Origin of the sequence: Pseudomonas sp. B5(2017), assembly GCF_002112825.1 — a bacterium.
In the GTDB taxonomy this organism is placed as follows: domain Bacteria; phylum Pseudomonadota; class Gammaproteobacteria; order Pseudomonadales; family Pseudomonadaceae; genus Aquipseudomonas; species Aquipseudomonas putida_Z.
On sequence record NZ_NEIR01000009.1, the window covers coordinates 1 to 57,272 of the forward strand.

A 57,272-nucleotide genomic window follows, 5' to 3' on the forward strand; every position below is an offset into this window, starting at 1 on the left:
CAGAATCGGCAGGCCGGAGCGTTCGCAGGCATTACAGGTGCCGTAGGTGTTGGGGATCTCTTCCTGCATGGCGATGTGGATGGCTTTGCTGATGCTCATGAGTAACTCCTTGCCTTCGGCAGGCCGGCGACGATGTGCGACCAGGTGCAGTCGTCGTAGCTGGCGAAGCGGTCCGCCAGGCGCTGCTCGCCGGCCGCTGCCTTTTCCACCTCGTGCTGGATGGTCGGGTGCTGAAGGAGCAGTGGGTGGATCATGAGCATGTGCAGGCACATGCACTGGATATCGGCACGGTCGCGCAGGCCTTGCCTGAAGGCCTTGAGGATCAGGTTCATGGCATGGGTGGGGGCGTTTTCCGGCAAGCCTGAGGAACCTGCGAAGTGCCAGGGTCCATGGGGATGCTGCACGGCACTCAGGCGATGCCAGGCGCCGAGCAGTTGAATGATCTGTGGTGCGACGTGCTGGGTCGCCCTTACGGCCTCGGGGACGGCCAGTTCGCCAGCCATGGGTTCTCGCTCGAATACCTCGCAACTGCCACAACCATCGGGATATAGCCAGCTGCGAACAGGCCCGAGGACTTCGCCTGCGTTTTTCAGGGTTGCGCGCAGCAGCGCCAGCCGCACGGGTTCGAACCAGGCGGTGATACCGTGCGGTTCTGGTTGACGCAGCACCTGACACTGCTGGCTGATGTGCTGGGCGATGAGGTCGGCGGGTTGATCGCTGATCAGCCAGCCACACACGTAGTGCCAGGTAGCTGCCGATTCACGAGCGGCGCAGGTCGCGCTTAATGGGGCAAGGGCTGTGGGCGCATCGCCGGGTTTGGCGAGCCGCACCAGAGCTGGACAGCACTCAGGATCCTGCACCAGCCCGCTGCAGTCGACGCGCGTTACGGCATCACTACCCAGCGCTTCGCTGAGGGCAGCGATGGCCAGCGGGTGCTCAGGCGGGCAGCCGGCGAATGGGTCCAGTAAAAGGTAGAGGGTCTCTTCTGGTTGGCGCTGCTGGTTGGCGAAGTGATCGACCGACTGCACGTAGCCCTGCGCGGACTGGCTCGACATGAGAAGTTCCTTTTCTTCTTGATGGCGAGCAGAAACCTAACGGGGAATCAATGCCGCAGGTAGTTATTGGCTTCCTAACCAGTTGTAGGATTTTTCGCTTTCGGACGAGGTGGTCGTATCGCTCAGGACCTCGGGGATTCTGTTTCAAAGCATTGGCGCATCACGTCAAGGTAACGCCGCGCGCCCAGGCCCAACGGGCGCGACTTGACCCAGATGATGTCCACCCACAAGCGCAACCGGCTGGCCATGTTGTCGAAGCGCACCTCCGCCAGCGCGCCCGAAGCAATCAATGGCTCGACCAACGGCTGCGGCAGGTAGGCCCAACCGAGCCCCGATTGCACCAGGTCGAGCGTGGCCAGGTAGCTGTCGGTCAGCCAGATGCGCCGCGACAGCACCATGCGCGGGTCCGACCCGGTGGCCTTGCCCGAAGCCACGATGATTTGCCGCTGTTCGGCGAAAGCCTCTTCCGGCAATGGCATGCCGTTGTTCTGCCCGGCTGGATGGCGGGGGGAGGCGACGGCCACCAGCAACTGGCTGCCGGCTTCCAGGAATGACTCGCGCTCGTCGATGCCAGGCCGTTCGAAGACCAGTGCCAGTTGCACGCTGCCGTCATGCAGCAGGCGGATGGCTTCTGCCTGGGTGGCCGAGCGCACTTCGATTTCCAGGCTGGGAAATTCCTGGGCGAGGGTTTCCAGCGGCTGGCTCCAGCGGCCGGTCTGCAGTTCGGGGGCCATGGCGATGGTCAGGCGCTTTTCCAGGCCCTTGTGCAGTTGCAGGGCCTGGGCGTCGAGCAGGTTGAGCTGGCAGATCACCTGCCTGGCCTGGGGCTCCAGGGCCAGGGCGGCACTGGTGGGCAAGGCTTTGCGCGTGGCCCGGTCGAACAGCACCAGGTCCAGCTCCGCCTCCAGTTGGGCGATGGCCATGCTCACGGCCGAAGGCACACGCCCCAGCTTGCGCGCGGCGGCAGAGAACGAGCCTGCCTCCAGCACCGCGAGGAAGATTGCCAGGGAGTCGCTGGTAAAGGCCATTGTCAGTAAACCTGATGACGAGGAAGCGTTGTGGCCGAAAAGTATGAACACTCCTCGGCCAGCTTCGCAATGCTTTACAGGTCTTCGGAGAGCACCCGATCAATGCTGTCGACAAAGTAGTCCACGCTCGCCCGGGTGGTGCACATCGGCGGCTTGATCTTGAGGATGTTCAGGTAATCACCGGTCGGCTGCATGAAGATGCCCAGGTCACGCAGGCGGTTGCACAGGGCCATGGTTTCCTCGGTTGCCGGTTCCAGCGTTGCGCGGTCGCGCACCAGTTCCAGCCCCAGGTAGAAGCCCGAACCATGTGCCGCGCCAGCCAGCGGATGCTTGTCCACCAGTGCCTGCAGGCGCGCCTTGAAATAGCGCCCGGTGTCGCGGGCGTTGTCCCACAGGCCTTCTTCCTGCATCACATCCAGCACCGCCATGCCGATGCGGCAACTGACCGGGCTGCCGCCGGCCGAGGAGAAGAAGTAGCCCTCGGCCTCCAGCGCTTCGGCGATCTCGCGGCGGGTGATGACCACGCCCAGTGGCTGGCCGTTGCCCATGCCCTTGGCCATGGTGATGATGTCGGGCACCACGCCCTGTTCCTCGAAGCCCCAGAAGTACTCGCCCAGGCGGCCATAGCCGACCTGCACTTCGTCGGCGATGCACACGCCGCCCCGGGCGCGGACCTTGGCATAGGCTTCGCGCAGGTAACCGGCCGGCAACGAAATACCACCGGCATTGCCGTACACCGGCTCGCAGATGATGCCCGCCAACTGGCGGCCACGGGCGTCGAGGTCGGCCAGCTTGGCGTCGACGTCGCGCAGGTAGTCGGTGGCGCTGTCGGCGCCACGGAAGCGGCCGCGGAAGGTGTTCGGTGCCTCGACCGGGTGCACCCAGTCCGGGCGGGTTTCCAGGGCCTGCGGGTTGTCGGCGATGGAAGTGGAAATGGCATCGGTGGCCACCGACCAGCCGTGGTAGGCCTCCAGCACGCTGAGCAGGTCGCGGCCGCCGCTGTAGGCCCAGGCCAGGCGAATCGCCAGGTCGTTGGCTTCGGTGCCGCTGTTGACCATGAACACCCGGTCGAAACCTTCGGGTGCCAAATCCAGCAGGCGTTCGGAGAACTCGGTGATGGCCGCGTAGTGGAAACGCGAGTTGGTGTTCAGCAGCGACCACTGCCGTGCCGACTCGGCGACCATGCGCGGGTGGCCGTGGCCCAGCACCGCGACGTTGTTGAGCATGTCCAGGTACGAGCGGCCCTGCATGTCGATCAGGTAGTTGCGCCAGCCGCGTTCGATGTGAGGCGGTTGCGCGTAGTAGTGCTTCTGCGAGCGGGCAAAGCTGGCATCGCGGCGGGCCAGCAGGACCTGTGGATCGGGCAGCGGCTCGGCATTGCAGTCGAAGCCCAGCAATGCAGCTGGTGACGGGCACAGGGCCAGCCAGGCGGCCGCCTGGGATGGGGTGGCGAAGAACGGCGGCTGGATGCCGCTATCCAGGCACAGCTGCACGCTGAGGAAGCCACAACTGCTGCCCAGCGACTGGCCTTTTTCCACGGCCTGGCCATCTGCAGGCGCATCTTCCAGGCCTTGCAGCCACAATGCCCAGTGCGCGCTGCGCAGGCAGCCACGGCCGTCGCCATGGCGCTGCCAGGTGCCGGCATCTGGCGCTTGCACCAGGCTGCCGTTGGGTACATGCAGCTCGACGCCCAGGGCACAGGTGGCGGGCTCTTCGGGGCGGTCGATATGGGTTTGCGACAGGCGATACTGCCCGTGCAGGCTGCAGGCCGGGGCCGGTTGCGTGGTCAGCAGGTGCTGGTCGAAGCCCGGTTGCTCCCAGTTGCCCGCCTCGCAATGCTCGCTGAGCACGCCCAGGTCGACGCGCGTCACAACCTGCCCATCCAGTTCCGGGAGCAGGGGGACGCAGCCGCTCAGGTCCGGCGTGGCAGGCTGCAAGCCCGCAGCCTGCAGGATGGCCGCTTCCATCAATGCGAAAGGTACGGCGGTGGCCGTGTCGAAGATTTCCCATTCATGGGCGATGTTGTCGCGGGTGTACTGGTTGCCGGGGTCGACGGCGAGCTGCTGCTCGCTGCTCAGCACCAGCACGGCGGCGCGGTTGAGCACCAGTGGCCACAGCGCCCGCAGTTCGGCTTCGCTCAGAGGGTTGAGCGCCTGGTAGGCACGCACGGCCGGCAGGATGCGCAGCGGGTCGCCCTCGGCGTGGTGCAACAGCGCCGCGCAGGTCACCGACAAGTCGGCGATGCGCCAGGTGCGTAACAGGTCGCCGAAATCGATCACCCCTTGCAGCTGCCACTGGCGCTCGCCATCGCGGGCCCAGACGGCGTTGTCGTCGGTGATGTCCAGGTGCACGGCCTGGCTTGGCAGCTGGTCGACCAGCGGCGCCAGGTGCTCGGCGGCCAGCTGGGTGGCCTGCTCGATGCGCGCGCGTTGCTCGGCGTTGCCCAGCACGGGCAGCAGGTGCTGGATCAGTGGCTGGGCATGTTGCGGGTCCCATTGCAGGGTGCGCGCCAGGCCCGGGTGGTCGAAAGTGGCCAAGGCCTTGTCCAGCCGCGCGCAGAGCCCGCCGAGCTCGGCCATCAGGCGTGGTTCCATGTGCTTGAGGCGGGTCAGTGGCTGGCCGTCGATGTAGTCGAGCAGGCGCATGCGCAGCGGTTGCCCGTCTATTTCCAGCGCCAGCAGCATCTGGCCATCGCTGGCCGGGCGCACGGCGGGCACTGGCAAGCCCTGTTCGCGCAGGTAGGCCAGGGCCGCGTGCTGGGCCTCGAGCTCCAGCTGGGCGTAGCTGCCGTGGCAGGCCTTGAGCACGAAACGGCCTTGTGGTGCGTCTACACGGAAGTTCAGGTCCTGTTGGCTGCCTAGTGCCGAGAGGTTGCCGGCAATGCCGTAGTGCGTTTGCAGCACGGCATGTGCCTGGGCTTCGCCGAGCGCAGGGCTGGGCAGGCCGGAGCGCAGGATCAGCGTGGTCAGGGCAGGGGAGGCGGGCTGGTGTTGTGGGCTGGACATGGGGCTCTACCGTTGCTGCTGGGGTTGACGGTGGAGAATTTATGCCCGATCTGGCTGATGATGGAAGACGATTGTTGTCAGAAAATTTGATGATGGCTTTCGAACCGCCCTGCCTGTACGCCTTTACATTAAATTATTCTCTGCCAATAATTATTGTTATTCAATAATTTCGGATAAAGCCATGATCGACATCTTCCCGCGCCGTGAACTGGCTGCCGACATGGCCAGGCAGCTGTTGAAACCGTCCGCCCTGGATATCGGCTTGAGATCAGGGCTGTTTTTCTCCGGGCTGCGCAGGACTGGTAAAACCACCTTTTTAAAGAACGACTTGATCCCTGCCCTGGAGGAAATGGGTGCATTGGTGATCTATGTCGACCTCTGGAGTGATACCCAGACCAGCCCGGTCGTGCTAGTCCTCGCCGCAGTGCGTAAAGCCCTTGCTGATCTTCAGAAACCTACCTCGGCTTTCTTGCAGAAACTCAAGGCCCTGCGTGGCGCGGAGGTCGAAGTGGCTGGGCTGAAGTTTGGCTTCAACCTGGAAACCTTGGGCACAGAGGGCGGTGTCACACTGGCGGAAGCGCTGACCGAGGTTGTGGACCAGGCCAGGACTGACGTCGTGCTGGTCGTCGACGAGGTGCAGCAGGCAATCACAACCGAGGACGGCCAACAGATGATGCTGGCGCTCAAGGCTGCGCGCGATGCCATCAATCCGCGCCCGAACACGCCAGGGCACTTCCTGTTCATCGGTACCGGCTCTCACCGGGCGATGGTCAACGAGTTGACCGCGCGGCGTAACCAGGCTTTTGCCGGTGCCACAAACGTGCCGTATCCGGTGCTGGACAGGGACTATGTCGAATTCTGGCTCAAGCGGCTCGCAAAAGATGGCCTGGGCAACTTGCCGTCGCTGGATGTCGCGGCACAGGCATTCAAAACGCTGGGCAGCAGGCCCGAGGAGTTCATTCGTGCACTTCGGCAGTTGGTTCACTCACCTGCGTCCGGGATAGGGCCGGATGAGGTGCTGCCGGTAATCGCATCAACGCTGCGGTCGGCGGCTGCTGACCTGGAGCTGATGAAAGTAGAGGAGCTGGGCGTCCTGGCTGAGGCGATTTTTGCCCGGATCGCATCCGTCGAAGGCGATGCGCGTGGGGTGTTCTCCAACGAAGCGGCGGCCGAGTATTCGAAGTCTGTGGGGCGTGAAGTGCGTGTCGAAGAGATACAGCCGGTTGCCAACGAACTGCTGGCCGCTAACCTGATCATGCGTCGGGGGCATGGGCTGTATGGGGTGACCGACCCCTTTGTACAGGAGATCTGGCGCGAGCGGCAGGAGTTGTTGGGCCGGCTCTGAGCTGCATCAGCCTAGGCCAGCTGGCGCCGGATCCATCAGCGCCTTGCCTATCGCACTCAGGTAGTGGGCAGCCCAGATCATCATCGGCTTCTCGACAGTGAATTGGGTGTATTCCGTGGTCATTTTGAATCCCCTGAAAATTCTCGACTGCCTGGGCCGGCCTCTTCGCGGGCACGCCCGCTCCCACAGGTACTGCGCAAGTCTTGAAACCTGTGGTGGCCCTGTGGGAGCGGGCGTGCCCGCGAAAGGGCCGGCCCTGGCGACATATTAATCAGCCTTGGTGCAAGTCTTGGGTTCGGCGAGGATTGGGAAATGGCCTACAAGGAAGGGGATAAGTCTGTTTTTCACCTCGCCGAAAGCGGGCCGCTTTGCGGCCCATCGCCGGCAAGCCAGCTCCCACAGGGATAGCGCATGGCTTGAAGCCGGCGCGGTCAAAAGCTAACTAGCCGCATCCACTTCCAAGAACGCCGCCTCCAGCAACTGCCGGGTATACGGATGCTGCGGCGCATGGAAGATCGCCTGTGCATCCCCTTGTTCCACCACATGCCCATGCTTGATCACCATCAACTGGTGGCTCAACGCCTTGACCACCGCCAGGTCATGGCTGATGAACAGGTAGGTCAGGTTGTATTTCTGCTGCAGATTGCGCAGCAACTCCACCACCTGCCGCTGCACCGTGCGGTCCAGCGCCGAGGTAGGTTCATCCAGCAGGATCAGCGCCGGCTTCAATACCAACGCCCGGGCAATGGCAATGCGCTGGCGCTGCCCACCGGAAAACTCATGCGGATAGCGATGCCGCGTGCGTGGGTCCAGCCCCACTTCCTCCAGGGCCGCAATAATCGCTGCTTCCTGTTCCTGCGCCGTGCCGATGCGGTGGATGCGCAACCCTTCGCCGACAATATCCTCCACGCACATGCGCGGGCTCAGGCTGCCGAACGGGTCCTGGAACACCACCTGCATTTCCCGGCGCAACGGGCGCACGGCCTTCTGGTTCAGCCCTTCCAGATCCTGCCCATGAAAGCGAATGCCGCCCTGGCTGGAGATCAGCCGCAAGATCGCCAAACCCAAAGTCGACTTGCCCGACCCGGACTCGCCGACAATCCCCAGCGTCTGCCCTTGCGGCAAGCTGAAGTTGACCCCGTCAACCGCCTTCACATGGTCGACCGTGCGCCGCAGCAGGCCCTTCTTGATCGGGAACCACACCTTGAGGTCATCCACCTCCAGCAACGGCGCGCCCACCGGGTTGTGCGCCGGTAGCCCGCTGGGTTCGGCATTGATCAGCATCTGCGTGTAGTGGTGCTGCGGTGCGCTGAACAGCCTGGCGCATTCGGCCTGCTCGACAATCTGCCCGTGCTGCATCACGCACACACGGTGGGCGATGCGCCGCACCAGGTTCAGGTCATGGCTGATCAGCAGCAGGGCCATGCCCAGACGCGCCTGCAGTTCCTTGAGCAGTTCGAGAATCTTCAACTGCACGGTCACGTCCAGCGCCGTGGTCGGCTCATCCGCAATCAGCAGTTCCGGCTCGTTGGCCAGGGCCATGGCGATCATCACCCGCTGGCGCTGCCCGCCCGACAGCTCATGGGGCAGTGCCTTCAGGCGCTTGCGTGGCTCGGGAATGCCGACCATCTCCAACAGCTCCAGGGTGCGCGCCGTGGCCTCCTTGCCGGTCAGGCCCTTGTGCAACAGGAGGATTTCGTTGATCTGCTTCTCGATGCAGTGCAACGGGTTCAGCGAGGTCATCGGCTCCTGGAAGATCATTGCAATGCGGTTGCCGCGAATGCGCTGCATGGTCTTCTCGTTCTGCTGCAGCAGGTCCTTGCCCTCGTAGCGGATGCTGCCGCTGGGGTGGCGGGCCAGGGGGTAGGGCAGCAGGCGCAGGAGCGAGTGTGCGGTAACCGATTTGCCCGAGCCACTCTCGCCCACCAGTGCCAGCGTCTCACCCTTGCGGATGTCGAAGCTGATGCCGTTCACAACGCGGTGGGCCTGGTCCCCGGTGACGAACTCCACCGCCAGGTCGCGCACTTCGATCAGGTTCTGTTCACTCATGTCACTTCCTCGGGTCGAAGGCATCGCGGGCGGATTCGCCGATGAACACCAGCAGGCTCAGCATCAGCGCCAGCACGGCGAAGGCGCTGATGCCCAGCCATGGGGCCTGCAGGTTGGACTTGCCCTGGGCCACCAGCTCGCCCAGCGATGGTGCGCCCGGCGGCAGGCCGAAGCCGAGGAAGTCCAGGGCGGTGAGGGTGCCGATGGCGCCGGTGAGAATGAACGGCATGAAGGTCATGGTCGAGATCATGGCGTTGGGCAGGATGTGCCGGTACATGATCGCGCCGTTGCGCATCCCCAACGCGCGGGCTGCGCGCACGTATTCCAGGTTGCGCCCGCGCAGGAACTCGGCGCGTACCACGTCCACCAGGCTCATCCACGAGAACAGCAGCATGATGCCCAGCAACCACCAGAAGTTGGGCTGCACGAAGCTGGCGAGGATGATCAGCAGGTACAGCACCGGCAGGCCCGACCAGACTTCCAGGAAACGTTGCCCGGCCAGGTCGACCCAGCCGCCATAGAAGCCCTGCAAGGCGCCGGCGATCACGCCGACGATTGAGCTGAGCACGGTCAGGGTCAGGGCGAACAGCACGGAAATGCGGAAGCCGTAGATCACCCGTGCCAGCACATCGCGGCCCTGGTCGTCGGTACCCAGCCAGTTGTCCGCCGAAGGTGGGGCCGGGGCGGGTACGCGCAGGTCGTAGTTGATGCTCTGGTAGCTGAACGGGATCGGTGCCCACAGCACGAAGCTGTCTTTCTTCTCCAGCAGTTCGCGGATGTACGGGCTCTTGTAGTTGGCTTCCAGCGGGAATTCGCCGCCAAAGGTGGTTTCCGGGTAGCGCTTGAACGCCGGGAAGTACCATTCGCCGTCGTAGCGCACGGCAATCGGCTTGTCGTTGGCGATCAGCTCGGCGCCCAGGCTCAGGCCGAACAGGATCAGGAACAGCCACAGCGACCACCAGCCACGGCGGTTGGCCTTGAAGCGCTCGAAGCGCCGGCGGTTGAGGGGGGACAAGGCCATGTCAGTGCTCCCGGCTGGCGAAGTCGATGCGTGGATCGACCAGGGTGTAGGTCAGGTCGCCGATCAGTTTCACCACCAGCCCCAGCAGGGTGAAGATGAACAGGGTGCCGAAGACCACCGGGTAGTCACGGTTGATGGCTGCCTCGAAACTCATCAGGCCGAGGCCGTCGAGGCTGAAGATCACCTCGATCAGCAAGGAACCGGTGAAGAAGATGCCGATGAACGCCGAAGGGAAACCGGCAATCACCAGCAGCATGGCGTTGCGGAACACATGGCCGTACAGCACCCGTGGCCGGCTCAGGCCCTTGGCCTTGGCGGTGACCACGTATTGCTTGTTGATCTCGTCGAGGAAGCTGTTCTTGGTCAGCAAGGTCATGGTGGCGAAGTTGCCGATGACCAGCGCGGTGATCGGCAGCACCAGGTGCCAGAAGTAGTCCAGCACCTTGCCGGTGGTGCTCAGCTCGTCGAAGTTGTTGGAGGTGAGGCCGCGCAGCGGGAACCAGTCGAAGTAGCTGCCGCCGGCGAACAGCACGATCAGCAGGATGGCGAACAGGAACGCCGGGATGGCGTAGCCGACGATGATCGCCGAACTGGTCCACACGTCGAAATGGCTGCCGTGGCGCACGGCCTTGGCAATGCCCAGCGGGATCGACACCAGGTACATGATCAGCGTGCTCCACAGCCCCAGCGAAATCGACACCGGCATCTTCTCGATGATCAGGTCGATGACCTTGGCATCGCGGAAGAAGCTGTCGCCGAAGTCCAGCCGGGCGTAGTTCTTGATCATGATCCACAGGCGCTCGGGCGGCGACTTGTCGAAGCCGTACATGCGTTCGATCTCGGCGATCAGTGCCGGGTCCAGGCCCTGGGCGCCACGGTAGTTGGAGCCGGCCACGGACACTTCGGCACCGCCACCGGCAATGCGGCTGGTGGCGCCTTCGAAACCTTCGAGCTTGGCGATCATCTGCTCGACCGGGCCGCCGGGGGCGGCCTGGACGATGATGAAGTTGATGATCAGGATGCCGAACAGGGTCGGGATGATCAGCAGCAGGCGGCGCAGGATGTAGGCCAGCATGTTATTCGGCCTCGTCCGCAGTGGTTTCGCTGACGGCCGGGGTTACGCCGGGCTTGATCCACCAGGTGTCGATGCCGATGTCGTACTTGGGCGAGACGTCCGGGTGGCCGATGTGGTTCCAGTAGGCCACGCGCCAGGTCTTGATGTGCCAGTTTGGGATCACGTAGTAGCCCCACAGCAGTACGCGGTCGAGGGCCCGGCAGTGGTCGATCAGGCTCTGCCGCGAATCGGCATTGATCAGCTGTTCCACCAGCTGGTCGATGGCCGGGTCGCGCAGGCCGATGAAGTTGCGGCTGCCGGGGTTGTCGGCGGCGGCACTGGACCAGAACTCGCGCTGCTCGTTGCCCGGCGAGTTGGACTGCGGGTAGCCACCGACGATCATGTCGTAGTCGCGCGAGCGCAGGCGGGTGATGTACTGGGACACGTCGACCCGGCGGATATTCAGGTCGATGCCAAGGTCGGCGAGGTTGCGCTTGAACGGCAGCAGGATGCGTTCGAACTCGGTCTGTGCCAGCAGGAACTCGATGCTCACCGGCTTGCCCTGGGCGTCGACCATCTTGTCGTCGACGATTTTCCAGCCGGCTTCCTGCAGCAGCTTGTAGGCCTGGCGCTGCTGTTCGCGGATCATGCCGCTGCCGTCGCTGACCGGGTTGCGGAAGGCTTCGCTGAATACCTGCTCGGGTACCTTGCCACGCAATGGTTCGAGGATTTTCAGCTCGCTGGGGCCGGGCAGGCCGCGGGCGGCCATTTCCGAATTGTCGAAGTAGCTGCCGGTACGGGTGTAGGCACCGTTGAACAGCTGCTTGTTGGTCCACTCGTAGTCCAGCAGCAGGCTCAGCGCCTGGCGCACGCGTACGTCCTGGAACACCGGGCGGCGGATGTTGAAGATGAAGCCCTGCATGCCCGTGGGGTTGCCGTTGGGCAATTCTTCCTTGATCAGGCGGCCATCGCGCACGGCGGGTACGTTGTAGGCGGTGGCCCAGTTCTTCGCGCTGACTTCCAGCGCATAGTCGAACGCACCAGCCTTGAGTGCCTCCAGGGCGACGGTGGTGTCGCGGTAGGAGTCGAAGGTCATGACGTCGAAGTTGTAGAAGCCGCGGTTGATCGGCAGGTCCTTGGCCCAGTAGTCCTTGACCCGCTCGTAGCGCACCGAGCGCCCGGCCTTGACCTCGGCGACCTTGTACGGGCCGCTGCCCAGCGGGATTTCCAGGTTGCCGCGGTTGAAATCGCGGCTTTCGTACCAGTGCTTGGGCAGTACCGGCAGTTGGCCGAGAATCAGCGGCAGCTCGCGGTTGTTCTTGTGCTTGAAGGTGAACAGCACCGTCAGCGGGTCTTCGGCGACCACTTCGGCGACGTCGGCGTAGTACTGGCGGTACAGCGGCGCGCCGTCCTTGATCAGGGCATTGAAGGTGAATACGACGTCGTCGGCGCGCATCGGGTGGCCGTCGTGGAAGCGTGCCTCGGGGCGCAGGTAGAAGCGCACCCAGCTGTTGTCCGGGGCCTTTTCGATCTTGCCGGCCACCAGGCCGTACTCGGTGAACGGCTCGTCCTGGCTCTGGCGCATCAGGGTGTCGTAGATGCTGCTGATGTTCTCGGCCGGCACGCCCTTGTTGATGAACGGGTTGAGGCTGTCGAAACCGCCGAAGCTGGACTGGCGGAAGGTGCCACCCTTGGGTGCGTCAGGGTTGACGTAGGCGAAGTGCTTGAAGTCGGCGGGGTACTTGGGTGGCTCGTCGTACAGGGTGAGCGCATGTTGCGGTGCGGCCAGGGCGGGAAGGCTCAGGCAGGCAAGCAACAGGCTGCCGGCCAGCCGGCGCAGTCGGTGCGTTGGCGTCATTGGGCTTTCTCCGAAGTCTTGATCCACCAGCTGTTCAGCCCAAGGGTGTAGGGCGGCGTGGTGACGAAGGCGAACCGGTTACGGTAGGCCAGGCGATGATTGTCGAGGTACCAGTTGGGGATCATGTAGTACTGCCATGAGAGCACGCGGTCCAGGGCGCGGGCGGCGGCGACCTGGTCATCGCGGGTACGGGCGGCGAGCAGGGTGTCGAGCAGATGGTCGACCACCGGGTCCTTGACCCCAGCATAGTTCTTGCTGCCCTTGGTCGTGGCCTGGCTGGAGTGGAAGTACAGCCACTGTTCGAGGCCCGGGCTCAGGGTCTGGTTCAGGGTCATCAGAATCATGTCGAAATCGAACTGGTCCAGGCGTTGTTTGTACTGGGCGCGGTCCACGGTACGCAAGCGCGCATCGATGCCGATGCTGGCCAGGTTTTCGACATACGGTTGCAGGATGCGTTCAAGGTTGGGGTTTACCAGCAGCAGCTCCATGCGCAGCTGCTGGCCCTTGCTGTCGACCAGGCGCTGGCCGTTCAGCTTCCAGCCGGCTTCGGCGAGCAGGCCGAGGGCCTGGCGCAGGGTCTGGCGGCTGATGCCACGGCCATCGCTCTGGCTGACCTTGTAGGGTTCGCTGAACAAGCTGGCCGGCAACTGGTCACGGAACGGCGCCAGCAGCAGCCATTCCTTGCCGGTAGGCAGGCCGGTAGCGGCGAATTCGCTGTTGGGGTAGTAGCTGGTCGAGCGGCGGTAGGCGCCGCTGAACAGGGCGCGGTTGGTCCACTCGAAGTCGAGCATCAGCCCCAGCGCCTGGCGTACCCGTGGGTCGCTGAAGGTGGCCCGGCGGCTGTTCATGAACAGGCCCTGGGTTTGCGTGGGGATGCGGTGCGGGATCTGCGCCTTGATCACCTCGCCCCGGCGCACGGCCGGGAAGTTGTAGCCGTTGGCCCAGTTCTTCGCCTGGTGCTCGATATAGATGTCGAACTCGCCGGCCTTGAACGCTTCGAAGGCGACCGTGGCGTCGCGGTAGAACTCGTATTCCACGCGGTTGAAGTTGTATTTGCCACGGTTTACCGCCAGGTCCTTGCCCCAGTAGTTCTTCACCCGTTCGAACACCAGCCGGCGCCCAGGCTGGACCTGGGTGATGCGGTAGGGGCCGCTGCCCAGCGGGGGCTCGAAGGTGGTGGCCTTGAAGTCGCGCTTTTGCCAGTAGTGCTTGGGCAGCACCGGCATTTCGCCCAGGCGCAGGATCAGCAGCGGGTTGCCGGCGCGCTTGAACACGAAGCGGATGCGCAGCGGGCCGAGGATGTCCACCCGCTGCACTTCCTGCAGGTTGGTGCGGTAGATCGGGTGGCCATCCTTGAGCAGCGTGCGGTAGGAGAAAGCCACGTCTGCCGAGGTGATCGGCTTGCCGTCATGCCAGTGGGCTTCCGGGCGCAGGTTGAACACCACCCAGCTGCGGTCCTCGCTGTACTCCACCGAGCGGGCGATCAGGCCGTAGCTGGAGGTCGGCTCGTCGCCGGACGGGTCGTACTGGCCGGTGCCGACCATCAGCGGCTCGTTCAGCTCGCTGATGCCGTATTGCTGGAAATTGGGCGTGGTAATCGGGCTCGACCCCTTGAAGGTGTAGGGGTTGAGGGTGTCGAAGGTACCGAAAGCCATGGCCCGCAAGGTGCCGCCCTTGGGCGCTTGCGGGTTGACCCAGTCGAAATGGGTGAATGTGGCTGGGTACTTGAGCGTGCCGAACTGCGCGTATCCGTGGCTTTCGCTCACCATCGCGGCTGCGGGAAAGCTCAAGGCCAGGCTGAGTGACAGCAGGAGGGGACGTATCAAGTCGGCATCCGATCCAGAGGCGTTGGGCTTTGATCGGGGTACAGTAACAGCTTGGTGGGGTTGGAAAAAGAGAGGTTTTGAAGGTGGGGTTGGCGGGCGTGCCTGCTTCTGTCCAATGGGAATGACGCGGTAGCTGTAGGAGCGGCCTTGTGTCGCGATCGGGCTGCGCAGCAGCCCCAGCGATATCGGCATCACCTTCAATAATCTGGGGCTGCTGCGCAGCCCGATCGCGACACAAGGCCGCTCCTACAGCCACCGCGTCAATGCGGCAGGCGGGGATCAATGCGAGAGGTAGACGGTGAGGGTCTGGCCTGGCTTCAGGGCATGGCCGCTGCGCGGGTTCCAGCGTTTGAGGTGCTTCATTTCCACGTTGAAGCGCTTGGCCACCAGGTACAGCGAATCGCCTTTGCGTACCTTGTACTGCGTGGAGCGCTGCCCGGAGGCGGCTACCCGATTGCCAGCAGCGCTCGGCGCGCTGCCACCGCGCAGGGCCAGGACCTGGCCAGCGCGCACGCTGTTGCCGGTGAGACGGTTCCAGCGCTTGATGTCCTTGACCGAAACGCGGTTGGCCTTGGCGATGGCGCCCAGGTTGTCGCCGCGCTTGACCCGGTAGCTGCGCGCCGCCACAGGGGCCTTGGCTTCGGCCACGGCGCGGGCGAACACCGCCTTGTTCGGCTGCAGGCTGACCAGTTGCTCGGGCTTGAGGTTGGACAGGCTGTCGCTCAGCAGCTGCGCCTTGGCGGTGGGTACCAGCAGCTGCTGCGGGCCATCCACGGTCATGCGCTTCTTGAATGCCGGGTTGAGCTGGATCAGCTCGTCTTCGTCGATGTTGGCGAAGGCCGCTACCCGCGACAGGTCGAGGCGGTCGTTGATGGCCACCGCCTCGAAGTAGGGTTCGTTGGCGATCGGGTTCAGGTTCACGCCATAGGCTTCCGGCGTGAGTACCACCTGCGACAGGGCCAGCAGCTTGGGCACGTAGTCGCGGGTCTCCTGCGGCAGCGGCAGGTTCCAGTAGTCGGTGGGCAGGCCGAGCCGTTCGTTGCGCTCGATGGCGCGGCTGACTGTGCCTTCGCCGGCGTTGTAGGCAGCCAGGGCCAGCAGCCAGTCGCCGTTGAACATGTCGTGCAGGCGGCTGAGGTAGTCCAGGGCGGCGTTGGTCGAGGCGGTCACGTCGCGACGGCCATCGTAGAAGTTGGTCTGGCGCAGATTGAAGTGGCGGCCGGTGGACGGAATGAACTGCCACATCCCCGCGGCATGGGCGCGCGAGTAGGCCATCGGGTTGTAGGCGCTCTCGATGGCTGGCAGCAGGGCCAGTTCCAGCGGCATGTCGCGTTCCTCGAGGCGCTCGACGATGTAGTGCAGGTAGAGGCTGCCACGCTCGCCGGCGCTTTCGATGTAGCTTGGGTTGCTGGCGAACCACAGGCGCTGCTGCTCGATGCGCGGGTTGACGTCGATGTTGTCCTGCAGGGCAAAGCCCTGGCGCATGCGTTCCCATACGTCCTGTGGCGCCTGCTCGGCCGGCTTGACCAGCAACGGTGAAGGCTTGTGTTTGATCCGCGCCTGGTAGTTGTGAGCGCGAACGCTATCGGATTCGTCGAGCTGACGGGTGCTCTGGCAGCCCACCAAAGTGGCGGCCAGGGCCAGCGCACTGATTTGGGCCAGGCGCGTCAGGGCGACGGAATGAGAGGTTCTGCGGCTTCGGGAAGACATCGGCTGACACAGGTTTCCGGGCGAAAAATTTCGGCGATTCTAGAAACCGCTCCGGGCCTGGTCAACCTTTGACCATCGCTTGCGATATATCTTGAGGTTATCAGAAGGTGTCCTTCCAAGACCTCAAGGCAGCAAAAACAGCGACATGCGAGGGGTTTGAATGTCCCTTCCATTCGTCTGCTTTTTGTTTAACTAATGTTTCAGAGGTGCGCAGGAAGGGGTTGGTCAGGCGCTCCAGACCGATCGTTGATGGCAATGTGATGCGATTGTCGGCACGCAAACGGGTAACGTCCTCGAACCGCTGCTGAACGTGCGGGTTCTCGGGTTCCACCGCCTTGGCGAAACGCAGGTTGCTCAGGGTGTATTCGTGGGCGCAGTACACCTCGGTCTGCTCTGGCAGGGCTGCCAGGCGGGCGAGGGCTGGCTGCATCTGTTCGGGGGTGCCTTCGAACATGCGCCCGCAACCGGCGGCGAACAGCGTGTCGCCACTGAACAGCACCGGCGTTGCCGGCTGGTCGCTGAACAGGGCGATATGCCCCAGGGTATGGCCGGGCACGGCCAGCACCTGGAAGGTCACGCCAAGCACGGTCACCTGGTCACCTTCGTCCAGCGCCAGGTCACGGCAGGGAATGCGCTCGTGGGCCGGGCCGCAAACCCGCGCGCCGGTCAGTTGCTTGAGCCGTTCCACGCCGCCGACGTGGTCGTTGTGGTGGTGGGTGACCAGGATGTCGCTCAGTACCCAGCCGGGGTTGGCCGATAGCCAGCGTTCCACTGGGCCGGCGTCACCCGGATCGACCACCGCGCAGCGGCGTTTGGCAGTATCCTGTAACAACCAGATGTAGTTGTCGGAGAAAGCGGGGAGAGCATCGATCTGTATCATGGTGCGGATCCGATTCGCCTAGCGTGGCACATGAAGGCATCTTATCCGCGATGGCGCGGTGCGAGAACCTTCGAGGGAGAGCGCAATGACCGACCAAGCCTTTGCCCAGGCCGACCCGGACTGGGTCAAGCTGATCAGCCTGGCCCGTGAGTGGTTCAACGGCCCACTCGGCCAACTGATGCTCAAGGAGGAGGAAAAACTGCTGGAAGAAGAGCTCGGGCGCTTCTTCGGGGGTTACCTTGTGCACTACGGGCCCTGCGCCGAGCCACCGCCCAGCGCGCCCCAGGTGCAGCGCAACGTGCGCCTCGGTGCACCGCTGCCGGGGGTGGAGATTGTCTGCGAGGAGCAGGCCTGGCCGCTGAGCGAGCACGCCGCCGACGTGGTGGTGCTGCAGCATGGCCTGGATTTCTGCCTTTCGCCCCACGGCCTGCTGCGCGAGGCGGCCAGCGCGGTGCGCCCTGGCGGGCACCTGCTGATCGTCGGGATCAACCCCTGGAGCAGCTGGGGCATGCGCCATTTCTTCAGCCACGGCGCCTTGCGCAAGGCCCGTTGCATCTCGCCGTCACGGGTGGGCGACTGGCTCAACCTGCTGGGCTTCGCGCTGGAGAAACGCCGCTTCGGGTGCTATCGTCCGCCGCTTGCCTCACCGGCCTGGCAGCAGCGCCTGGCGGGCTGGGAACGGGTGGCCGGCGGTTGGCAGGGCTCCGGTGGCGGGGTGTACCTGCTGGTAGCGCGCAAGATGGTGGTGGGCCTGCGGCCGTTGCGCCAGGAGCGTCGCGAACCGATGGGCAAGCTGCTGCCGCTGCCACTGGCCAAGGTCAACCGCGCGGCGGCCAACCCGGATACTGAAAAGCACTGAACATGAGTGGTACATGAGCGAAAGCGTCGAGATGTTTACCGATGGTGCCTGCAAGGGCAACCCTGGCCCTGGCGGCTGGGGCGTCCTTATGATCTACAAGGGCGTCGAGAAGGAACTGTGGGGCGGCGAACGCGAAACCACCAACAACCGCATGGAACTGATGGCCGCGATCCAGGGCTTGATGGCGCTGAAGCGCGAATGCGAAGTGGTGCTGACCACCGACTCGCAGTACGTGATGAAGGGCATCAACGAATGGATGACCAACTGGAAGAAGCGCGGCTGGAAAACCGCGGCCAAGGAGCCGGTGAAGAACGCCGACCTGTGGCAGCAGCTGGATGAGCAGGTCAACCGCCACAAGGTGACCTGGAAGTGGGTGCGCGGGCATATCGGCCACCCCGGCAACGAACGCGCCGACCAGCTGGCCAACCGTGGGGTCGATGAGGTGCGCGCCAAGCGTTGAGCTGGGGTACAATTCCGGCCTTTGTAACTGATGCAAGTTGGAGCGCCCCGCGTGGAGCAGCAGCAAGATAAACGGTTCGTCATTCTCGATACCGAAACCACGGGTATGCCGGTCAGCGAAGGCCACCGGATCATCGAGATCGGCTGTGTCGAGGTCATCGGCCGGCGCCTGACCGGGCGGCACTTCCACGTCTACCTGCAGCCGGACCGCGAGAGTGACGAGGGCGCCATCAACGTCCACGGCATCACCGATGCCTTCCTGGTCGGCAAGCCACGCTTTGGCGATGTTGCCGAGGAGTTCTTCGAGTTCATCCAGGGCGCCACGCTGGTCATCCACAACGCGGCGTTCGACGTTGGCTTCATCAACAACGAATTTGCCTTGCTGGGCCAGCAGGACCGCGCGGATATTTCGCAGCATTGCACCATCCTCGACACCCTGCTGCTGGCGCGCTCGCGCCACCCGGGGCAGCGCAACAGCCTGGATGCGCTGTGCAAACGCTACGACATCGACAACTCGGGCCGTGAGCTGCACGGCGCATTGCTCGACTCGGAACTGCTGGCTGACGTCTACCTGGCAATGACCGGTGGCCAGACCAGCCTGTCGCTGGCCGGGCATGGGGCAGAGGCCGGGGATGAAGGGGCGGGTGCTGGTGGCAGCGAGATTCGCCGTATTACCGGGCGGGCGCCCGGGCGGGTGATCATGGCCAGTGCCGAGGAGCTGGAGGCGCATGCCGAGCGCCTGGCGGCCATTGCCAAGTCGGCGGGTGGGCCATCCATGTGGCAGGCCCTGACCGAGACACCTGCTGGCTGATCTTTCGCCTGCTCCGGCCCTTTCGCGGGTGAACCCGCTCCCACAGGAAATCGACTGGTCTTGAATGCAATGCGGTCCCTGTGGGAGCGGGTTCACCCGCGAAGAGGCCTGCACAGGCAATACAAGGCTCAACTACCCTGAAATGGACGCCATGTCCTTCGGAGGTAGCCACCTGATGTACAAGGACCTCAAGTTCCCCATCCTCATCGTGCATCGCGCCATCAAGGCCGACAGCGTCGCTGGCGAGCGTGTGCGGGGCATCGCCGAGGAGCTGCGCCAGGACGGCTTTGCCATCCTCGCCGCCGCCGACCATGCCGAGGCCTGCCTGGTCGCCGCCACCCACCATGGCCTGGCCTGCATGCTGGTTGCCGCCGAGGGCGTCGGCGAGAATACCCACCTGCTGCAGAACATGGCCGAGCTGATCCGCCTGGCCCGCCTGCGTGCCCCCAACCTGCCGATTTTCGCCCTGGGCGAACAGGTGACCCTGGAAAACGCCCCCGCCGAAGCCATGAGCGAGCTCAACCAGCTGCGCGGCATCCTCTACCTGTTCGAAGACACCGTGCCGTTTCTTGCGCGCCAGGTGGCGCGTGCCGCACATATCTACCTCGACGGCCTGCTGCCGCCGTTCTTCAAGGCCCTGGTGCAGCACACCGCGCAGTCCAACTATTCCTGGCACACCCCGGGCCACGGCGGCGGCGTGGCCTATCGCAAAAGCCCGGTGGGCCAGGCCTTTCACCAGTTCTTCGGGGAAAACACACTGCGCTCGGACCTGTCCGTTTCCGTGCCGGAGCTGGGCTCGCTGCTCGATCACACCGGCCCCTTGGCCGAAGCCGAAGCCAGGGCTGCGCGCAACTTTGGCGCCGACCATACCTTCTTCGTCATCAACGGCACCTCCACGGCCAACAAGATCGTCTGGCACGCCATGGTCGGCCGCGACGACCTGGTGCTGGTGGACCGCAACTGCCACAAGTCGGTGGTGCACGCGATCATCATGACCGGTGCCATCCCCCTCTATCTGTGCCCCGAGCGCAACGAACTCGGGATCATCGGCCCGATCCCGCTCAGCGAGTTCAGCCCCGAGGCGATCCAGGCGAAGATCCAGGCCAACCCTCTCGCCCGTGATCGCGGGCAGCGCATCAAGCTGGCGGTGGTGACCAACTCCACCTACGACGGCCTGTGCTACCACGCCGGCTTGATCAAGCAGACCCTGGGCGCCAGTGTCGAGGTGCTGCACTTCGACGAGGCCTGGTTCGCCTATGCGGCGTTCCACGAGTTCTTCACCGGGCGCTATGCCATGGGCACGGCCTGCGCGGCAGACAGCCCGCTGGTGTTCAGCACCCATTCCACCCACAAGCTGTTGGCCGCGTTCAGCCAGGCCTCGATGATTCATGTGCAGGACGGGGCCAGGCGCCAGCTGGACCGTGACCGCTTCAACGAAGCGTTCATGATGCACATCTCGACCTCGCCGCAGTACAGCATTCTCGCTTCGCTGGACGTGGCCTCGACCATGATGGAAGGGCCGGCCGGGCGTTCGCTGCTGCAAGAAATGTTCGACGAGGCGCTGAGCTTTCGCCGTGCCCTGGCCAACCTGCGCGAGCACATCGCCGCCGACGACTGGTGGTTCAGCATCTGGCAGCCGCCGAGCGCCGAAGGCATCCACCGCCTGGCCGCTCAGGACTGGCTGCTGCAGCCGGGGGCGGAGTGGCATGGCTTTGGCGAAGTGGCGGACGACTATGTGCTGCTCGACCCGCTGAAGGTGACCCTGGTAATGCCAGGCCTGAGCGCGGGCGGTGCGCTGGGCGAGCATGGCATCCCGGCGGCAGTGGTCAGCAAGTTTCTCTGGGAGCGGGGGCTGGTGGTGGAGAAAACCGGCCTGTACAGCTTCCTGGTGCTGTTCTCCATGGGCATCACCAAGGGCAAGTGGAGCACCTTGCTCACCGAGTTGCTGGAGTTCAAGCGCCACTATGACGGCAATACCGCCCTGAGCAACTGCCTGCCGAGTGTGGTGTCTGCCGATGCCTCACGCTACCAGGGCATGGGCCTGCGCGACCTGTGCGACCAGTTGCATGGCTGCTACCGCGCCAATGCCACGGCCAAGCAGCTGAAGCGGCTGTTCACGCGTTTGCCGGAGGTAGCCGTGAGCACGGCCCGGGCCTATGACCAGATGGTGCGCGGTGAGGTGGAGGCGGTGCCGATCGAGGCGCTGCTGGGGCGAGTGGCGGCGGTGATGCTGGTGCCGTACCCGCCTGGTATTCCTTTGATCATGCCGGGGGAGCGGTTCACCGAGGCGACCCGCTCGATAGTCGATTACCTGGCGTTCGCCCGGGCGTTCAACCAGGGCTTCCCAGGTTTCGTCGCCGACGTGCACGGCCTGCAGAACGAAAGCGGCCGCTACACGGTGGATTGCATCAAGGAATGCGAATGATCTCGACGCCGCTGCGCGCCAGTTCGAAGCGGTTTTCACCCAGGTGGTTGACCTTGTCGCCGATGGCCAGGCGATAGGTGGTGATGGGGGCGCCCAGCGTGCTGCCGTCGGTTTGCAGGGTCGATTCCTGGAACTCGTGCACGGGGTAGATGCGGCCTTCGGCGTCACGGGCGTGGAATTGGCCGACCATTACTGCTGCCATTTGGGTGGAAACCTCTGAATTACGTGGGAAATGTCTGCAGGCATAGACCGTGGAACAGCGTCGGAAGTTTTCGCCCCGCGGAAAAAAAACCAAAGCGCCGAGGAACGGTCATCTATAACTACAACGTCCCTTTACCCAGCAGAGGTTGGAAATTGCCATGAGCCAGGTGTATTCGGTAGCAGTGGTCGTCGGTAGCTTGCGCAAGGACTCCTACAACCGCAAGATCGCCCGCGCACTCTCGGAGCTGGCGCCGTCCAGCCTTGCCCTGAAAATCGTCGAGATTGGCGATTTGCCGTTGTACAACGAGGATGTCGAGGCCGAAGCGCTGCCGGAAGCGTGGAAGCGTTTTCGCGACGAGATCCGCCGCAGTGATGCAGTGCTGTTCGTCACCCCGGAGTACAACCGCTCGGTACCTGGCGGCCTGAAGAATGCCATCGATGTGGGCTCGCGGCCTTACGGGCAAAGCGCCTGGAGTGGCAAGCCGGCGGCAGTGGTCAGTGTGTCGCCTGGTGCCATTGGTGGGTTTGGCGCCAACCATGCCGTGCGCCAGTCGCTGGTGTTTTTGGACATGCCGTGCATGCAGATGCCCGAGGCCTACATTGGCGGCGCGGCTAGCCTGTTCGACGATGCGGGCAAGCTCAGTGACAAGACCCGACCGTTCTTGCAGGCGTTTATCGACAAGTTCGCTTCCTGGGTGAAGTTGAACAGGGCAGTTTGACCTGCCTTGAGCAATCATCGCTGAGCGCACGAACCCTGTAGGAGCGGCCTTGTGTCGCGAAAGGGCTGCGCAGCAGCCCCAGGATTTCAGCTTCGCAACATAAATTGCCGGGGCTGCTGCGCAGCCCTTTCGCGACACAAGGCCGCTCCTACAAAAAGCTGTGCGCAGCGGATTAGCGGAAGCTGTAGGAAACCCCGGCATACACGCCAAAGCCTTCGCCCGGCGTCGAACGGGCCTCATCCTTTCCAGCATCGTTGTAGCCAGGTGTCACCGTCGCCGCATAACGCTTGTTGGTGAGGTTGCGCAGGTCCAGCCAGGTCTGCCAGTCCTGCTTCGGTGAATCCCAGCCCAGGCGTGCGCCGAGCAAGGCATATTCATCGGCGTGGTAACTGTTGGCGTAGTCCACCTGCACCTTCGACGCCATCTGCGTGTTCACCCCGGCGTAGAAACCGCTCGGCCAGTCATAGCGCAGCTCGGCCTGGTAGTAGTGCATGGGGATGCCCGGCAGGCGGTTGTCGCCGAACTTGTCGTCATCGCGGTAGTGGAAGTCACTGAAGGTGTAGGCCTGGCGCAGGCTCAGCCTGCCAGTACCGGCACGTTCCCACAGGGTGCTGTCGAGGCCGGCTTCCACGCCTTGGTGCACGGTGGCGCTGGCGTTGAATTCCTTGGCCGGAGCGCCTTGCACGATCTCCACCGCCAGCAATTCATGGCGAACCTGCGAGTAGTACCACGCCAGGTCCCAATGCCCCAATGCCGATTCGCCGCGTGTGCCCAGTTCCAGTGTGGTGGCCGTCTGGTTTTGCATTTCGATCGGTTGGTTGGCTGTGGGCGCACTCCAGATCAGGGCCCAGGGATGGGGTGGTTCGACCGAGCGGCTCAGGTTGCCGTACACCTGCAGGTCCGGGCTGATGTCATAGCGCAGCCCCAGGCGTGGTGCATAGTCCCAGTCATGCTGGCTCACTTTGCCGCCCCCGGCAGGGTGGTAAGTGACATCACTTTCACGGCGGGTATAGATCATCGCCAGGCCAGTGGTCAGCCACAGGTTCGGTACCAGCTCCAGGTCATTGCCCACATGCAGCACGGTGTCCGAGCCCTGGTAGGTGAAGTCGCGGGTGCGCTCACCGAACACGTCGCCATTGCGGGTGAACTGCGAAGCACCGCTGTTGGGCAGGTGCTTGGTGGTACGCCAGCCGACGGTGGTCTTGCTCTCGTGGCCGAACAGGGTGTCGCGGCGGAAGTAGTTCAAGGTGCCGCTCACATCGGTATAGGCCACCTTCAGGCGCATCGGGCCTTCACGCAGGTCCATCGGGTAGTCGTGGTAGACCAGGCCAGCTTCCAGGCGCGCATCGTCGTCGAGGTAAAAGGTGGTCTTGTTGCCCACCCAGGTACTGCCCGGTTGCGGGCGGCTGTCGTCGCGAGCCAGGTAGGCCGGGTTCGCGGCGCGGGGGTGGTGCTTGATCTGCTCCTTGGTCAGGCGCCCGGCCAACTCGTTCTCGGTTTCCCGGTAGCGCAGGTAGAAGCGGGTTTCCAGGTTCGGGTTGAAGCGGTAGCCGACGTTGGCGGCAACCCCCTTGGCGCTGCCGCTGCTGTGCGCCTGGTAGCCGTCATATTCCGAATCGGTCAGGGCCACGTAGTAGTCGAGGTTGCCCAGCACCTGCCCCGAGCTGATGTGCCGATGCTGGTAGCCGCGGCTGCCGACTTCGTAGCGCACCTGCAGCGGCGCGGCGTCGTAGCCGGTATGGGTGACGTAGTTGATTGCACCGCCAAGGGCGAGGGCCCCCTGGTCGAAGCCGTTGGCGCCGCGCAGAACTTCGGCGCGGCTCAGCCACAGCGGCTCGAACAGCTCGTAGGGCGTACCGCCCGGGCCGGTCAGGGGCAGGCCGTCGAACATCGTGTACACCCCGGAACCGTGGGCCCCCGGTGCGCGGTTGATGCCCGAACCGCGGATCGACAGCTTGATGCCATCGTTGCCCGCCGATTGGGCGAACACCCCGGGCTGGTAGGCAAGTACATCCTGGTTGCTGGCAACCCGGCCTTGCCCTACACGCTGCATGTCCACCAGGTTGCTGGCGCCCGGCACTTCGTGCAGGCGTTCGCTGGCGGCGGTCAGGTCGTTCTGCTCCTCATCGGTGATCAGCACCTGGCCCAACTCGACCGAGGGTGCCGCCAGGGCGGGCTGGGAGGCAGCGAAAGCAGCCAGCAGGCCGAGGCAGGATGGTGGGGGCAAAACGCAACGCATTGTACGACTCCAGGCGAAAGGCGAATGGACAACGGCGTTGAGACGAGCGAAATGCCGCTTGGAGCACGAGGAAAGTCGACAAATATCGCGCAACCTTCGTCAGAGGGTTTTGTACGAAAGTTCTTTACAAGCCGTAGCGATGGAGCAGGGCGACCCGCGCTTCGTAAGGTGATTGCAGACCGGCAGCGATGCCTCGCTCAATCACCCGTGGAGTTCAAACATGACTGACAACGCACGAAACTCGCAGCAACCCCTGGCGGACGCCCCGGTTCGCCTGACGCCACGTGAACGGCAAGTGCTGTTGTGGTGTGCCTACGGCAAGAGCTCGTGGGAGATTGGCCGGATCCTGGAATGCAAGGAATCGACGGTGAACTTCCATGTGTCGAACATCCTGCGCAAGTTCGATGTGCCCACGCGGGTGGCTGCGGTGATCAAGGCCATTCGCTACGGCATGCTGGCCGAGCAGTGAGGGGGTGAAGCATGGGCAACGATCCTCGGTTACCGCGTTTTGCCGACTGCCATGACCCGTTCTGGCCACGGGTGGACCTGGGCAGGTTGCGTGAGCGCCTGAAGCTGCAGCGGCCTGTCAGTGAGGCTGCGCTGGAAGTGGCCGCACGCTGCGCGGCCATCGACGCGGCACGCGAGTTCGCGCGCTGGCGCGCGGTGTTGCGAGAACGGGGCTACAAGCGCCTCGAGGATGTGGCCGGGCATGACCAGGGGCGTGCATTGCGGGTGTGCTACATCCGCTTTGTCGAAGCCGCGGTCATGCATAGCCTGGGCTCGACCGCCTACCTGCCCGCCGCACACCGAGGGGCTGCCCATGACTGAAGAATCTGTTTTCGACAGCCTGGCCCCGGCACTGGTGGAGTTGCTGGGCGTGGATGGCAATGTCCTGTTTGCTGCGCTGCTGGGGGCTTTGCTGGTGAGCGCGGCGCGCGACCGGTTGATCACCAACAAGGCCAGGCGCCTGACGCTGGGCAAGAAACTGTTGCTGGTATTCGTGACCGTGGGGGTGGGTCACCTGTTCGAGCCGCTGGTCTCGTCACTGGTGCCCCTGCTGAGCCGTGGCATGGCGGCGTTCGTGGCTGCCGTGGTGGTGATCCCCATCAGCCTCAAGGTGATGGTCTGGCTGGATACGCTGGACCCGCGCGAACTCATCCAGCGCTGGCGCCGCCGGGGCTAGCCGCTGGCGGCATTGGGCAAGCGACTGGTCAGCGCGCTCAATTGCCGTTCCAGCTGCTGGATGCGTTGCTTGTCCTGGACCAGCAGGAGAACGGCCTGGCGATCGGCAAGCGACAAGGTGCGCAGGCGCGCGAGCATGTCGTGTTCCCAGCCGTCTTCGTCCAGGCCTGCGCGATGTCGTTCGGGTTCACCCAGCAGAAGCCAGTCCAGTGAGCATGCGTATTGCTTGGCAATGTCTATGCAGAGTGAATAAGGAATGCTGTCGCGCACCTTCCAGCTGCTCAATGTCTGCGGGCTGATCGAAAGCGCTCTGGACAGCTCGGCGTCAGATTCCGTAGCGGTCAGAAGCTTCAGCCGGGTCAGCACCGAAGCAAGTACGTGGGTACTCATAACAAATATCCATGACTGGTTTAATGATATTCCATGGGCTTAAACTACTCGCTATGAATACAGCCCTGCGTTTTAAGGAGCGTTCCTGCAATGAGAAGCATCAAACTGAAGAATACACCTATATATGCAGCCAATACTGATAAAACCGGACGACTATTCTCACAGAAGGTAAGCCTGAACAATGCTTGCAGGTACTTGCCGTGAGTACATACAAGCTGGTTTGCCCGCATTGCCACAGCCGGATGCGCATACGCACCAGTGAAGGGCGTCATATTTTCCTGCGGATCGCCTATTTGCAATGCAGCAACGAGGCATGTGGCTGGTCGGTGCGCGCCGAGTTCGAAATGACCCATGAACTCTCGCCCAGCGGCATGCCCAACCCGGAAGTGTACCTGCCCTCGGCCAATGGTGATTTACGCAAGGCAGCGCTGCCGGGGGCCGCCCAGGACAACTCTGGTGAATGAGCCTTCATGCTCACGGATAAAAAGCGCGCAGATAAAAAAACACCCCGCATGAGCGGGGTGTCTTGTTTTGCCGGTGCGATCAGCCGATCAGTTGCAGGCCGGCTTGCTGGACCATTTCCAGCAGCGGTTGCGGGTACACACCCAGCACGAAGGCGAGAATGGCGATGGCCAGCAGCATGACGCCGCCGGTGCGCTGTTCCCACTTCAGCGGGGCGTCGTGGCGACGCAGGTTTGGCTCGACCAGGTACAGGGTGACCATGACGCGCAGGTAGTAGTAGACACCGATGGCGCTACCGATCACCAGGGCACCGACCAGCCACCACAGGTGCGACTCGACGCCAGTGGCAATGATGTAGAACTTGCCGATGAAGCCGGCAGTGAGCGGGATGCCCGCCAGCGACAGCATCATCACGGTCAGTACCGCAGTCAGGTACGGACGGCGCCAGAACAGGCCGCGGTACTCGTACAGTGCATCGGCGTCACGGCCGCCGTAAGGCGAGGACATCAGGGTGATGACGCCGAAGGCGCCCAGGCTGGTGATCACGTAGGTGACCAGGTACACGCCCATGGCTTCCAGGGCCAGGCCCTTGCTGGCGACCAGGGCGATGACCAGGTAACCGAAGTGGGCGATGGACGAGTAACCGAGCAGGCGCTTGAGGTTGCTCTGGGTCAGTGCCAGCAGGTTACCGATCAGGATCGAGGCCACGGCAATCACCGCCAGTACCGTGCTCAGCACGCCGCTGCTGGCAGCAGGGGAGAGCATGAACAGGCGCACGACCACGGCGAACACCGCGACCTTGCTGGCGGTGGCCAGGAAGGCGGCGACTGGTGCCGGGGCGCCTTCGTACACGTCCGGGGTCCACAGGTGGAACGGTACCAGCGACAGCTTGAAGGCCAGGCCGACCAGCATCATGCCCAGGCCCAGCTGGGCCACCAGGCTTGGCATGCTGGTGGCGGCCAGGGCCTTGCCGATCTGGTCGAAGCTCAGGCTGCCGGCGTCGGCGTACAGCAGGGCCATGCCGAACAGCAGGAAGGCCGAGCCAGCGGCCGACAGCACCATGTACTTGATGCCGGCTTCCAGCGAGCGCTTGTTGAAGAAGGCATACGCCACCAGGCCGTAGACCGGTACCGACAGCAGCTCCAGGCCGATGAACAGGCCGGCAAGGTGGTTGGCGCTGACCAGCACCAGGCCACCGAGGGCCGACATCAGCAGCAGCAGGTACAGTTCTTCACGGTTGCCCGGGAAGCCCTTGGAGCCTTCGCCGAGGTAGGCGTGGGCGAGGGTGACGCAGGCCAGCGTCGCCACCAGGATGATCGCCATGTACAGGCAGGCGAACTTGTCGATGGTGATCAGCGGGGTGACCGCCAGCGGCGCAACCTTCAGCGCCGGCAGGATCGACAGCAGGGCCAGGTTGAGGCCCACGGTGGACAGCAGGAAGGTCTGCGAGTGGTTGCGCTTCCAGGCGATCGCCAGCATCACCACCACCGTGGTGATGGTGGTGATCAGCATCGGCGCCAATGCGATGAAGTGTTGAGTGGTGAATTCCATAGCGCTCTTACCGGGCCGAAGCGAGTTGAGTGAAAGCGGAACCGAGCCACTGCTGCACACCACTCATGGTGGCGGCAGAGGTGTCGAGGAACGGCTGCGGATACACGCCCAGCAGGATCAGCAGTACCGCCAGACCCAGGACCATGATCAGCTCGCGACCGTCCATGCCGGCCAGCACGGTGTCGGTCTTGGCCGGGCCGAAGTAGGCGCGGTGGATCATGATCAGCGAGTACACCGAACCGAACACCAGGCCAGTGGTGGCGATCACGGTGATCCACGGCACGCTGGCGAAGCTGCCGATCAGGATCAGGAACTCGCCGACGAAGTTGCCGGTACCGGGCAGGCCCAGGGAGGCGGCGGCGAAGAACAGGCTGATGGCCGGCAGGTAGGCGATGCGGTGCCACAGGCCACCCATCTGGCGCATGTCACGGGTATGCAGGCGCTCGTACAGCTGGCCGGCCAGGATGAACAGCGCGGCAGCGGACAGGCCGTGGGCCAGCATCTGGATCACCGCGCCTTGCAGGGCCTGCTGGCTGCCGGAGTAGATACCGATCAGCACGAAGCCCATGTGCGAGACGCTGGAGAAGGCGACCAGGCGCTTGATGTCGGTTTGCGCGAAGGCCAGGAAGGCACCGTAGAAGATACCGATCAGGCCCAGGGTCATGGCGATTGGCGCGAACTCGGCCGAGGCGTTCGGGAACAGCGGCAGGGCGAAGCGCAGCAGGCCGTAGGCCGCAGTCTTCAGCAAGATACCGGCCAGGTCCACGGAGCCTGCGGTCGGTGCCTGGGCGTGAGCGTCAGGCAGCCAGGAGTGGAACGGCACCACCGGCAGCTTCACCGCGAAGGCGATGAAGAAGCCCAGCATCAGCAGGTACTCGGTACCGGCTGGCAGTTCGGCCTTGAGCAGGTCGCTGTAGTTGAAGGTGATCACGCCGGTGTTGGTGTAGTTGACCAGCACCAGGCCGAGGATCGCCACCAGCATGATCAGGCCGCTGGCCTGGGTGAAGATGAAGAACTTGGTCGCCGCGTAGATCCGGGTCTTCTTGCCGTCCGACGAGCTGTGACCCCAGAGCGCGATGAGGAAGTACATCGGCACCAGCATCATTTCCCAGAAGAAGAAGAACAGGAACAGGTCCAGGGCCAGGAACACACCGACCACGCCGCCGAGGATCCACATCAGGTTGAGGTGGAAGAAGCCGACGTGACGCTGGATCTCTTTCCAGGAGCACAGTACCGACAGCACACCGAGCAGGCCGGTGAGCAGGATCATCAGCAGCGACAGGCCGTCGAGGGCCAGGTGGATGCTGATGCCGAAGCGCTGGATCCACTGGACTTTGTATTCCAGGGCCCAGGCAGGCTCGGCGCCCGGAGCGGGGGCCAGGGTGTAGTCGCCGTTACCCCACAGCCACAGGCCGATGCCGAGCAGCAGGGACATGGTCAGCAGCGCGATCCAGCGCGGCAGGGTGGCGCCGAAGCGCTCACCCAGCCAGCACAGGAAGCCGCCGATGAAGGGGATCAGGATCAGCCAAGGCAAAATCATGACGGGTTCGTTTCCTTTTGCAGGGTCGCAAGGTTCACAAGGTTCATGGTCATACCGCGGCCACTACCACAGCGCCGAGTACCAGCACTGCGCCAACGGCGATCGAAGCGGTGTACCAGCGCAGCTGGCCGGTCTCGGTCTTGCTCATGGCGACGTGGCCGCCGCGAGCCAGGCGAGGGATCAGGCCGATGCTGCGGTCAACCGGGTCCTTGCGCAGGATGTGGCTGATCAGCAGGTAAGGTTTGACGAACAGCTTGTCGTAGATCCAGTCGAAGCCCCAGGCGGCGAACCACCAGGCCGACAGGACACGACCGATACCGCTGTTGGCGACGGCGCTGACGAAGCGGCGCTTGCCCAGGAACAGCAGGGCTGACAGCAGGATACCGGCGATGGCGATGGCGCCCGAAGTGAGCTCCAGCGCATGCTTGGCTTCGCCACCGGCGTGGCCGGCGCTTTCAGGCAGCACACCTGCCAGCGGCGGGGTTATCCAGGCGCCGACGAAGGTCGACAGCACGATCAGCACGCCCAGCGGCAGCCAGTGGCTGATGCCGTGGCCAGCGTGGGCTTCGGTCTTGGCTTCGCCGTGGAAGGCGATGAAGATCAGGCGGAAGGTGTACAGCGAGGTCATGAACGCACCGACCAGGCCGGCGTACAGCAGGCCGGTGTTGCCGCTGGCGAAGGCTTCCCAGAGGATCTCGTCCTTGGAGTAGAAGCCCACGGTCACGATCGGCAGGGCAGCCAGGGCAGCGCCACCGACCACGAAGCTGGCGTAGGCCAGCGGCAGTTTCTTCCACAGGCCGCCCATCTTGAAGATGTCCTGCTCGTGGTGGCAGGCAACGATCACCGCACCGGAGGCAAGGAACAGCAGGGCCTTGAAGAAGGCGTGGGTCATCAGGTGGAAGATCGCCGCGTCCCAGGCGCCAACGCCCAGGGCCAGGAACATGTAGCCGATCTGGCTCATGGTCGAGTAGGCGAGGATACGCTTGATGTCGGTCTGTACCAGCGCGGCGAAGCCGGCCAGTACCAGGGTCACGCCACCGACCACGCCTACCAGGTGCAGGATGTCCGGCGCCAGCAGGAACAGGCCGTTGGTACGGGCGATCAGGTACACGCCCGCGGTCACCATGGTTGCCGCGTGGATCAGTGCGGAGACCGGAGTAGGGCCGGCCATCGCGTCGGCCAGCCAGGTCTGCAGTGGCAGCTGGGCCGATTTACCGACCGCACCACCCAGCAGCATCAGGGTTGCCAGCACCATCCAGGTGTCGCCAGCCTGGAACTTCTGCGGGGCCAGCACCAGCAGTTCCTGCACGTTCAGGGTACCCAGCTGGACGAACAGGATGAACAGGCCGATGGCCATGAACACGTCGCCGATACGGGTGACGATGAATGCCTTGAGTGCCGCGTTACCGTTGTTGCGGTTGCTGTAGTAGAAACCGATCAACAGGTACGAGCACAGGCCCACGCCTTCCCAGCCGAAGTAGATGAACAGCAGGTTGTCGCCCAGCACCAGGAACAGCATGCTGGCGATGAACAGGTTGGTATACGCGAAGAAGCGCGAGTAGCCGGCTTCGCCACGCATGTACCAGGAGGCGAACAGGTGGATCAGGAAGCCGACACCGGTGACCACGCCGAGCATGGTGACCGACAGGCCGTCCAGGTACAGGGTGAAGTTCGGCGCGAAGCCGTCCACCGACATCCACTGCCACAGCAGCTGGCTGTACGCGCCGCCCTCAGGCGGGGCGACGTTGAATTGCCAGATGACGTAGGCGGCGGTGGCGGCCGAAAGGCCTACCGAGCCGACGCCGATCAGGGCGGACAGGTTCTCCGAGAACCGCCCGCGCGAGAACGACAGCAGCAGGAAGCCGACGAGGGGGAAGACGAAAGTCAGGAAGAGAAGGTTCATCCGCGCATCTCACTGGCAGCATCGATGTCGAGAGTGTGGAAGCGGCGATACAGCTGCAGCAGGATGGCCAGGCCAATACTGGCCTCGGCGGCTGCCAGGCTGATCACCAGAATGAACATCACCTGGCCGTCGGGCTGGACCCAACGGGCACCGGCGACGACGAACGCCAGGGCAGAGGCGTTCATCATGACTTCCAGGCTCATGAGCACGAAGAGGATGTTGCGGCGGACCATCAGGCCAACCAGACCTAAGCAGAACAGGATGCCGGCGACTGCCAGACCATGCTCGAGAGGGATAGCACCCATGATTTACTCCTTCGCCTCGTTGCGGCCCAGGTGGAAGGCGGTGACGGCCGCGGCCAGCAGCAGCATCGAAGCCAGTTCGACCACCAGCAGGTAGGGGCCGAACAGGCTGATGCCGACTTCTTTCGGGCCCACGGTGGTACCGCTGATGCCGGCGCCGCTCGGGGTGACGAACAGCACGTACAGCAGCTCCAGCAGCAGCAGGGCGGCGAGGATCACCGGCCCGGCCCAGATACCGGGCTTGAGCCAGCCCCGTTCCTGGGCGACCGAAGCCGGCCCGAGGTTGAGCATCATCACCACGAACACGAACAGCACCATGATGGCGCCGGCGTAGGCGATCACTTCCAGGGCGCCGGCGAACGGCGCACCCAGGGCGAAGAAGATCATGGCCACGGAAATCAGCGAAATGATCAGGTAAAGCAAGGCGTGCACGGGGTTGGTGCCGGTCACCACCCGAAGGGTGGAGACCACGGCGATCCCGGATGCGAAGTAGAAAGCGAATTCCATCTTTCTGTCCTTATGGGAGCAAGCTCTTCACGTTGATCGGCTCGGCTTCGTTCTGTGCAGAGCCCTTCGGCTTGCCAGCGATTGCCATGCCGGCAACACGGTAGAAGTTGTAGTCAGGGTTCTTGCCGGGGCCGGAGATCAGCAGATCTTCTTTCTCGTACACCAGGTCCTGACGCTTGAACTCGGCCATTTCGAAATCCGGAGTCAGCTGGATCGCGGTGGTCGGGCACGCTTCTTCACACAGGCCGCAGAAGATGCAGCGCGAGAAGTTGATGCGGAAGAACTCCGGGTACCAGCGGCCGTCCTCGGTCTCGGCCTTCTGCAGCGAGATGCAGCCGACCGGGCAGGCCACCGCGCAGAGGTTGCACGCTACGCAGCGCTCCTCGCCATCGGGGTCGCGGGTGAGGACGATGCGGCCGCGGTAGCGCGGCGGCAGGTACACGGGCTCTTCGGGGTATTGCAGGGTGTCGCGCTTGCGGAACCCGTGGGAGAACACCATTGCCAGGCTGCGCAGCTGGGTGCCGGTGCCCTTAACGATGTCGCCGATATACTTGAACATGGGTCAAATCCTCACTGGGCCGCGACGGCTGGCGTGTTGTAGAGCACGATCGCAGCGGTCACCAGCAAATTGATCAGGGTCAGCGGCAGGCAGAACTTCCAGCTGAAGTCCATCACCTGGTCATAGCGTGGGCGCGGGATCGAGGCGCGCAGCAGGATGAACAGCATGATGAAGAACGCGGTCTTCAGTGCGAACCACAGGAACGACAGTTGCGGCAGGATGCCGAACGGGCCGTGCCAGCCGCCGAAGAACAGGGTTACCAGCAGCGCCGAGATGAGGATGATGCCGATGTACTCACCGACGAAGAACATGCCCCATTTCATGCCGGCATACTCGATGTGGTAGCCGTCGGCCAGTTCCTGTTCCGCTTCTGGCTGGTCGAACGGGTGACGGTGAGTCACGGCGACGCCAGCGATGAAGAAGGTGCAGAAGCCGAAGAACTGCGGAATGATGAACCACAGGTTCTGGGCCTGGTATTCAACGATGTCGCGCATGTTGAACGAACCCACCTGCACCACCACGCCCATCAGCGCCAGGCCCAGGAACACTTCGTACGACACGGTCTGTGCCGAGGCACGCAAGCTGCCCAGAAGGGCGTACTTGTTGTTCGACGACCAGCCGGCGAACAGCACCGCGTAGACCGACAGGCCGGCCATGGCGAAGAAGAACAGCAGGCCGATGTTCAGGTCGGCGACGCCCCAGGTCGGGGTGATCGGGATGACCACGAAGGCGATCAGCAGGGCGCTCATGGCCACTACCGGTGCCAGGGTGAAGATCACGCGGTCGACGAAGGGCGGGTTCCAGTCTTCCTTGAAGAACATCTTCAGCATGTCGGCAGCGATCTGGAACATGCCGAACGGGCCGACGCGGTTCGGACCGTAACGGTCCTGCCACCAGCCCAGCAGGCGGCGCTCGACGAAGCTGAGCAGCGCGCCGCAGACCACCACCGCCAGCAGGACCACGATGGCCCGCAGCACGGTCAGGATCACATCGATCACTTCGGGGGTGAACCAGCTCATTGTGCTGCCTCCTGCAGACCTTCGACGGATGCACCGAAGATGGCAGGCGGAATGCCGGCCAGGCCTTTCGGCAACGCGACCAGGCCAGCGCCCAGCTCTTCATTGATACGCAGCGGCAGGCGCAGGGCCACACCGGCAACGTTCAGGCTCAGCAGGGCACCGTCGTTGACGCCCAGGCGGTCGGCTTCGGACTTGGCCAGGGCCACGTAGGCTGCCGGGGTGCGCTCTTGCACCGGGGCGGCGCGCGAGGAGCTTTCTTCGCTGCCGAACAGGTGGAAGAACGGTACGGCAGTCCAGGTGCCACGGGCCGGGTTGAAGGCGCCCGGAATGGCGTTGAACCAGTGCAGGCGGTCGCCTTGCGATTCGATCAGGCGTACGCCCGGGTCACCGGCACGCAGGTGGCCACCGACCTCGTCCTGGAACTTGTTCCAGGCTTGCGGCGAGTTCCAGCCCGGCGACCAGGCGAACGGCACCTGCTGGCGTGGTTCGGCCGAACCCGAGTAGCCTTCCATGGAGAAGGCGAACGCGGTGTCCTTGTCTTGCGGGGTACGCGGCTCGTGCACGCTGATGTTGGCGCGCATGGCGGTACGGCCGGAGTAGCGCAGCGGCTCACGGGCCAGTTTCATGCCCTTGATGCGGAACGCGGCGCTTGGCGCGGCGTTGACGATGCCGGCCAGTTGCGGGGCGGCTTCGGCGCAGGCGCTGGTGACGTGGTCCAGCTGGGTCCAGTCGACCGGCTTGTTCAGCAGGGTGGCACGCAGGGCGTGCATCCAGCGCCAGCCTTCGTGGATCTGGATGCTGCTGTCCAGGTATTGCGGGTCGAAGACCTGGAAGAAGCGCTGGGCGCGGCCTTCCTGGCTGACCAGGGTACCGTCGCCTTCGGCGAACGAGGCGGCCGGCAGCACCAGGTGGGCGCGGTCGACAGTCGGGGTTTTCGAGTGGTCGGCAACGATCACTACCTTGGCCGCGGCCAGGGCTGCATCGACCTTGGCGGCCGGTACGCGGGCGTACAGGTCGTTTTCCAGCACGACGATGGCGTCGGCCTTGCCGCTGATGACCGCGTCCAGCGCGGCATCGACCGACTCGCCACCGAGCATGGCCAGGCCGAGGCTGTTGGCTTCAGGCACCACCAGGCTCAGCGAGCCGTTCTTCTCGCGCAGCTTCAGCGCCTTGGCGATGTTGGCGGCGGCTTCGATCAGCGCCGGGTCGGCCAGCGAGGTACCGGCCACGACCAGTGGGCGCTTGGCCGCGACCAGGGCGTCGGCGATGCGCTGGGCCAGGGCTTTCGCTTCGGCGTCCAGGCCTTCTACGGCAGGAGCGCTCGGGTCGATGGCGTGGGCCACGGCGAAACCGATGCGGGCCAGGTCGGCCGGGGCGGCGTGCACGCATTCTTCGGCAACGTCGTCCAGCTTGGTTTCAGCCAGCGAAGCGATGAACAGCGGGTACAGCGCGTGCTGGCCGATGTTCTTCACGGCGGCGTCGAGCCACGGCTGCACCTTCATCGCTTCGGCCATGGCCTCGGCCTTGCCCTTGGTGGCCTGGCGCACGGCCAGGGCGACGCGGGCAGCGGTCTGTGTCAGGTCTTCACCGAGCACGAACACGGCGTCGTGGTCTTCGATGTCGCGCAGGGTCGGCACCGGCAGCGGGCTGTTGTTCAGCACGTTCAGGGCCAGGCGTACGCGGGCCAGTTCACCGGCTTCCATGCCCGAGTAGAAGTACTCGGCACCGACCAGTTCACGCAGGCCGTAGTTGCTTTCCAGGCTGGCGCGTGGCGAGCCGATACCGACGATGGTACGGCCGCGCAGCAGGTCGGCGGCCTTGTCCAGGGCGGCGTCCAGGCCCAGCTTGGTGCCGTCGGCCAGGTGTGGCTGGCGTGGGCGATCCTTGCGGTTGACGTAGCCATAGCCGAAGCGGCCGCGGTCGCACAGGAAGTACTGGTTGACCGAACCGTTGAAGCGGTTTTCCACCCGACGCAGTTCGCCGTAGCGCTCGCCCGGGCTGATGTTGCAGCCGCTGGAGCAGCCGTGGCAGATGCTCGGGGCAAACTGCATGTCCCACTTGCGGTTGTAGCGCTCGGAGTGGGTCTTGTCGGTGAACACGCCGGTCGGGCAGACCTCGGTCAGGTTGCCGGAGAATTCGCTTTCCAGCACGCCGTCTTCGACGCGGCCGAAGTACACGTTGTCGTGGGCGCCGTAAACGCCCAGGTCGGTACCACCGGCATAGTCCTTGTAGTAGCGCACGCAGCGGTAGCAGGCGATGCAGCGGTTCATCTCATGGGCGATGAACGGGCCGAGGTCCTGGTTCTGGTGGGTACGCTTGGTGAAACGGTAGCGGCGCTCGTTGTGGCCGGTCATTACCGTCATGTCCTGCAGGTGGCAGTGACCGCCTTCCTCGCACACCGGGCAGTCGTGCGGGTGGTTGGTCATCAGCCATTCGACGACGCTGGCGCGGAATGCCTTGGACTCTTCATCGTCGATGGAGATCCAGGTGCCGTCGGAGGCAGGGGTCATGCAGGACATGACGATACGACCGCGGGTGTCGTTCTCGTCGGTGTACTGCTTGACCGCGCACTGCCGGCAGGCGCCAACGCTGCCAAGCGCCGGGTGCCAGCAGAAATAAGGGATGTCGAGGCCGAGCGACAGACAGGCCTGTAACAGGTTGTCTGCACCGTTGACTTCGAGCGCTTTGCCGTCTACGTGGATAGTGGCCATTGTTCAAAGTTCTTCGTTGGCCCGCGTGAGCGGGCGTGGCTAATGGAAATCGGTGAGCTTGCGACACGCCACGATTTCTCGGGCCTGCCGGCAAGCTGGCGAGTGGCACGGACCACCCGCCTCAATCATCTTGTTATGCGCCGACCACGATCGGCTTCGCCAGGTTCGGACGCAGCGCATCGCCAGCACCAGCTGGAGCGACACCTGCCTCGAATTCCGAGCGGAAGTATTTGATGGCACTGCCCAGCGGCTCGACGGCACCTGGTGCGTGAGCACAGAAGGTACGGCCAGGGCCGAGGAAGTTGACCAGGCCCAGCAGCGTCTCGATGTCTTCGGCGCGGCCCTGGCCTTTTTCCAGTGCGCGCAGCATCTTCACGCTCCACGGCAGGCCGTCACGGCATGGAGTGCACCAGCCGCACGACTCGCGGGCGAAGAACTCTTCCATGTTGCGCAGCAGCGAAACCATGTTGATGCTGTCGTCCACCGCCATGGCCAGACCGGTACCCATACGGGTGCCGACCTTGGCGATGCCGCCGGCGTACATCTGCGCGTCGAGGTGCTCGGGCAGCAGGAAGCCGGTACCGGCGCCGCCTGGCTGCCAGCACTTGAGCTTGAAGCCGTCGCGCATGCCGCCGGCATAGTCTTCGAACAGTTCGCGGGCGGTGACGCCGAACGGCAGTTCCCACAGGCCCGGGTTCTTCACCTTGCCGGAGAAGCCCATCAGCTTGGTGCCGTGGTCTTCGCTGCCTTCGCGGGCCAGCGACTTGTACCAGTCGTTGCCGTTGGCGACGATGGCCGGGACGTTGCACAGGGTTTCGACGTTGTTCACGCAAGTCGGCTTGCCCCACACGCCAACGGCGGCAGGGAAGGGCGGCTTGGAGCGCGGGTTGGCGCGGCGGCCTTCCAGCGAGTTGATCAGTGCGGTTTCTTCACCACAGATGTAGCGGCCGGCACCGGTGTGCACGAACAGCTCGAAATCGAAACCGCTGCCGAGGATGTTCTTGCCCAGCAGGCCGGCGGCCTTGGCTTCCTCGATGGCGCGGTTGAGGTTTTTCGCTGCGGTGGTGTATTCGCCACGCAGGAAGATGTAGCCACGGTAGGCCTTCAGGGCGCGGGCGCTGATCAGCATGCCCTCGACCAGCAGATGGGGCTGTTGCTCCATCAGCATGCGGTCCTTCCAGGTGTTCGGCTCCATTTCGTCCGCGTTGCACAGCAGGTAGCGGATGTTCATGGATTCGTCTTTGGGCATCAGGCCCCACTTCACGCCAGTGGGGAAGCCCGCACCACCGCGGCCCTTGAGGCCGGAGTCCTTGACGCTTTGCACGATGTCGTCGGCCGACATCTGCGCCAGCGCCTTGCGGGCGGCAGCGTAGCCGTTCTTCGATTCGTACTCGGCAAGCCAGACCGGCTCGCCGTCGTCACGCAGGCGCCAGGTCAGCGGATGGGTTTCGGCCGTGCGCGCGATGCGGTTGGCCGGGCCGAAGGAAGTAATGGTCATACGTAACCCTCCAGCAGTTTGGAAACGCCAGCCGGCTGCACGTCACCGAAGGTGTCGTCGTCGATCATCAGCGCCGGGGCCTTGTCGCAGTTGCCCAGGCAGCATACCGGCAGCAGGGTGAAGCGCCCGTCGGCGGTGGTCTGGCCCAGGCCGATGCCCAGTTCGCTTTGAATCTGGCTGACCACGGATTCATGGCCGCCGATGTAGCAGACCATGCTGTCGCACACGCGGATGATGTGGCGGCCGACCGGCTGACGGAAGATCTGGCTGTAGAAGGTGGCGACACCTTCGACGTCGCTGGCCGGGATGCCCAGTACTTCGCCGATGGCGTGGATGGCGCCGTCCGGCACCCAGCCACGTTCCTTCTGGACGATCTTCAGGGCTTCGATGGACGCCGCGCGCGGGTCCTCGTAGTGATGCATTTCGTGCTCGATGGCCGAGCGCTCGGTTTCGCTCAGGGCGAAACGGTCTGTCTGGATAAGCGTGCTGTTCATGCTTAGCGGTCCACGTCAGCCATAACGAAGTCGATACTGCCCAGGTACGCAATGAGGTCGGCGACCATGCTGCCTTTGATCACCGAGGGGATCTGCTGCAGGTGCGGGTAGCTCGGGGTACGGATCCGGGTGCGGTAGCTCATGGTGCCGCCATCGCTCGTCAGGTAGTAACTGTTGATGCCCTTGGTCGCCTCGATCATCTGGAACGACTCGTTGGCCGGCATGACCGGGCCCCACGAGACTTGCAGGAAGTGCGTGATCAGGGTTTCGATGTGCTGCAGGGTGCGCTCTTTCGGCGGCGGCGTGGTCAGCGGGTGATCCGCCTTGTACGGGCCTTCCGGCATGTTGCGCAGGCACTGGTCGATGATGCGGATACTCTGGCGCATCTCCTCGACACGGACCATGCAGCGATCGTAGGCATCGCCGTTGTGGGCCAGCGGTACTTCGAACTCGAAGTTCTCGTAGCCGGAGTAGGGGCGGGCTTTACGCAGGTCGAAGTCGCAACCGGTGGCACGCAGGCCGGCACCGGTGGTACCCCAGGCCAGGGCTTCCTTGGTGTTGTACGCGGCAACGCCGATGGTACGGCCCTTGAGGATGCTGTTCTGCAGGGCAGCCTTTTCGTACTCGTCGAGGCGCTTGGGCAGCCATTCGACGAAGTCCTTGACCAGCTTGTCCCAGCCGCGCGGCAGGTCGTGGGCGACGCCACCGATGCGGTACCAGGCCGGGTGCAGGCGGAAACCGGTGATCGCTTCGATCACGGTGTACGCGCGCTGGCGGTCGGTGAAGGTGAAGAACACCGGGGTCATGGCGCCGACGTCCTGGATGTAGGTACCCAGGAACAGCAGGTGGCTGGTGATACGGAAGAACTCGGCCAGCATCACGCGGATGGTGTCGACCTTCTGTGGCACCTTGATGCCGGCCAGCTTTTCGACCGCGAGCACGTACGGCAGGTTGTTCATTACCCCGCCGAGGTAGTCGATACGGTCGGTGTAGGGGATGAAGCTGTGCCAGGACTGGCGCTCGGCCATTTTCTCGGCGCCACGGTGGTGGTAGCCGATGTCCGGTACGCAGTCGACGATCTCTTCACCGTCCAGCTGCAGGACGATACGGAACGCACCGTGCGCGGAAGGGTGGTTGGGGCCGAGGTTGAGGAACATGTAGTCCTCGTTGGCGCCCTGGCGCTTCATGCCCCAGGCTTCCGGGTTGAAGCGTGCCGATTCCTCTTCAAGCTGCTGCTTGGCCAGGGTCAGGCTGTAGGGATCGAACTCGGTGGCGCGGGCCGGGTAGTCCTTGCGCAGCGGGTGGCCTTCCCAGGTGGGCGGCATCATGATGCGGCTGAGGTGCGGGTGGCCGGCAAAGTCGATGCCGAACATGTCCCAGACTTCGCGCTCGTACCAGTTGGCGTTCGGCCAGATACCGGTCACGGTCGGCAGGTTCAGGTCGCCTTCGCTGAGCGACACCTTGATCATCACATCGCTGTTACGCTCGATCGACAGCAGGTGGTAGAACACGCTGAAGTCGGCAGCTGGCAGGCCGCGGCGCTGGGTGCGCAGGCGCTCGTCGACGCCGTGCAGGTCGTACAGCATGCTGTACGGTTTGGCCACGCCGCGCAGGAAGCTGAGCACTTCCTTGAGCTGCTCGCGCTTGACCCACAGCACGGGCATGCCGGTGCGGGTTTCCTGGGCGACGAATGCTTCGGCGCCAAAACGGTTGTGCAGTTCGACGACCACATCCTGGTCGTCAGCCTTGTAGGGCGGAATGAAAATAGCGTTGTCCGCTGTCATGGTCTCGGTCGCTTTGGGTCAACGTTAAGAATGAAGCCAGGCCGCCGGCTCCAGGGGAGCGGGCGGCAGGTCGCTGGATCAGACTTCGTCGGGGCTGCGCAGGTTGGTTACTGCAATGCGCTGCTCACGACGCAGGTCTTTCTGGGCTGGCATCTCGGCACGGTAAATACCTTGATCACCAACAACCCAGGAAAGCGGGCGTCGTTCTTGGCCGATCGACTCCTGCAGCAGCATCAAGCCTTGCAGGAAAGCCTCAGGGCGTGGCGGGCAGCCAGGCACATAGACGTCCACGGGGAGGAACTTGTCGACCCCCTGAACGACCGAGTAGATGTCGTACATGCCGCCGGAGTTGGCGCACGAACCCATGGAGATGACCCATTTCGGCTCGAGCATCTGCTCGTACAGGCGCTGGATGATCGGCGCCATCTTGACGAAGCAGGTACCGGCGATGACCATGAAGTCGGCCTGACGCGGCGATGCCCGGATGACTTCGGCGCCGAAGCGGGCGATGTCGTGGGGTGCCGTGAAGGCCGTGGTCATTTCCACGTAGCAGCAGGACAGGCCGAAGTTGTACGGCCAGAGGGAGTTCTTGCGACCCCAGTTGACCGCGCCACGCAGCACATCTTCAAGCTTGCCCATGAAGATGTTCTTGTGGACCTGGTCCTCCAGCAGTTGATCGGTGACGGTTTCCCGTTCACCGACCGGGTACTGCTCGTTGGGCGCATCCGGATCGATTCTGGTGAGATTGTATTGCATGCCAAAGCCTCATTGTTTCAGCTTCGCTTGCCGCTTGCGGCGACCTTCGGGAGCCCAATCAAGTGCCCCGACGCGCCATAGGTAGACAAGACCAGCCAACAGAATTGCTATGAAAACGAGTGCTTCGACGAATCCGGTCCAGCCGCTTTCGCGGACGGACACAGACCATGCAAAGAGAAAGAGGGCTTCGATATCGAAGATCACGAACAGCATCGCGACCAGATAGAATTTGGCGGACAGGCGCAGGCGGGCGCTGCCGACGGGCAGCATGCCGGATTCGAAGGGTTCGTTCTTGGCGCGGCCCCAGGCCTTGCTACCGAGCAGGCTGGACAGGCCGAGCATGAAGGCGCACAGGCCGACGACACCCAGGAGGAAGATGGCAAAGCCCCAGTTGTGGGCGATGAGTCCTGCCGAATCGGACATGCTAGAGATCCTTATACAGAGACCCAGCTCTGCAGTCTGAAATAAGTGTAGAGCGGCGACTTGGTGTCGCACATGCAGTGACCAAATGTCGCAGCTGAATCAATCGCGCTGATTTTATGGGTAAACCCCGTGCAAGTAAAATTTCTGTCGCAAATTTATTCGTAGGATTAAGTACAAAAGCCGCTTGTAACTGGCTGAAAGCCTTGAGATTCGGGCATTGCGTGCGGTTTTGTTAATTATGTTTCTTGCGACGGGTAACGAATTGCAAGTTTCGTAATGATAATTGATATCATTTGACCTGATGCCTGATAATTTCCCTGTTCTGCGTCTTGTAAAGTTCATCTGGCGATTCCCCCTACTTGCAAATGCGAAAAACGCCTGTTCTAGCAGCTTCCGACGCTGCTTGCCCCGCTCTGGGTCAATACTTTATCGATTGAGCGATGGCTGGCTGATGAAGCGATTGCCCACTGGCCGAGCCAGTAGGTGAGGATGATCAGGTACGGGGCGGCGGCGAACGGGCTGACGAAGCGGTCGATACCGATCAGGCTGTCGGAGAGCACGAACAGGCAGGCGCCGAGCGCGGCGAGCCCGCCACAGGCCAGGGCGCGCCAGAGCATGGCGCTGATGGCCAAGGCATAGAGCACGACCGGGATCAGTAGCGGGCCGAGGCCGTGGCTGGCCAGCACGCCGAGCAAAGTGATGCCGGTGATGGCGCTCAGCAGTAGTGCGGGCAGGGCTGGGCGCAGGGTCTGGCTGCAATAGGCGCGCAGGTAGGCCAGGTGGGCGCAGAGGAAGGCAGCCAGGCCGAACACGAACAGGTCGGCGGGGATGGCCAGCAGGATGTCGCCGAGTACCGAGAATGCCAGGCCGAGGGTTATCCAGCGGCGATAAGGTGTGGCGGGAGCACTGCGCAGCCAGGCGATCAGGGCCAGTACCGGGAGCGGTTTGGCCAGCAGGGCGAGCAAGGTGTTGTCGCTGGCCAGTGCATATATATAGAGGGCGGCGGCGACCAGGGCGAGAATCATCAGGTGGCTTGGACGAAGCATGGGTGGTCCTTGCGGCTGTGCTGCCTCAAGCATAGACCTGATCCCCGGTTTTGCTTCCTCCTGTACCGGCCCTTTCGCGGGTAAACCCGCTCCCACAGGATCACCACAGTCTTCAAGACTTGCACAGGCCCTGTGGGAGCGGGTTTACCCGCGAATAGGTCGGTGCGGGTGCTGCCGAAGTGCGGCATAAAACAGATTTGTCCCCTTCCATGTAGGCCATTTCCCAAACATACTCCTGCCGCGCATTTTCCGTTGCCGCTGCTCAGGCAGCGCTCTAGTCTCGGCATGTCGTTGCTCATCAACGATACAGCTTTGACAGGCTGTGACGGTAAATAGTGTGCGGCTCGCCCTTATGGTGGCTGTGCGTGCGGGCACGCTTGCGTGCGCCGGAACTTAGCTATTTCCGCCGGTCTGTCAACCCACGTACAGCTGCCACCCTTCTGTTTGACAGCAGGCGGGTGCCCGGCCATAGAAGGTAAATAGCTATGCTGAAAGTTGTCCCCGATCCACCCCACAACCCCCATTCCCTCGAAGACACCCTGATCCAGGCCACCGACTACGCACTGTGCGCGGCGACCGTGGTGCATCAGGCCTTGCTGGTGCAGCCCAAATCACCGGCGTCGATCCTGATGATGACCTCGATGCATGAGCTTGAGGCGCTGCGGGCTTTGCTTGAGTCGGCATTGATCCAGGTGCAGATGCCCGCTGAGCCTCGGACTTTGCACTGAGGCTTGAGTGATGTGTTGTCTGGGCGGGCCTCTTCGCGGGTGAACCCGCTCCCACAGGATCACCACAGTCTTCAAGACTTGCACAGTCCCAGTGGGAGCGGGTTTACCCGCGAAAGGGCCCGTCCAGGCAGTCGAGAATTTTCAGGGGATTCAAAAATGACCACAGAAGCCACCCAGTTCACTGTCGGCAAGACCACGTTCTACCAAGGCGAAAACGGCACCCACCCACTGTTCCGCATCGAACCAGGCATTCCCTGTCGCGACGCCCGCGAGCAGTCCTCGGAATTGATGGGTTACGTGCGCGAACTGACCATCACCGGCCTGATGGATGAGAAACCGATGATGATCTGGGCCGCCCACTATCTGAGCGCGATGGCCAAGGCGCTGATGGATGATGCGGAACTGGGCATGAAGCACTGAGGTGCTACCGACAGGCGCGATTTCTCCTGTGGGAGCGGCCTTGCGTCGCGATTGGGGTGCGAAGCACCCCCGGGATTTGTGCATCATCGCAAGATTGCCGGGGCCGCTTTGCGGCCCTTTCGCGACGCAAGGCCGCTCCCACATGTTCGGCGCTAACCTGTTGTCCTTGAAGGGTGTGATACAGACCAAAAAGAAAGGCCCGGGGCTTCAACAAGCCTCGGGCCTTTCTTCAACAGCAACCCACTATCAGTGGAATTGCTCTTCCTCGGTCGAACCGGTCAGTGCAGTCACCGACGATGCGCCACCCTGGATCACGGTGGTCATGTCGTCGAAGTAGCCAGTGCCCACTTCCTGCTGGTGCGCCACGAAGGTGTAGCCTTTGTTGGCGTCAGCGAATTCCTGCTCCTGCAGCTTCACGTAGGCGGTCATGTCGTTGCGGGCGTAGTCGTGCGCCAGGTTGAACATGCCGTGCCACATGTTGTGGATGCCGGCCAGGGTGATGAACTGGTGCTTGTAGCCCATTGCCGACAGCTCGCGCTGGAACTTGGCGATGGTCGCGTCGTCCAGGTTCTTCTTCCAGTTGAAGGAAGGCGAGCAGTTGTACGACAGAATCTGGTCCGGGTACTCCTTCTTGATCGCTTCGGCGAAGCGGCGGGCTTCGTCCAGGTCCGGCTTGGCGGTTTCGCACCAGATCAGGTCGGCGTACGGCGCGTAGGCCAGGCCGCGGGCGATGGCCTGGTCGAGGCCGGCGCGTACCTTGTAGAAGCCTTCACGGGTGCGCTCGCCAATCACGAACGGCTGGTCGTACGGGTCGCAATCGCTGGTCAGCAGGTCGGCGGCGTTGGCGTCGGTACGGGCCAGGATGATGGTCGGCACGCCCGATACGTCAGCTGCCAGGCGCGCGGCCACCAGCTTTTGCACGGCTTCCTGGGTCGGTACCAGTACCTTGCCACCCATGTGGCCGCATTTTTTCACCGAGGCCAGCTGGTCTTCGAAGTGCACGCCGGCGGCGCCTGCTTCGATCATGTTCTTCATCAGCTCGTAGGCGTTCAGTACGCCACCGAAACCGGCTTCGGCGTCGGCCACGATCGGTGCGAAGTAGTCGATGTAGCCATCGTCGCCCGGGTTCTTGCCAGCTTTCCACTGGATCTGGTCGGCGCGGCGGAAGGCGTTGTTGATGCGCTTGACCACGGTCGGTACCGAGTCGACCGGGTACAGCGACTGGTCAGGGTACATGGACTCGGCCGAGTTGTTGTCGGCGGCAACCTGCCAGCCGGACAGGTAGATGGCCTGGATGCCGGCCTTGACCTGCTGCACTGCCTGGCCGCCGGTCAGGGCGCCCATGCAGTTGACGAAATCTTTTTCTGGGCGGAAGGACGGGTGGGCACCTTCGGTGACCAGCTTCCACAGTTTTTCTGCACCCAGGCGGGCCAGGGTGTGCTCCGGCTGCAGGGAGCCACGCAGGCGAACGACATCAGCGGCGGTGTAGGTACGGGTCACGCCTTTCCAGCGCGGGTTCTCGGCCCAGTCTTTCTCGAGGGCTGCAATTTGCTGTTCGCGTGTCAGTGCCATGGAAATAAACCTCGTCGCATCGATCTTGGGGTAATTGTGCTGATGCTCGGAGCAGATCAGGAGCTGGCGGCTGTCCTGTTCGCAGGAGTGCGGCGGCGAACGCGAAGGCTCGAAGGGGAAGGGTGTGCAGGCCAGGCGAAAGGGTGCTCCGGCAGGTTGGCTCGTGGTTGCCTTGCTGCGGTGCTACGCGATTGCCAGTACTGCGGTGATGCGCTTCCGTCCCTCGGGACAACTTCTTCGTTGCAGTCGCAATCCCGTCGAACCGCCTTGTGGGCCGTATAGACACGAGACGCCTCCAGGGGTGGGAGGAGTGCGCCTCGAAGGCCCTTGCCAGGGCCCCTGATTAGCGGGAGCGAGGCCATCATGCCCTTGGGAAAAAGACCCTGTCAAATGTTTTGTAGTGGTTTTTTTCACTTACTACATCTTTGGTCTAATGCGACTTGGCAGTCAGTTTCAAGGCCTTTGGTCGAGGCCTTGAATTGCCTGGGATCAGTCGAGAAGGTCGACTTTGACACGCAAAGTCATGTTTTCACCCCGTTGGGTGCTGTAACTGTGGCTTGACGCGCTACGGTCGGCTTGGCTCTGCTGGTTGTAGCCGGCCAGGGTGATCCATTCTCCGAGCTTGCCGGTGATTGTCGTGTCGGTGCTTTGCACTTTCACTACATCAGCACGTTCCTGGCTGATGCGGTCATTATTGGTGCTTATTTGCAGACGAACCGTATCGCCGCTCAGGCTGGGCGTGACGTAGAAACCCTGGGTCACGTTGCGGTATTCGGTGTTGCTCTGGATGCGCCCGTAGCCGTCGGTGCTGGTGCTGGTGATCGGGATGCTCTGGCCAACCTGAATCAGCGCCGGCTGGCCTTCGCTGGCCTGAATCTGCTGCATGCCGCCGTCACGGTTGCTGGTGCCGTAGTGGATGACACGTGCGTTGCCACGGTTGTCCTGGAAGTTGCTGTCGTTGTTGTCGACGCTGATCAGCAGGCGCTTGGGTGCGGTGTCCAGCTGTTGCAGCAGGGTGCGCAGGTCGTCGATGCGCTCGGGGCTGGCGTTGACGATCAGCTTGTTTTCGAAGGCGCTGACCGTGCCGTCCTTGCCAATGAACGCCTGGGCGGCGGGCAGCAGTTCGGCGCTGCTGCGGTGTTGTAGCGGCAATACCTCGGTGGCGGCCTGGGCGGTGAGGCTGGCGGCCAGCAGCAAGGCGGCGAATAGGGGGCGTAGCGGCATGTCCATGATCTCCGCAGGTGGAATGGACATGATGGCAAATTTACTGACTTCCTGCCGGGTCTGGATCATGTCGATGATGGGGAAGTGGCTACGAAAGCACCTGGGGCGAGACGGCTGTCCGCCATAGCTGAACCTTTGATCTTTCCCGTCAGTCGCATTCACAGGGAGTGAGTGGGGCTGATGGCATGAAGCGTGGTCTGATTCTGTTGTTGTGGCTTTGCAGCCTTGGTGCCCAGGCTGCAGCTGATTCGTTGCGCATCAAACAGCTGCAGCGTTGTGGCGACCTGTTTGGCGATGGCCAGCAGCAATGGTGCCTGCGCGCCGAGGGGCTCGGGGCGCAGCTGCCGACGGTCTGGCTCGGTGGTGCGCGGCTGCCGACAGCCGATTTCGAGCGGCAAGGTGACCGGCTTACGCTGAAATTTGCCAAACAAGCCCTGCGCAGTGCTCCGCTGTGGCTGGAGGACGGCGAGCGCACCAGCAACCCGGTTTGGCTGACCCGCCAGCGCAGCCATGTTGTGGCCGCCGGGCCTGATGAAGTGGCGAAGAACATGGATGGCCTCACCACCTATGTGGACCTGGTAAGCCTTTTGATCGAGGAAAAACATGATGGCCTCGGCGAAGCCCGACGGATCGCCGGGAAGTACGGCGCCCAGGTCGTGGGTGCCATACCGCCGCTGAATGTCTACCAGTTGCGCTTGCCGGTGGGCGACCTGGTGCAGCGCGACGCGATGATCCTGCGCATGGGCAGTGAAGTCAGCGTGGACGCAGTGATTGTCGAGGAGTCTGCCCCGGAGCGTGGCGAGGAAGGCAGCGGGCGCGACGCCCTGACCATCGATCAGGCGGATGAGTGGGCCGCCAACCGCTTCATGGACGCGCTGTACTACTACCAGCGGCGAATTGCCGCTTCCAGCTTGCCGGTGCAACCGGTGCGGGTCGGGGTGATCGAGCGAGAGGTGGACTTCGACGCGCCAGGCTTCAGCCATTATCGAGGGCGCTGCGAGCAGGCGCAGACATGCCTGTATGCGCGCGACGGTGATCGCCCAGGCAGTCACGGCAGCCATGTGGCCGGTATCCTGGCGAACCAGGATGAAGGCTTTCTGCCAAGGCTGGGCAAGCACAGTCCTGGCTTCGAGGTGATTGTCGAGCGCAACTCGGATGCCGGTATCACCGCCAACATCGCTGCATCGGTGAACCTGGTCGAGGATGGGGTGCGGGTGTTGAACTGGAGCTGGGGCATCCATCGGGTAGGGGCGCGCGATGTCAAAGGTGACGAAGTCGATTCGCTGGTGCGTTCCGGGCTGGCCATGAGTGGCTATGAGGAACTGCTCGAGGAGTTCTTCCTGTGGCTGCGCGCCGAGCACCCTGATGTGGTGGTGGTCAACTCGGCGGGTAATGGTGCGTCCTGGTCGGGTACCGATGAATATCGCCTGCCATCGTCGTTCATCACCGAACAATTGCTGGTGGTGGGCGGGCACCAGCGCAGTGACAAGTCAGTGGCGGTCGAACACCCTGGCCATGTGCGCAAGCGCCATAGCTCCAACATCGACATGCGCGTGGATGTCAGTGCGGCGGCCTGCATTCGCCCGGGTGCGGGCACTGCGCATTGTGGCACGTCGTACGCAACACCGCTGGTGACCGCAACCGTGGCGACGATGCTGTCGATCAACCCGGCGCTGACCCCCGAACAGGTGCGCATGCTGTTGCGGCGCAGCGCCTTGACCCTGGGCGCCGAGCAGGATTTCGAAGCGATGGACGCCGAGGACCTGACGGCGCCGATCCTGCCGTCTGAGCGTGGCGGCCAATTGAACCACCCCGACCTGGGGCGTTCGGCGCGCCTGGACATGCAACGCGCTCTGGACCTAGCCGTGCAAAGCCGGGAGCGGGTGCGCTGAACGGTGGCCGCTGCCAGACAAATTCCGTAACATCGCGCCCGCTTGTTTTCGATCCGTCCATCCGGACTGCACCACAGGATGCCCATGAAACCCGCCCGACTTCGCGCCGACGTGCTCGCCGGCCTGACCACCTCATTCGCCCTGGTGCCCGAGTGCATCGCCTTTGCCCTGGTGGCTCACCTCAACCCGCTGATGGGCCTGTATGGCGCCTTCATCATCTGCACCCTGACGGCGCTGTTCGGTGGTCGACCGGGGATGATTTCCGGGGCCGCCGGCTCGATGGCGGTGGTAATCGTTGCGCTGGTGGTGCAGCAAGGTGCGCAGTACCTGCTGGCCACGGTTTTGCTGGGTGGCGTGGTGATGATCCTGTTCGGCTTGCTGCGCCTGGGCAAGCTGGTGCGGTTGGTGCCGTACCCGGTGATGCTCGGCTTCGTCAACGGCCTGGCGATCGTCATTGCCATGGCCCAGCTGGAGCACTTCAAGGAGGGCGGGCACTGGCTCGGCGGTACGCCGCTGTACCTGATGATCGGCCTGGTGGCGCTGACCATGGCGGTAGTCTACGTGCTGCCGAAGTTGACCCGTGCGGTGCCGCCAGCGCTGGTGGCGATCCTTGGCGTTGGTTTGCTGGTGTACCTGCTCGGCCTGCCCACACGCACCCTGGGCGACATGGCGCGCATCGCCGGTGGCCTGCCGCAGCTGGCCCTGCCGGACGTGCCGTGGAACCTCGAGACCCTGAAGATCATCGCCCCCTACGCGGTGCTGATGGCCATGGTCGGCCTGCTGGAAACCCTGCTCACGCTCAACCTGACCGATGAAATCACCGAGAGCCGTGGCTACCCGGACCGCGAGTGTGTGGCGCTGGGCGCGGCCAACATGGTTTCCGGCCTGTGCGGTGGCATGGGTGGTTGCGCGATGATCGGCCAGACGGTGATCAACCTCAGCTCCAATGGCCGTGGCCGGCTGTCAGGTGTGGTGGCCGGGGTGATGGTCCTGCTGTTCGTGCTGTTCCTGTCGCCGCTGATCGAGCGTATTCCGCTGGCGGCGCTGGTCGGGGTGATGTTCGTGGTGGCGCAGCAGACCTTTGCCTGGGCGTCGTTGCGGGTGCTGCACAAGGTGCCGCTGAGCGATGTGCTGGCGATCATTGCCGTGACCCTGGTAACGGTGCTCACCGACCTGGCGGTGGCGGTTCTGTTCGGCATCGTCATCGCGGCGGTGAACTTTGCCTGGCAGCATGCGCGGGAGCTGTATGCCGACAGCCATGAGGATGCGGAGGAGGGCAAGCATTACCAGGTGCATGGCACGCTGTTCTTTGCCTCGACTACGGTGTTCCTGAACCAGTTCGACCCGGCTAACGACCCGGCCAAGGTGACCCTGGATTGCCAGCATTTGAGCTTTGTCGATTATTCCGCGATTGCGGCGTTGAAGACCTTGCGGGAGCGGTATGCGAGGGCGGGCAAGCAGTTGCGGGTGGTGCATCTGTCCGAGCGCTGCAAGAAGCTGCTGAAGCGGGCTGGGGAGCAGCACTGAGAAGGGTTGTTGCCTGTTCTGACCTCTTCGCGGCTAAAGCCGCTCCTACAGGGGTTATGCATTCCCTGTGGGAGCGGCTTTAGCCGCGAAGAGGCCGGTGCAGGAGAAGGATTTATTCCCCGCGGTTCTTCTTGACGATGGCATCGGCAATGCTCGCCGGTGCCTCGGCATAACGGGTGAACTCCATCGAGAAGCTGGCCCGGCCCTGGGTCATGGAGCGCATCGAGGTGGCGTAGCCGAACATCTCGCCCAGCGGCACCTCGGCACGGATCACCTTGCCGGCCGGCGTTTCGTCACCGTCCTGGATCATCCCGCGGCGCCGGCTCAGGTCGCCGAGGATGTCACCCTGGTATTCCTCCGGGGTCACCACTTCCACCTTCATCACCGGTTCCAGCAACACCGCCCCACCTTTCTGCGACAGCTGCTTGGTGGCCATCGAGGCGGCGATCTTGTAGGCCATTTCGTTCGAGTCGACATCGTGGTACGAGCCGTCGAACACCGCCGCCTTCAGGTTGATCAGCGGGTAGCCGGCCAGCACGCCGTTCTTCATCTGCTCCTCGATGCCTTTCTGGATAGCCGGGATGTATTCGCGTGGGACCACGCCGCCAACGATCTCGTTGATGAACTCCAGGCCTTCCTTGCCCTCGTCGCCGGGGGCGAAGCGGATCCAGCAGTGGCCGTACTGGCCTCGGCCGCCGGACTGGCGGACGAAACGGCCCTCGATCTCGCAGGTGTTGCGGATTTTCTCGCGGTAGGCCACCTGCGGCTTGCCGATGTTGGCCTCGACGTTGAACTCGCGGCGCATGCGGTCGACGATGATGTCCAGGTGCAACTCGCCCATGCCCGAGATAATGGTCTGGCCGGTCTCCTCGTCGGTGCGCACGCGGAATGACGGGTCTTCCTGGGCCAGCTTGCCCAGGGCGATGCCCATTTTTTCCTGGTCGGCCTTGGTCTTGGGCTCCACCGCCACGGAAATTACCGGGTCGGGGAAGTCCATGCGTTCGAGGATGATCGGCTTGTCCATGTCGCACAGGGTGTCGCCGGTGGTCACGTCCTTCATGCCGATCAGCGCGGCGATGTCGCCGGCGCACACATCCTTGATTTCAGCCCGCTGGTTGGCATGCATCTGCACCATGCGGCCGATGCGTTCCTTCTTGCCCTTTACCGAGTTGAGTACCGCGTTGCCGGAGCTGAGCACGCCGGAGTAGACCCGGGCGAAGGTCAGGGTGCCGACGAACGGGTCGGTGGCGATCTTGAATGCCAGGGCCGAGAACGGCTCGCTGTCGTCGGCGTGTCGCTCCAGGTGCTTTTCTTCGTCATCCGGGTCGGTGCCCTTGATGGCCGGGATCTCCGACGGGGCGGGGAGGTAGTCGATGACCGCGTCGAGCATCAGCGGCACGCCCTTGTTCTTGAACGACGAGCCGAGGATTGTCGGCACGATCTCGTTGTTCAGGGTGCGTTTGCGCAGGCCGGCCTTGATCTCGTCGATACTCAGTTCCTCGCCATCGAGAAACTTCATGGTGAGCTCGTCATCGGCCTCGGCCGCTGCCTCGACCATGTGCGCGCGCCACTCGTCGGCGAGCGCCTGCAGCTCGGCAGGGATGTCTTCTTCGCGGTAGCTGGTGCCCTGGTCGGCATCGTTCCAATAGATGGCCTTCATCTTCACCAGGTCGATCTGGCCGATGAAATTCTCTTCGCTGCCGATGGCCAGCTGGATCGGCACCGGATGGTGGCCCAGGCGCTGGTCGATCTGCTTGACCACGCGCAGGAAGTCGGCGCCCTGGCGGTCCATCTTGTTGATGTAGGCCAGGCGCGGCACATGGTACTTGTTGGCCTGGCGCCATACGGTCTCGGACTGCGGTTCGACCCCGTCCGCGCCGCTGAACACCACTACCGCGCCATCGAGCACGCGCAGCGAGCGCTCCACCTCGATGGTGAAGTCGACGTGGCCCGGGGTGTCGATGATGTTGAAGCGGTACTTGTGAGCGAACTGCTTGGTCGAGCCCTGCCAGAAGGCAGTGGTCGCCGCCGAGGTGATGGTGATGCCGCGCTCCTGCTCCTGGGCCATCCAGTCCATGGTCGCGGCACCATCGTGCACTTCGCCCATCTTGTGGTTGACCCCGGTGTAGAACAGGATCCGCTCGGTGGTCGTGGTCTTGCCGGCGTCCACGTGGGCGACGATACCGATATTGCGGTACAGCTCGATGGGCGTTGTACGGGCCATGGCGGACTACCTGCGGATGAGCGGATTCTCCCACGGTAGCAGAACGGGAGAATCCTGCTTTACCGCCGGGCCGTCAGTCGGCCTGGGCTTGCAGCAGCCACTGGCCATCCACTTCGCGGGCCAGGCCGCTGGCAGGCAGCAGGGCCAGCAGGCGCGTGTGCAGGGCGGCTTCGGTGAAGGTCTTGAGGGTGGCCAGGTCCAGTGCGCCGATCAGGTTGAGATCGGCCTTGGTGTACGACAGCCAGGCCTTTTTCAGGGCCTGGGCGACGTCGCTGCCGGAGGTGCTGGCAAAGCGGCGGTGCCATTGGCGGCCGTCGAAGGTGAAGGTGTGGGCGTGGCTGTAGGTGCCTTGGTCGCCACCTTCGGTGCAGCGATGGCAACGGCACGGGCCTTCGCCGAAGGCGTTGCGCAGGTAGCTGTTGAAGTCCACCACGGGCTTGAGGGACAGGCGTTTGTCGACCTCGAACAGGTCGGCGATCAGGGGTTCTTCGGCGCTCACTCGGGATCCTCGTGTGGTGTGGCGTGCATCGGCGGGCACCCTAACAGATCGGGGCATTCAGATCACCTTTTGCAGGCCCGGCCTCTTCGCGGGTAAACCCGCTCCCCACAGGGACCGCACATTGCCCAAGGCGTGCGCAGTACCTGTGGGAGCGGGTTTACCCGCGAAGAGGCCAGTAGAGACAATGGAGATCACCTGCCGTACTCTACGCGCCCATACGCCTACACACCCACAGAGGTAACCCGCTTGAGCACCAAGTACCCGTACATCGCCACCATCACCGTCAGCGCCGAAGACCGTGGCGGCGACGCCGAAGCCTCGGAAAACCCCAACATGCGCGTTGGCCTGGAAGCGGTGACCGAAACGCTGAAGAAGGTGCATTTCGTCGGTACGCTCGCAGCCCCCGAAAAGAACGCCACGCACATCTGCGTGACCCTGGAGAACGGCCTGACCTACTACGGCCCGATCGTCAACGGCCACGCCGAACTCGAAGGCGGCTGGATTGCCTTCGAGTCCGACATGCTCACCCCGCAGGAACTGGGTCTTTAAGCCCCCGTTCCTCTCAGGCGCCCAGCTCCGCCAGGCACTGCTCGAGGATATCCAGGCCTTCCTCGAGCACTTCGGCCTCGATGGTCAGCGGTGCCAGCAGGCGGATGATGTGCCGCGCCTTGCCGCTGGGCATCAGCAACAGGCCCTTGGCCCGCGCCGCGTCCATCACCTTGGCCAGTTGCGCCGGCGCCGGGCTGCCGTCGGCATTGACGAACTCGATCCCGCGCATGGCGCCGACGCCGGTCAGGCGGCCGATGAACGGGCTCAGGCCCGAGGCCTTCCAACGCTCGAAGCGGCGCACGATTGCCTGCTCCTGGCGCTCACCCCAGGTAGCGATGTTCTCGTCGGTCATCTGCGCCAGGCTGGCCAGGGCCGCTGCGCAGGCGATCGGGTTGCCTGAATAGGTGCCACCCAGGCCACCTTTGGGCAACGCTGCCATCAACTCCTTGCGCCCGACCACCGCTCCCAGCGGCATGCCGCCGGCAATGCTCTTGGCCAACAGCAGCAGGTCGGGCTCGATGCCCAGACGCGGGAAGGCGAAGCGCTGGCCGGTGCGGCCGAAGCCCGACTGGATCTCGTCGATGATGATCAGGATACCGCGCTCGTCGCAGAAGCGGCGCAGGGCCTGGGCGAAGGCTGGGTCAAGGGCGAGGAAGCCGCCTTCGCCTTGCACCGGCTCGAAAATGAACGCCGCGACGTCCTCCACTGCCAGCTCGACGCTGAACAGGCGGTCCATGGCCTTGAGGGCCTGTTCGCAGGTAACCCCGGTGTCGGCGCTGGGGTAGGGCAGGTGGTACACCGGCCCCGGCAGTTCACCGACCCGCTGCTTGTACGGGGCGACCTTGCCGTTGAGGTTCAGGGTGGCCAGGGTGCGACCGTGGAAGCCGCCGTCGAAGGCGATGATGGCGCGTTTGCCGGTGGCACCACGGGCCACTTTCAGGGCGTTTTCCGCAGCTTCCGCACCGCTGTTGGTGAGCATGCCGGCTAACGGGTAGCTGACCGGTACGAATTGGCTCAGTTGCTCCATCAGCGCCAGGTATGGGCCGTGGGGGGCTGCGTTGAAGGCGTAGTGGGTAAGGCGAGCGGCCTGGGCCTGGATCGCCTCGACCACGGCCGGGTTGCAGTGGCCCAGGTTGAGTACACCGATACCGCCGACGAAGTCGATGTAACGTTTGCCGTCGGTGTCCCAGACTTCGGCATTACGGCCATGGGAAAGTGTGATCGGGTGAACGATGGCAATGGATTGGCTGATACTTTCCTGATTCATGGGCACGCGGACCTTTGTTCGAATTTCTTATTATCCAAGCGTGTTGGCAGGTTATTCCGCAAACGAATTATTCGATTGCGATCATTCCCTGGATTCTTGATCTTGGCTGATTTTGTATTGCTGGCACTGGCCTCTTCGCGGGTGAACCCGCTCCCACAGGTACGGCGCCACGCTTGAAAGCTGTGCGATCCCTGTGGGAGCGGGTTTACCCGCGAAGAGGCTCGCCCAGGTGATATCACTCCCCCTCGGCCACCCGCTCCCGAATCCACTGCACGAAGGCCCTGACCTTGGGCACTTCGGCCGCATGCTCGGCATGGGCGATGAAGTGCCGGCCATTGCTCGCCACCGGGTGGTCCCAGGCCACCACCAGCTTGCCCTCGCTCAGCTCTTCGGCCACCAGGTAGCGCGGAATCAGGGCGATGCCGCAGCCGGCAATAGCCGCGCGGATGCACAGGTAGAACGTGTCGAAGCGGGGCCCGTGGTAGCTGTTCTGGCTATGCAGCCCCAGCCCCAGGAACCATTCGTGCCAGGCCTCCGGGCGCGACACGCACTGCAGCAGGCGGTGTTCGGTCAGCGCCTGGGCGCTGTCGAACCGGTGGTTGGCCAGCAGCTGCGGGCTGCACACCGGCACCACTTCCTCGCTGAACAGCTCGATGCAGGTTGCCCCGGGCCAGGTGCCCTGGCCGAAGAAAAACGCAATGTCGGCCTTGGCCTGCACCAGGTCGAACGGCTCCAGCTCATTGCGGATATCCAGGTGAATGCGCGGGTAGCGGTCGCCAAAACCCTTCAGCCGGGGTACCAGCCAGCGCGCGCCGAAGGTGGGCTGGGTGGCGATGCGCAGCACTTCGGTCTCGTCGCCATAGCTGAGGATGTAGCGGCTGGAAATGTCGATCTGGGTGAGGATCTTGTTCACTTCGGTGAGGTACAGCGCACCGGCCGGGGTCAGGTGCAGACGCCGGCGAATGCGCTGGAACAGCGAGTGCGACAGCATGTCCTCGAGCTGCGCCACCTGCTTGCTGACGGCGCTCTGGGTCAGGTGCAGTTCCTGGGCCGCGCGGGTGAAGCTGAGGTGGCGGGCGGCCGCTTCGAAGCACTGAAGGGCGGTGGTCGAAGGCATCAGGCGTTTGGACATGACGGGCAAATACCGAGCAAAAAAGGAAGGAGTTCATTCCGTAACGGAATCATGTGTTTCGAAAAGGTCGTTTGTTGACCCCGGCCTATAGATTAATACTGACCTGGATCAACGATTACAACCGGTCGTGCGAAGAGGAGGTCAGTACCCGCTTCCGGCATCTGCAAAACAACAACAACGAACATCAGAAATTTATAAGAATTCTGCTCCAGTCTTCAGCCGCCCCGCTGCGGCCGACCCATTCGAGGGTTCTTCATGGCTTCGCTACACAACAACAAACAGCGCTCCCTGCAGCACGGTCTGACGTCCCGTCAGGTATCCATGATCTCCATCGCCGGCATCATCGGTGCCGGCCTGTTCATCGGTTCCTCCAACGCCATCGCCACCGCCGGCCCGGCCATCCTCATCTCCTACGCCATGACCGGCCTGTTGGTCCTGCTGGTGATGCGCATGCTGGGCGAAATGGCCATCGCCAACCCCAACAGCGGCTCGTTTTCCACCTATGCCTCCGAAGCCATCGGCCCTTGGGCGGGCTTTACCATCGGCTGGCTGTACTGGTGGTTCTGGGTACTGATCATTCCGGTCGAGGCCATTGCCGGCGCCGACATCCTGCATGCCTACTTCCCTGGCGTGCCGTCGTGGCTGTTCGCCTTCCTGATCATGCTGGTGCTGTCGGGTACCAACCTGATCAGCGTGAAGAACTTCGGTGCCTTCGAGTACTGGTTCGCGCTGGTCAAGGTGGTGGCGATCATCGCCTTCATCGTGGTCTGCAGCCTGGCGGTGTTTGGCGTCTGGCCGCTGGCCGAGGTGTCCGGGGTCAGCCGGTTGTGGGACAACGGCGGCTTCATGCCCAACGGTTTCGGCACCGTGCTCGGTGGCGTGCTGATCACCATCTTCTCGTTCTTCGGTGCCGAAATCGTCACCATTGCCGCTGACGAAACCGCCAACCCTAAAGACAAGATCCGCCGCGCTACCAACCTGGTGGTGTACCGCATCGCCATCTTCTACCTGGCGTCGATCTTCCTGGTGGTATCGCTGGTGGCGTGGAACGACCCGGGCCTGAAAGCAGTGGGTTCGTTCCAGCGCGTGCTGGAAGTGCTGAACGTGCCGGGCGCCAAGCTGCTGGTGGATATCGTGGTGCTGGTGGCCGTGACCAGCTGCATGAACTCGGGCCTGTACACCGCGTCGCGCATGCTCTATTCGCTGGGTGCCCGCGGCCAGGCGCTGAGCGTTACCAAGCGTATTTCCGGCTCTGGCGTACCGACCGTGGCGGTCATCTTCTCGACCCTGGCCGGCTTTGCCGGGTGCTTCGTCAACTATGTGTTCCCGGGCAAGGTATTCGGCTTCCTGCTGTCCACCACCGGCGCCATCGCCTTGCTGGTGTACCTGGTGATTGCCGTTTCGCAGCTGCGCATGCGGGCCCGTGCCGAGCGTGAAGGGCGGCCGCTGGAGCTGAAGATGTGGCTGTTCCCATGGCTGACCTGGCTGGTGATCGGCACCATCGTCATGGTGCTGGGCTACATGCTGTTCAGCGATGCCTACCGCTACGAGACGCTGATGACCGCCG

The 57,272-nt window shown here is 63.5% G+C and carries 49 protein-coding genes (1 of these 49 running past the window's edge); 16 read left to right on the forward strand and 33 right to left on the reverse strand.

Translation table 11 applies throughout. The features are described 5' to 3' along the window. Positions 1-95: 95 nt before the first annotated feature. The 3 genes from CAG00_RS14835 to CAG00_RS14845 all read right to left on the reverse strand — a co-directional run bounded on the left by CAG00_RS14835 (position 96) and on the right by CAG00_RS14845 (position 5,088). Positions 96-1,055 carry a hypothetical protein gene (locus CAG00_RS14835; protein WP_085664601.1) on the reverse strand — a complete coding sequence of 320 codons (960 nt, stop codon included), beginning with the start codon at positions 1,053-1,055 and terminating at the stop codon, positions 96-98. 122 nt (positions 1,056-1,177) lie between these two features. Further along, entirely contained in the window at positions 1,178-2,083 is a 906-nt protein-coding gene (locus tag CAG00_RS14840; protein ID WP_025339945.1) for a LysR family transcriptional regulator, read from the reverse strand. 74 nt (positions 2,084-2,157) lie between these two features. Next, a complete protein-coding gene (locus CAG00_RS14845; protein ID WP_085664602.1) occupies positions 2,158-5,088 on the reverse strand; it encodes an aminotransferase in 2,931 nt (976 codons plus the stop codon). A gap of 181 nt (positions 5,089-5,269) precedes the next feature. Here CAG00_RS14845 and CAG00_RS14850 point away from each other — a divergent pair, with 181 nt between their 5' ends. Then, the gene (locus CAG00_RS14850; protein WP_085664603.1) at positions 5,270-6,433 is read left to right on the forward strand and encodes an ATP-binding protein; all 1,164 of its coding nucleotides are present in this window, start codon (positions 5,270-5,272) and stop codon (positions 6,431-6,433) included. A 438-nt stretch (positions 6,434-6,871) separates the two neighbouring features. Here CAG00_RS14850 and CAG00_RS14855 read toward each other — a convergent pair whose 3' ends face one another. The 7 genes from CAG00_RS14855 to gloB form a co-directional block, all read right to left on the reverse strand. Further along, complete coding sequence (locus tag CAG00_RS14855; protein WP_085664604.1) at positions 6,872-8,482, reverse strand: ABC transporter ATP-binding protein; 1,611 nt, start codon at positions 8,480-8,482, stop codon at positions 6,872-6,874. A 1-nt stretch (position 8,483) separates the two neighbouring features. Next, positions 8,484-9,503 carry an ABC transporter permease gene (locus CAG00_RS14860; RefSeq protein WP_085664605.1) on the reverse strand — a complete coding sequence of 340 codons (1,020 nt, stop codon included), beginning with the start codon at positions 9,501-9,503 and terminating at the stop codon, positions 8,484-8,486. A 1-nt stretch (position 9,504) separates the two neighbouring features. Further along, positions 9,505-10,578, reverse strand: a complete 1,074-nt coding sequence (locus CAG00_RS14865) for a microcin C ABC transporter permease YejB (RefSeq protein WP_009686399.1) — start codon at positions 10,576-10,578, stop codon at positions 9,505-9,507. Between the two features lies 1 nt (position 10,579). Then, positions 10,580-12,415 carry an extracellular solute-binding protein gene (locus tag CAG00_RS14870; protein ID WP_085664606.1) on the reverse strand — a complete coding sequence of 612 codons (1,836 nt, stop codon included), beginning with the start codon at positions 12,413-12,415 and terminating at the stop codon, positions 10,580-10,582. Then, positions 12,412-14,241 (reverse strand): extracellular solute-binding protein, encoded by a 1,830-nt coding sequence (locus CAG00_RS14875; protein ID WP_218191638.1) that lies wholly within the window; start codon positions 14,239-14,241, stop codon positions 12,412-12,414. The genes CAG00_RS14870 and CAG00_RS14875 overlap by 4 nt, the downstream gene beginning before the upstream one ends. A gap of 279 nt (positions 14,242-14,520) precedes the next feature. Beyond that, positions 14,521-15,951 (reverse strand): lytic transglycosylase domain-containing protein, encoded by a 1,431-nt coding sequence (locus CAG00_RS14880; protein ID WP_085664608.1) that lies wholly within the window; start codon positions 15,949-15,951, stop codon positions 14,521-14,523. Positions 15,952-16,051: 100 nt separating this feature from the next. Beyond that, the gene (gene gloB, locus CAG00_RS14885) at positions 16,052-16,831 is read right to left on the reverse strand and encodes a hydroxyacylglutathione hydrolase (RefSeq protein WP_013973400.1); all 780 of its coding nucleotides are present in this window, start codon (positions 16,829-16,831) and stop codon (positions 16,052-16,054) included. A gap of 85 nt (positions 16,832-16,916) precedes the next feature. On the opposite strand from gloB, the gene CAG00_RS14890 reads away from it, so the two are divergent. From CAG00_RS14890 to CAG00_RS14905, 4 genes are all read left to right on the forward strand, one after another. Beyond that, on the forward strand, positions 16,917-17,690 hold the full coding sequence (locus CAG00_RS14890; protein ID WP_085664609.1) for a class I SAM-dependent methyltransferase: 774 nt from the start codon (positions 16,917-16,919) through the stop codon (positions 17,688-17,690). 13 nt (positions 17,691-17,703) lie between these two features. Then, entirely contained in the window at positions 17,704-18,150 is a 447-nt protein-coding gene (gene rnhA, locus CAG00_RS14895) for a ribonuclease HI (RefSeq protein ID WP_003261021.1), read from the forward strand. A gap of 51 nt (positions 18,151-18,201) precedes the next feature. Continuing rightward, on the forward strand, positions 18,202-18,960 hold the full coding sequence (dnaQ, locus tag CAG00_RS14900) for a DNA polymerase III subunit epsilon (RefSeq protein WP_085590408.1): 759 nt from the start codon (positions 18,202-18,204) through the stop codon (positions 18,958-18,960). A 175-nt stretch (positions 18,961-19,135) separates the two neighbouring features. Beyond that, positions 19,136-21,385, forward strand: a complete 2,250-nt coding sequence (locus tag CAG00_RS14905; RefSeq protein WP_085664741.1) for an Orn/Lys/Arg decarboxylase N-terminal domain-containing protein — start codon at positions 19,136-19,138, stop codon at positions 21,383-21,385. Here CAG00_RS14905 and CAG00_RS14910 read toward each other — a convergent pair. Further along, entirely contained in the window at positions 21,369-21,587 is a 219-nt protein-coding gene (locus CAG00_RS14910; protein ID WP_003261019.1) for a hypothetical protein, read from the reverse strand. The two genes, CAG00_RS14905 and CAG00_RS14910, sit on opposite strands and share 17 nt — an antisense overlap. Positions 21,588-21,744: 157 nt before the next feature. Between CAG00_RS14910 and CAG00_RS14915 the strand changes: the two genes are divergently transcribed. Next, positions 21,745-22,305 (forward strand): NADPH-dependent FMN reductase, encoded by a 561-nt coding sequence (locus CAG00_RS14915; RefSeq protein ID WP_054572488.1) that lies wholly within the window; start codon positions 21,745-21,747, stop codon positions 22,303-22,305. 172 nt (positions 22,306-22,477) lie between these two features. On the opposite strand, the gene CAG00_RS14920 is transcribed toward CAG00_RS14915, so the two are convergent. Beyond that, the gene (locus CAG00_RS14920) at positions 22,478-24,544 is read right to left on the reverse strand and encodes a TonB-dependent receptor domain-containing protein (protein WP_085664610.1); all 2,067 of its coding nucleotides are present in this window, start codon (positions 24,542-24,544) and stop codon (positions 22,478-22,480) included. Between the two features lie 220 nt (positions 24,545-24,764). On the opposite strand from CAG00_RS14920, the gene CAG00_RS14925 reads away from it, so the two are divergent. From CAG00_RS14925 to CAG00_RS14935, 3 genes are read left to right on the forward strand one after another with little or no spacing between them, the layout of a single operon-like run. Further along, positions 24,765-25,013 carry a helix-turn-helix domain-containing protein gene (locus CAG00_RS14925; protein ID WP_085614418.1) on the forward strand — a complete coding sequence of 83 codons (249 nt, stop codon included), beginning with the start codon at positions 24,765-24,767 and terminating at the stop codon, positions 25,011-25,013. A gap of 11 nt (positions 25,014-25,024) precedes the next feature. Next, positions 25,025-25,372, forward strand: a complete 348-nt coding sequence (locus tag CAG00_RS14930; RefSeq protein WP_085664611.1) for a head completion/stabilization protein — start codon at positions 25,025-25,027, stop codon at positions 25,370-25,372. Next, a complete protein-coding gene (locus tag CAG00_RS14935; RefSeq protein WP_075045812.1) occupies positions 25,365-25,727 on the forward strand; it encodes a hypothetical protein in 363 nt (120 codons plus the stop codon). The genes CAG00_RS14930 and CAG00_RS14935 overlap by 8 nt, the downstream gene beginning before the upstream one ends. On the opposite strand, the gene CAG00_RS14940 is transcribed toward CAG00_RS14935, so the two are convergent. Beyond that, positions 25,724-26,116 carry a helix-turn-helix domain-containing protein gene (locus tag CAG00_RS14940; protein WP_085664612.1) on the reverse strand — a complete coding sequence of 131 codons (393 nt, stop codon included), beginning with the start codon at positions 26,114-26,116 and terminating at the stop codon, positions 25,724-25,726. The two genes, CAG00_RS14935 and CAG00_RS14940, sit on opposite strands and share 4 nt — an antisense overlap. A gap of 200 nt (positions 26,117-26,316) precedes the next feature. On the opposite strand from CAG00_RS14940, the gene CAG00_RS14945 reads away from it, so the two are divergent. After that, positions 26,317-26,580 (forward strand): ogr/Delta-like zinc finger family protein, encoded by a 264-nt coding sequence (locus CAG00_RS14945; protein ID WP_085664613.1) that lies wholly within the window; start codon positions 26,317-26,319, stop codon positions 26,578-26,580. 79 nt (positions 26,581-26,659) lie between these two features. Here CAG00_RS14945 and nuoN read toward each other — a convergent pair whose 3' ends face one another. From nuoN to CAG00_RS15015, 14 genes are all read right to left on the reverse strand, one after another. Continuing rightward, the gene (nuoN, locus tag CAG00_RS14950; RefSeq protein ID WP_025339926.1) at positions 26,660-28,129 is read right to left on the reverse strand and encodes an NADH-quinone oxidoreductase subunit NuoN; all 1,470 of its coding nucleotides are present in this window, start codon (positions 28,127-28,129) and stop codon (positions 26,660-26,662) included. Positions 28,130-28,136: 7 nt separating this feature from the next. Next, complete coding sequence (gene nuoM / locus CAG00_RS14955) at positions 28,137-29,669, reverse strand: NADH-quinone oxidoreductase subunit M (protein ID WP_015271056.1); 1,533 nt, start codon at positions 29,667-29,669, stop codon at positions 28,137-28,139. Between the two features lie 49 nt (positions 29,670-29,718). After that, entirely contained in the window at positions 29,719-31,572 is a 1,854-nt protein-coding gene (nuoL, locus tag CAG00_RS14960) for an NADH-quinone oxidoreductase subunit L (RefSeq protein WP_025339925.1), read from the reverse strand. Next, the gene (gene nuoK / locus CAG00_RS14965; RefSeq protein WP_003251446.1) at positions 31,569-31,877 is read right to left on the reverse strand and encodes an NADH-quinone oxidoreductase subunit NuoK; all 309 of its coding nucleotides are present in this window, start codon (positions 31,875-31,877) and stop codon (positions 31,569-31,571) included. The genes nuoL and nuoK overlap by 4 nt, the downstream gene beginning before the upstream one ends. Before the next feature lie 3 nt (positions 31,878-31,880). After that, complete coding sequence (gene nuoJ, locus CAG00_RS14970; protein ID WP_003261007.1) at positions 31,881-32,381, reverse strand: NADH-quinone oxidoreductase subunit J; 501 nt, start codon at positions 32,379-32,381, stop codon at positions 31,881-31,883. Positions 32,382-32,391: 10 nt separating this feature from the next. Further along, positions 32,392-32,940 carry an NADH-quinone oxidoreductase subunit NuoI gene (gene nuoI, locus CAG00_RS14975; RefSeq protein WP_003251442.1) on the reverse strand — a complete coding sequence of 183 codons (549 nt, stop codon included), beginning with the start codon at positions 32,938-32,940 and terminating at the stop codon, positions 32,392-32,394. A gap of 11 nt (positions 32,941-32,951) precedes the next feature. Continuing rightward, positions 32,952-33,959, reverse strand: coding sequence for an NADH-quinone oxidoreductase subunit NuoH (gene nuoH, locus CAG00_RS14980; protein WP_003251440.1), 1,008 nt, complete (start codon positions 33,957-33,959; stop codon positions 32,952-32,954). Continuing rightward, positions 33,956-36,670 (reverse strand): NADH-quinone oxidoreductase subunit NuoG, encoded by a 2,715-nt coding sequence (gene nuoG, locus CAG00_RS14985; RefSeq protein WP_085664614.1) that lies wholly within the window; start codon positions 36,668-36,670, stop codon positions 33,956-33,958. Before nuoG ends, nuoH begins: the two co-directional genes overlap by 4 nt. A 133-nt stretch (positions 36,671-36,803) precedes the next feature. Beyond that, positions 36,804-38,168 (reverse strand): NADH-quinone oxidoreductase subunit NuoF, encoded by a 1,365-nt coding sequence (gene nuoF, locus CAG00_RS14990; protein WP_025339923.1) that lies wholly within the window; start codon positions 38,166-38,168, stop codon positions 36,804-36,806. Next, positions 38,165-38,662: an NADH-quinone oxidoreductase subunit NuoE gene (gene nuoE / locus CAG00_RS14995; RefSeq protein WP_003251433.1), complete on the reverse strand. Its 498-nt coding sequence runs from the start codon at positions 38,660-38,662 to the stop codon at positions 38,165-38,167. The genes nuoF and nuoE overlap by 4 nt, the downstream gene beginning before the upstream one ends. Positions 38,663-38,664: 2 nt before the next feature. Continuing rightward, entirely contained in the window at positions 38,665-40,446 is a 1,782-nt protein-coding gene (gene nuoC, locus CAG00_RS15000; protein WP_013973384.1) for an NADH-quinone oxidoreductase subunit C/D, read from the reverse strand. 78 nt (positions 40,447-40,524) lie between these two features. Continuing rightward, the gene (locus tag CAG00_RS15005) at positions 40,525-41,202 is read right to left on the reverse strand and encodes an NADH-quinone oxidoreductase subunit B family protein (protein ID WP_003251429.1); all 678 of its coding nucleotides are present in this window, start codon (positions 41,200-41,202) and stop codon (positions 40,525-40,527) included. Positions 41,203-41,211: 9 nt separating this feature from the next. Next, positions 41,212-41,625, reverse strand: a complete 414-nt coding sequence (locus tag CAG00_RS15010) for an NADH-quinone oxidoreductase subunit A (protein ID WP_003251427.1) — start codon at positions 41,623-41,625, stop codon at positions 41,212-41,214. A 383-nt stretch (positions 41,626-42,008) separates the two neighbouring features. Further along, a complete protein-coding gene (locus CAG00_RS15015) occupies positions 42,009-42,671 on the reverse strand; it encodes a lysoplasmalogenase (RefSeq protein ID WP_085664615.1) in 663 nt (220 codons plus the stop codon). A gap of 485 nt (positions 42,672-43,156) precedes the next feature. On the opposite strand from CAG00_RS15015, the gene CAG00_RS15020 reads away from it, so the two are divergent. Continuing rightward, positions 43,157-43,399: a hypothetical protein gene (locus CAG00_RS15020; protein WP_015271051.1), complete on the forward strand. Its 243-nt coding sequence runs from the start codon at positions 43,157-43,159 to the stop codon at positions 43,397-43,399. A gap of 156 nt (positions 43,400-43,555) precedes the next feature. Next, positions 43,556-43,819, forward strand: coding sequence for a DUF3077 domain-containing protein (locus tag CAG00_RS15025; RefSeq protein ID WP_085664616.1), 264 nt, complete (start codon positions 43,556-43,558; stop codon positions 43,817-43,819). Between the two features lie 246 nt (positions 43,820-44,065). Here the strand turns inward: CAG00_RS15025 and aceA are convergent, their stop codons facing one another. Continuing rightward, positions 44,066-45,391, reverse strand: coding sequence for an isocitrate lyase (gene aceA / locus CAG00_RS15030; protein WP_013973380.1), 1,326 nt, complete (start codon positions 45,389-45,391; stop codon positions 44,066-44,068). A gap of 489 nt (positions 45,392-45,880) precedes the next feature. Continuing rightward, positions 45,881-46,645 (reverse strand): secretin N-terminal domain-containing protein, encoded by a 765-nt coding sequence (locus tag CAG00_RS15035; protein ID WP_170929302.1) that lies wholly within the window; start codon positions 46,643-46,645, stop codon positions 45,881-45,883. A gap of 155 nt (positions 46,646-46,800) precedes the next feature. On the opposite strand from CAG00_RS15035, the gene CAG00_RS15040 reads away from it, so the two are divergent. Then, positions 46,801-48,507: a S8/S53 family peptidase gene (locus CAG00_RS15040; protein WP_085664617.1), complete on the forward strand. Its 1,707-nt coding sequence runs from the start codon at positions 46,801-46,803 to the stop codon at positions 48,505-48,507. Positions 48,508-48,591: 84 nt separating this feature from the next. Continuing rightward, entirely contained in the window at positions 48,592-50,034 is a 1,443-nt protein-coding gene (locus CAG00_RS15045) for a SulP family inorganic anion transporter (RefSeq protein WP_085664618.1), read from the forward strand. Between the two features lie 112 nt (positions 50,035-50,146). Here CAG00_RS15045 and fusA read toward each other — a convergent pair whose 3' ends face one another. After that, positions 50,147-52,258 carry an elongation factor G gene (gene fusA / locus CAG00_RS15050; RefSeq protein ID WP_085664619.1) on the reverse strand — a complete coding sequence of 704 codons (2,112 nt, stop codon included), beginning with the start codon at positions 52,256-52,258 and terminating at the stop codon, positions 50,147-50,149. Between the two features lie 73 nt (positions 52,259-52,331). Then, positions 52,332-52,757, reverse strand: a complete 426-nt coding sequence (locus tag CAG00_RS15055; protein WP_039613107.1) for a hypothetical protein — start codon at positions 52,755-52,757, stop codon at positions 52,332-52,334. Between the two features lie 246 nt (positions 52,758-53,003). Here CAG00_RS15055 and CAG00_RS15060 point away from each other — a divergent pair, with 246 nt between their 5' ends. After that, complete coding sequence (locus CAG00_RS15060; RefSeq protein WP_013973376.1) at positions 53,004-53,306, forward strand: hypothetical protein; 303 nt, start codon at positions 53,004-53,006, stop codon at positions 53,304-53,306. 13 nt (positions 53,307-53,319) lie between these two features. Here the strand turns inward: CAG00_RS15060 and CAG00_RS15065 are convergent, their stop codons facing one another. After that, the gene (locus tag CAG00_RS15065) at positions 53,320-54,573 is read right to left on the reverse strand and encodes an aspartate aminotransferase family protein (RefSeq protein WP_085664620.1); all 1,254 of its coding nucleotides are present in this window, start codon (positions 54,571-54,573) and stop codon (positions 53,320-53,322) included. A 235-nt stretch (positions 54,574-54,808) separates the two neighbouring features. Next, positions 54,809-55,705, reverse strand: coding sequence for a transcriptional regulator GcvA (gene gcvA, locus CAG00_RS15070; RefSeq protein WP_085614407.1), 897 nt, complete (start codon positions 55,703-55,705; stop codon positions 54,809-54,811). 255 nt (positions 55,706-55,960) lie between these two features. Between gcvA and CAG00_RS15075 the strand changes: the two genes are divergently transcribed. Continuing rightward, positions 55,961-57,272 carry the 5' portion of an amino acid permease gene (locus tag CAG00_RS15075; protein ID WP_025339914.1) on the forward strand. 71 nt of this gene lie beyond the right edge of the window, so 1,312 of the gene's 1,383 nt are visible here — the first part of the coding sequence; the start codon lies at positions 55,961-55,963; the stop codon falls past the right edge of the window.

Coding starts and splice junctions, on each gene's coding strand:
- CAG00_RS15020 (WP_015271051.1), top strand. CDS start 43,157: ATGCTGAAAGTTGTCCCCGATCCACCCCACAACCCCCATTCCCTCGAA.
- CAG00_RS14905 (WP_085664741.1), top strand. CDS start 19,136: ATGTACAAGGACCTCAAGTTCCCCATCCTCATCGTGCATCGCGCCATC.
- nuoJ (WP_003261007.1), bottom strand. CDS start 32,381: ATGGAATTCGCTTTCTACTTCGCATCCGGGATCGCCGTGGTCTCCACC.
- gloB (WP_013973400.1), bottom strand. CDS start 16,831: ATGATACAGATCGATGCTCTCCCCGCTTTCTCCGACAACTACATCTGG.
- CAG00_RS15065 (WP_085664620.1), bottom strand. CDS start 54,573: ATGAATCAGGAAAGTATCAGCCAATCCATTGCCATCGTTCACCCGATC.
- CAG00_RS14840 (WP_025339945.1), bottom strand. CDS start 2,083: ATGGCCTTTACCAGCGACTCCCTGGCAATCTTCCTCGCGGTGCTGGAG.
- nuoH (WP_003251440.1), bottom strand. CDS start 33,959: ATGAGCTGGTTCACCCCCGAAGTGATCGATGTGATCCTGACCGTGCTG.
- nuoK (WP_003251446.1), bottom strand. CDS start 31,877: ATGGGTGCTATCCCTCTCGAGCATGGTCTGGCAGTCGCCGGCATCCTG.
- fusA (WP_085664619.1), bottom strand. CDS start 52,258: ATGGCCCGTACAACGCCCATCGAGCTGTACCGCAATATCGGTATCGTC.
- CAG00_RS15045 (WP_085664618.1), top strand. CDS start 48,592: ATGAAACCCGCCCGACTTCGCGCCGACGTGCTCGCCGGCCTGACCACC.
- CAG00_RS15010 (WP_003251427.1), bottom strand. CDS start 41,625: ATGTCCGATTCGGCAGGACTCATCGCCCACAACTGGGGCTTTGCCATC.
- nuoG (WP_085664614.1), bottom strand. CDS start 36,670: ATGGCCACTATCCACGTAGACGGCAAAGCGCTCGAAGTCAACGGTGCA.
- CAG00_RS15015 (WP_085664615.1), bottom strand. CDS start 42,671: ATGCTTCGTCCAAGCCACCTGATGATTCTCGCCCTGGTCGCCGCCGCC.
- CAG00_RS14940 (WP_085664612.1), bottom strand. CDS start 26,116: ATGAGTACCCACGTACTTGCTTCGGTGCTGACCCGGCTGAAGCTTCTG.
- CAG00_RS14925 (WP_085614418.1), top strand. CDS start 24,765: ATGACTGACAACGCACGAAACTCGCAGCAACCCCTGGCGGACGCCCCG.
- CAG00_RS14920 (WP_085664610.1), bottom strand. CDS start 24,544: ATGCGTTGCGTTTTGCCCCCACCATCCTGCCTCGGCCTGCTGGCTGCT.
- nuoF (WP_025339923.1), bottom strand. CDS start 38,168: ATGACCATTACTTCCTTCGGCCCGGCCAACCGCATCGCGCGCACGGCC.
- nuoL (WP_025339925.1), bottom strand. CDS start 31,572: ATGAACCTTCTCTTCCTGACTTTCGTCTTCCCCCTCGTCGGCTTCCTG.
- CAG00_RS15005 (WP_003251429.1), bottom strand. CDS start 41,202: ATGCAATACAATCTCACCAGAATCGATCCGGATGCGCCCAACGAGCAG.
- CAG00_RS14855 (WP_085664604.1), bottom strand. CDS start 8,482: ATGAGTGAACAGAACCTGATCGAAGTGCGCGACCTGGCGGTGGAGTTC.
- CAG00_RS14930 (WP_085664611.1), top strand. CDS start 25,025: ATGGGCAACGATCCTCGGTTACCGCGTTTTGCCGACTGCCATGACCCG.
- CAG00_RS14880 (WP_085664608.1), bottom strand. CDS start 15,951: ATGTCTTCCCGAAGCCGCAGAACCTCTCATTCCGTCGCCCTGACGCGC.
- CAG00_RS14935 (WP_075045812.1), top strand. CDS start 25,365: ATGACTGAAGAATCTGTTTTCGACAGCCTGGCCCCGGCACTGGTGGAG.
- CAG00_RS14835 (WP_085664601.1), bottom strand. CDS start 1,055: ATGTCGAGCCAGTCCGCGCAGGGCTACGTGCAGTCGGTCGATCACTTC.
- nuoC (WP_013973384.1), bottom strand. CDS start 40,446: ATGACAGCGGACAACGCTATTTTCATTCCGCCCTACAAGGCTGACGAC.
- nuoE (WP_003251433.1), bottom strand. CDS start 38,662: ATGAACAGCACGCTTATCCAGACAGACCGTTTCGCCCTGAGCGAAACC.
- nuoI (WP_003251442.1), bottom strand. CDS start 32,940: ATGTTCAAGTATATCGGCGACATCGTTAAGGGCACCGGCACCCAGCTG.
- CAG00_RS14860 (WP_085664605.1), bottom strand. CDS start 9,503: ATGGCCTTGTCCCCCCTCAACCGCCGGCGCTTCGAGCGCTTCAAGGCC.
- CAG00_RS15035 (WP_170929302.1), bottom strand. CDS start 46,645: ATGTCCATTCCACCTGCGGAGATCATGGACATGCCGCTACGCCCCCTA.
- CAG00_RS14870 (WP_085664606.1), bottom strand. CDS start 12,415: ATGACGCCAACGCACCGACTGCGCCGGCTGGCCGGCAGCCTGTTGCTT.
- aceA (WP_013973380.1), bottom strand. CDS start 45,391: ATGGCACTGACACGCGAACAGCAAATTGCAGCCCTCGAGAAAGACTGG.
- CAG00_RS15040 (WP_085664617.1), top strand. CDS start 46,801: ATGAAGCGTGGTCTGATTCTGTTGTTGTGGCTTTGCAGCCTTGGTGCC.
- CAG00_RS15025 (WP_085664616.1), top strand. CDS start 43,556: ATGACCACAGAAGCCACCCAGTTCACTGTCGGCAAGACCACGTTCTAC.
- rnhA (WP_003261021.1), top strand. CDS start 17,704: ATGAGCGAAAGCGTCGAGATGTTTACCGATGGTGCCTGCAAGGGCAAC.
- CAG00_RS14910 (WP_003261019.1), bottom strand. CDS start 21,587: ATGGCAGCAGTAATGGTCGGCCAATTCCACGCCCGTGACGCCGAAGGC.
- nuoM (WP_015271056.1), bottom strand. CDS start 29,669: ATGATTTTGCCTTGGCTGATCCTGATCCCCTTCATCGGCGGCTTCCTG.
- gcvA (WP_085614407.1), bottom strand. CDS start 55,705: ATGTCCAAACGCCTGATGCCTTCGACCACCGCCCTTCAGTGCTTCGAA.
- CAG00_RS14890 (WP_085664609.1), top strand. CDS start 16,917: ATGACCGACCAAGCCTTTGCCCAGGCCGACCCGGACTGGGTCAAGCTG.
- CAG00_RS14845 (WP_085664602.1), bottom strand. CDS start 5,088: ATGTCCAGCCCACAACACCAGCCCGCCTCCCCTGCCCTGACCACGCTG.
- CAG00_RS14865 (WP_009686399.1), bottom strand. CDS start 10,578: ATGCTGGCCTACATCCTGCGCCGCCTGCTGCTGATCATCCCGACCCTG.
- CAG00_RS14915 (WP_054572488.1), top strand. CDS start 21,745: ATGAGCCAGGTGTATTCGGTAGCAGTGGTCGTCGGTAGCTTGCGCAAG.
- nuoN (WP_025339926.1), bottom strand. CDS start 28,129: ATGGAATTCACCACTCAACACTTCATCGCATTGGCGCCGATGCTGATC.
- CAG00_RS14850 (WP_085664603.1), top strand. CDS start 5,270: ATGATCGACATCTTCCCGCGCCGTGAACTGGCTGCCGACATGGCCAGG.